Origin of the sequence: Streptomyces sp. BI87, assembly GCF_025957665.1 — a bacterium.
Taxonomy (GTDB): domain Bacteria; phylum Actinomycetota; class Actinomycetes; order Streptomycetales; family Streptomycetaceae; genus Streptomyces; species Streptomyces albidoflavus.
The window spans coordinates 5,818,875-5,875,513 of the sequence record NZ_CP110079.1 but is presented as its reverse complement, the minus strand read 5'-3'; the positions used below and the strand labels follow the sequence as shown (position 1 = coordinate 5,875,513).

The 56,639-nt window shown below is 71.3% G+C and carries 48 protein-coding genes, 3 pseudogenes and 1 riboswitch (2 of these 52 cut by a window edge); of the genes and pseudogenes, 18 read left to right on the top strand and 33 right to left on the bottom strand.

Going from position 1 to position 56,639, the window contains the following annotated elements; all coding sequences use genetic code 11:
• Both OIM89_RS26210 and OIM89_RS26205 read left to right on the top strand, forming a co-directional pair.
• Positions 1-670 carry the 3' portion of a HEAT repeat domain-containing protein gene (locus OIM89_RS26210; protein ID WP_030695514.1) on the top strand. It extends 5 nt beyond the left edge of the window, so 670 of the gene's 675 nt are visible here — the last part of the coding sequence; the start codon falls outside the window, past its left edge; its stop codon occupies positions 668-670.
• A 7-nt stretch (positions 671-677) separates the two neighbouring features.
• Positions 678-1,685, top strand: coding sequence for a MerR family transcriptional regulator (locus OIM89_RS26205; protein WP_030695515.1), 1,008 nt, complete (start codon positions 678-680; stop codon positions 1,683-1,685).
• Between the two features lie 51 nt (positions 1,686-1,736).
• On the opposite strand, the gene OIM89_RS26200 is transcribed toward OIM89_RS26205, so the two are convergent.
• Positions 1,737-2,600, bottom strand: a complete 864-nt coding sequence (locus OIM89_RS26200) for a bifunctional 5,10-methylenetetrahydrofolate dehydrogenase/5,10-methenyltetrahydrofolate cyclohydrolase (protein ID WP_030695516.1) — start codon at positions 2,598-2,600, stop codon at positions 1,737-1,739.
• 20 nt (positions 2,601-2,620) lie between these two features.
• A riboswitch (ZMP/ZTP riboswitch) is annotated at positions 2,621-2,709 on the bottom strand.
• 84 nt (positions 2,710-2,793) lie between these two features.
• Here OIM89_RS26200 and OIM89_RS26195 point away from each other — a divergent pair.
• A complete protein-coding gene (locus OIM89_RS26195) occupies positions 2,794-3,345 on the top strand; it encodes a GNAT family N-acetyltransferase (RefSeq protein ID WP_030695517.1) in 552 nt (183 codons plus the stop codon).
• Positions 3,346-3,388: 43 nt separating this feature from the next.
• On the opposite strand, the gene OIM89_RS26190 is transcribed toward OIM89_RS26195, so the two are convergent.
• Complete coding sequence (locus OIM89_RS26190; RefSeq protein WP_175459043.1) at positions 3,389-4,216, bottom strand: LysR family substrate-binding domain-containing protein; 828 nt, start codon at positions 4,214-4,216, stop codon at positions 3,389-3,391.
• A 665-nt stretch (positions 4,217-4,881) separates the two neighbouring features.
• Between OIM89_RS26190 and OIM89_RS26185 the strand changes: the two genes are divergently transcribed.
• A complete protein-coding gene (locus OIM89_RS26185) occupies positions 4,882-5,286 on the top strand; it encodes a DUF5997 family protein (protein ID WP_047469802.1) in 405 nt (134 codons plus the stop codon).
• A gap of 172 nt (positions 5,287-5,458) precedes the next feature.
• Here OIM89_RS26185 and OIM89_RS26180 read toward each other — a convergent pair whose 3' ends face one another.
• The 8 genes from OIM89_RS26180 to OIM89_RS26145 form a co-directional block, all read right to left on the bottom strand.
• Positions 5,459-7,681 carry an NADP-dependent isocitrate dehydrogenase gene (locus OIM89_RS26180; RefSeq protein WP_030695520.1) on the bottom strand — a complete coding sequence of 741 codons (2,223 nt, stop codon included), beginning with the start codon at positions 7,679-7,681 and terminating at the stop codon, positions 5,459-5,461.
• An 85-nt stretch (positions 7,682-7,766) separates the two neighbouring features.
• Positions 7,767-8,387, bottom strand: a complete 621-nt coding sequence (locus OIM89_RS26175) for an NAD(P)-dependent oxidoreductase (protein WP_030695521.1) — start codon at positions 8,385-8,387, stop codon at positions 7,767-7,769.
• A 177-nt stretch (positions 8,388-8,564) separates the two neighbouring features.
• Positions 8,565-9,419, bottom strand: coding sequence for a GNAT family N-acetyltransferase (locus OIM89_RS26170; protein ID WP_151170014.1), 855 nt, complete (start codon positions 9,417-9,419; stop codon positions 8,565-8,567).
• 91 nt (positions 9,420-9,510) lie between these two features.
• Entirely contained in the window at positions 9,511-9,969 is a 459-nt protein-coding gene (locus tag OIM89_RS26165; RefSeq protein WP_195731235.1) for a hypothetical protein, read from the bottom strand.
• A 39-nt stretch (positions 9,970-10,008) separates the two neighbouring features.
• The gene (locus tag OIM89_RS26160) at positions 10,009-10,533 is read right to left on the bottom strand and encodes an AAA family ATPase (protein WP_195731234.1); all 525 of its coding nucleotides are present in this window, start codon (positions 10,531-10,533) and stop codon (positions 10,009-10,011) included.
• 25 nt (positions 10,534-10,558) lie between these two features.
• The gene (locus OIM89_RS26155) at positions 10,559-11,134 is read right to left on the bottom strand and encodes a histidine phosphatase family protein (protein WP_030695525.1); all 576 of its coding nucleotides are present in this window, start codon (positions 11,132-11,134) and stop codon (positions 10,559-10,561) included.
• A 99-nt stretch (positions 11,135-11,233) separates the two neighbouring features.
• The gene (locus OIM89_RS26150) at positions 11,234-11,707 is read right to left on the bottom strand and encodes a GNAT family N-acetyltransferase (RefSeq protein WP_030695526.1); all 474 of its coding nucleotides are present in this window, start codon (positions 11,705-11,707) and stop codon (positions 11,234-11,236) included.
• A 41-nt stretch (positions 11,708-11,748) separates the two neighbouring features.
• Positions 11,749-13,236 (bottom strand): PLP-dependent aminotransferase family protein, encoded by a 1,488-nt coding sequence (locus OIM89_RS26145; RefSeq protein ID WP_229360141.1) that lies wholly within the window; start codon positions 13,234-13,236, stop codon positions 11,749-11,751.
• Between OIM89_RS26145 and OIM89_RS26140 the strand changes: the two genes are divergently transcribed.
• The 3 genes and pseudogenes from OIM89_RS26140 to OIM89_RS26130 all read left to right on the top strand — a co-directional run bounded on the left by OIM89_RS26140 (position 13,235) and on the right by OIM89_RS26130 (position 16,928).
• Positions 13,235-14,185, top strand: a complete 951-nt coding sequence (locus tag OIM89_RS26140) for a DMT family transporter (RefSeq protein ID WP_264491666.1) — start codon at positions 13,235-13,237, stop codon at positions 14,183-14,185. The genes OIM89_RS26145 and OIM89_RS26140 overlap by 2 nt on opposite strands.
• A gap of 395 nt (positions 14,186-14,580) precedes the next feature.
• A complete protein-coding gene (locus OIM89_RS26135) occupies positions 14,581-15,438 on the top strand; it encodes a 3-hydroxybutyryl-CoA dehydrogenase (RefSeq protein WP_030695529.1) in 858 nt (285 codons plus the stop codon).
• A gap of 274 nt (positions 15,439-15,712) precedes the next feature.
• A pseudogene (locus OIM89_RS26130) lies at positions 15,713-16,928 on the top strand (IS110-like element ISSgr1 family transposase).
• 624 nt (positions 16,929-17,552) lie between these two features.
• Here the strand turns inward: OIM89_RS26130 and OIM89_RS26125 are convergent.
• Positions 17,553-18,080: a histidine kinase gene (locus OIM89_RS26125; protein WP_226965044.1), complete on the bottom strand. Its 528-nt coding sequence runs from the start codon at positions 18,078-18,080 to the stop codon at positions 17,553-17,555.
• 78 nt (positions 18,081-18,158) lie between these two features.
• On the opposite strand from OIM89_RS26125, the gene OIM89_RS26120 reads away from it, so the two are divergent.
• Positions 18,159-18,884 carry an SDR family oxidoreductase gene (locus OIM89_RS26120; RefSeq protein ID WP_030632291.1) on the top strand — a complete coding sequence of 242 codons (726 nt, stop codon included), beginning with the start codon at positions 18,159-18,161 and terminating at the stop codon, positions 18,882-18,884.
• Positions 18,885-19,140: 256 nt separating this feature from the next.
• On the opposite strand, the gene OIM89_RS26115 is transcribed toward OIM89_RS26120, so the two are convergent.
• The gene (locus tag OIM89_RS26115; RefSeq protein ID WP_030632294.1) at positions 19,141-20,082 is read right to left on the bottom strand and encodes an AraC family transcriptional regulator; all 942 of its coding nucleotides are present in this window, start codon (positions 20,080-20,082) and stop codon (positions 19,141-19,143) included.
• 80 nt (positions 20,083-20,162) lie between these two features.
• Here OIM89_RS26115 and OIM89_RS26110 point away from each other — a divergent pair, with 80 nt between their 5' ends.
• Positions 20,163-21,005 (top strand): NAD(P)H-binding protein, encoded by an 843-nt coding sequence (locus tag OIM89_RS26110; protein ID WP_003949696.1) that lies wholly within the window; start codon positions 20,163-20,165, stop codon positions 21,003-21,005.
• 98 nt (positions 21,006-21,103) lie between these two features.
• Entirely contained in the window at positions 21,104-21,715 is a 612-nt protein-coding gene (locus tag OIM89_RS26105; protein ID WP_003949695.1) for an NAD(P)H-dependent oxidoreductase, read from the top strand.
• A gap of 31 nt (positions 21,716-21,746) precedes the next feature.
• On the opposite strand, the gene OIM89_RS26100 is transcribed toward OIM89_RS26105, so the two are convergent.
• Both OIM89_RS26100 and OIM89_RS26095 read right to left on the bottom strand, forming a co-directional pair.
• Positions 21,747-23,636, bottom strand: coding sequence for a S9 family peptidase (locus OIM89_RS26100; RefSeq protein ID WP_264491665.1), 1,890 nt, complete (start codon positions 23,634-23,636; stop codon positions 21,747-21,749).
• Positions 23,637-24,688: 1,052 nt separating this feature from the next.
• The gene (locus tag OIM89_RS26095) at positions 24,689-25,360 is read right to left on the bottom strand and encodes a DUF3159 domain-containing protein (protein WP_008405917.1); all 672 of its coding nucleotides are present in this window, start codon (positions 25,358-25,360) and stop codon (positions 24,689-24,691) included.
• 890 nt (positions 25,361-26,250) lie between these two features.
• On the opposite strand from OIM89_RS26095, the gene OIM89_RS26090 reads away from it, so the two are divergent.
• Entirely contained in the window at positions 26,251-26,688 is a 438-nt protein-coding gene (locus tag OIM89_RS26090; protein WP_003949692.1) for an HIT family protein, read from the top strand.
• Between the two features lie 310 nt (positions 26,689-26,998).
• Here the strand turns inward: OIM89_RS26090 and OIM89_RS26085 are convergent, their stop codons facing one another.
• Positions 26,999-27,760 (bottom strand): TetR/AcrR family transcriptional regulator, encoded by a 762-nt coding sequence (locus OIM89_RS26085; RefSeq protein WP_049978650.1) that lies wholly within the window; start codon positions 27,758-27,760, stop codon positions 26,999-27,001.
• A 417-nt stretch (positions 27,761-28,177) separates the two neighbouring features.
• Between OIM89_RS26085 and OIM89_RS26080 the strand changes: the two genes are divergently transcribed.
• The 5 genes and pseudogenes from OIM89_RS26080 (at position 28,178) to OIM89_RS26060 (ending at position 33,866) form a co-directional block, all read left to right on the top strand.
• A complete protein-coding gene (locus OIM89_RS26080) occupies positions 28,178-29,938 on the top strand; it encodes a CocE/NonD family hydrolase (protein ID WP_030088356.1) in 1,761 nt (586 codons plus the stop codon).
• A 453-nt stretch (positions 29,939-30,391) separates the two neighbouring features.
• Positions 30,392-31,767 (top strand): annotated as a pseudogene (locus OIM89_RS26075) (IS1380 family transposase).
• 215 nt (positions 31,768-31,982) lie between these two features.
• Positions 31,983-32,243: a helix-turn-helix transcriptional regulator gene (locus OIM89_RS26070; RefSeq protein WP_107049075.1), complete on the top strand. Its 261-nt coding sequence runs from the start codon at positions 31,983-31,985 to the stop codon at positions 32,241-32,243.
• Between the two features lie 139 nt (positions 32,244-32,382).
• A complete protein-coding gene (locus tag OIM89_RS26065) occupies positions 32,383-33,654 on the top strand; it encodes a tyrosine-type recombinase/integrase (RefSeq protein ID WP_107070030.1) in 1,272 nt (423 codons plus the stop codon).
• Positions 33,654-33,866: a 3-hydroxyacyl-CoA dehydrogenase family protein gene (locus tag OIM89_RS26060; protein WP_257204568.1), complete on the top strand. Its 213-nt coding sequence runs from the start codon at positions 33,654-33,656 to the stop codon at positions 33,864-33,866. Before OIM89_RS26065 ends, OIM89_RS26060 begins: the two co-directional genes overlap by 1 nt.
• Positions 33,867-34,034: 168 nt before the next feature.
• Here OIM89_RS26060 and OIM89_RS26055 read toward each other — a convergent pair.
• Positions 34,035-34,351 (bottom strand): annotated as a pseudogene (locus tag OIM89_RS26055) (hypothetical protein); the annotation flags it as partial.
• 179 nt (positions 34,352-34,530) lie between these two features.
• Here OIM89_RS26055 and OIM89_RS26050 point away from each other — a divergent pair.
• Positions 34,531-35,583 carry an aldo/keto reductase gene (locus tag OIM89_RS26050; protein WP_030696448.1) on the top strand — a complete coding sequence of 351 codons (1,053 nt, stop codon included), beginning with the start codon at positions 34,531-34,533 and terminating at the stop codon, positions 35,581-35,583.
• A 62-nt stretch (positions 35,584-35,645) separates the two neighbouring features.
• Here OIM89_RS26050 and OIM89_RS26045 read toward each other — a convergent pair whose 3' ends face one another.
• The 13 genes from OIM89_RS26045 to OIM89_RS25985 all read right to left on the bottom strand — a co-directional run bounded on the left by OIM89_RS26045 (position 35,646) and on the right by OIM89_RS25985 (position 51,153).
• Entirely contained in the window at positions 35,646-36,737 is a 1,092-nt protein-coding gene (locus tag OIM89_RS26045) for an alpha-hydroxy acid oxidase (RefSeq protein WP_264491664.1), read from the bottom strand.
• A 59-nt stretch (positions 36,738-36,796) separates the two neighbouring features.
• Positions 36,797-38,134, bottom strand: coding sequence for a PLP-dependent aminotransferase family protein (locus OIM89_RS26040; RefSeq protein ID WP_175458473.1), 1,338 nt, complete (start codon positions 38,132-38,134; stop codon positions 36,797-36,799).
• The gene (locus OIM89_RS26035; RefSeq protein WP_264491663.1) at positions 38,135-39,049 is read right to left on the bottom strand and encodes a prephenate dehydrogenase; all 915 of its coding nucleotides are present in this window, start codon (positions 39,047-39,049) and stop codon (positions 38,135-38,137) included.
• Positions 39,049-39,966, bottom strand: coding sequence for a phytanoyl-CoA dioxygenase family protein (locus OIM89_RS26030; RefSeq protein WP_030696452.1), 918 nt, complete (start codon positions 39,964-39,966; stop codon positions 39,049-39,051). The genes OIM89_RS26035 and OIM89_RS26030 overlap by 1 nt, the downstream gene beginning before the upstream one ends.
• Before the next feature lie 272 nt (positions 39,967-40,238).
• Entirely contained in the window at positions 40,239-41,303 is a 1,065-nt protein-coding gene (gene hppD / locus OIM89_RS26025; RefSeq protein WP_030696453.1) for a 4-hydroxyphenylpyruvate dioxygenase, read from the bottom strand.
• Between the two features lie 57 nt (positions 41,304-41,360).
• Positions 41,361-41,879 carry a flavin reductase family protein gene (locus tag OIM89_RS26020; RefSeq protein ID WP_051727119.1) on the bottom strand — a complete coding sequence of 173 codons (519 nt, stop codon included), beginning with the start codon at positions 41,877-41,879 and terminating at the stop codon, positions 41,361-41,363.
• 65 nt (positions 41,880-41,944) lie between these two features.
• On the bottom strand, positions 41,945-43,189 hold the full coding sequence (locus OIM89_RS26015; protein ID WP_030696455.1) for an MFS transporter: 1,245 nt from the start codon (positions 43,187-43,189) through the stop codon (positions 41,945-41,947).
• 52 nt (positions 43,190-43,241) lie between these two features.
• Complete coding sequence (locus tag OIM89_RS26010; RefSeq protein ID WP_030696456.1) at positions 43,242-44,486, bottom strand: ATP-grasp domain-containing protein; 1,245 nt, start codon at positions 44,484-44,486, stop codon at positions 43,242-43,244.
• Positions 44,487-44,488: 2 nt separating this feature from the next.
• Positions 44,489-45,712, bottom strand: a complete 1,224-nt coding sequence (locus OIM89_RS26005; RefSeq protein ID WP_030696457.1) for an ATP-grasp domain-containing protein — start codon at positions 45,710-45,712, stop codon at positions 44,489-44,491.
• On the bottom strand, positions 45,709-46,773 hold the full coding sequence (locus OIM89_RS26000; RefSeq protein WP_030696458.1) for an LLM class flavin-dependent oxidoreductase: 1,065 nt from the start codon (positions 46,771-46,773) through the stop codon (positions 45,709-45,711). The genes OIM89_RS26005 and OIM89_RS26000 overlap by 4 nt, the downstream gene beginning before the upstream one ends.
• A gap of 59 nt (positions 46,774-46,832) precedes the next feature.
• Positions 46,833-48,122: an ATP-grasp domain-containing protein gene (locus OIM89_RS25995; RefSeq protein WP_229360137.1), complete on the bottom strand. Its 1,290-nt coding sequence runs from the start codon at positions 48,120-48,122 to the stop codon at positions 46,833-46,835.
• A gap of 750 nt (positions 48,123-48,872) precedes the next feature.
• Complete coding sequence (locus OIM89_RS25990; RefSeq protein ID WP_264491662.1) at positions 48,873-49,562, bottom strand: TetR/AcrR family transcriptional regulator; 690 nt, start codon at positions 49,560-49,562, stop codon at positions 48,873-48,875.
• Positions 49,563-50,124: 562 nt separating this feature from the next.
• Positions 50,125-51,153, bottom strand: a complete 1,029-nt coding sequence (locus tag OIM89_RS25985; protein ID WP_264491661.1) for a hypothetical protein — start codon at positions 51,151-51,153, stop codon at positions 50,125-50,127.
• 119 nt (positions 51,154-51,272) lie between these two features.
• Between OIM89_RS25985 and OIM89_RS25980 the strand changes: the two genes are divergently transcribed.
• The gene (locus OIM89_RS25980) at positions 51,273-51,920 is read left to right on the top strand and encodes a TetR/AcrR family transcriptional regulator (RefSeq protein WP_264491660.1); all 648 of its coding nucleotides are present in this window, start codon (positions 51,273-51,275) and stop codon (positions 51,918-51,920) included.
• A gap of 125 nt (positions 51,921-52,045) precedes the next feature.
• On the opposite strand, the gene OIM89_RS25975 is transcribed toward OIM89_RS25980, so the two are convergent.
• From OIM89_RS25975 to pheS, 4 genes are all read right to left on the bottom strand, one after another.
• Positions 52,046-52,375 (bottom strand): hypothetical protein, encoded by a 330-nt coding sequence (locus OIM89_RS25975; RefSeq protein WP_264491659.1) that lies wholly within the window; start codon positions 52,373-52,375, stop codon positions 52,046-52,048.
• Positions 52,376-52,529: 154 nt separating this feature from the next.
• Positions 52,530-53,630, bottom strand: a complete 1,101-nt coding sequence (locus OIM89_RS25970) for a PP2C family protein-serine/threonine phosphatase (protein ID WP_030696464.1) — start codon at positions 53,628-53,630, stop codon at positions 52,530-52,532.
• 264 nt (positions 53,631-53,894) lie between these two features.
• Positions 53,895-56,420 carry a phenylalanine--tRNA ligase subunit beta gene (gene pheT, locus OIM89_RS25965; RefSeq protein ID WP_151170000.1) on the bottom strand — a complete coding sequence of 842 codons (2,526 nt, stop codon included), beginning with the start codon at positions 56,418-56,420 and terminating at the stop codon, positions 53,895-53,897.
• Positions 56,420-56,639, bottom strand: the end of a protein-coding gene (pheS, locus tag OIM89_RS25960; RefSeq protein WP_030696466.1) for a phenylalanine--tRNA ligase subunit alpha. The gene runs 917 nt beyond the window's last position; only the last 220 of its 1,137 coding nucleotides appear in the window; its start codon lies off the right edge, out of view; it ends in the stop codon at positions 56,420-56,422. Before pheS ends, pheT begins: the two co-directional genes overlap by 1 nt.

The window sequence follows — 56,639 nt, the reverse complement described above, 5'->3', positions numbered from 1 at the left end:
GGTCACGGGACAGGATCAGGACAGGAACGAGGCGCGGCTGCTCGGGGGGCTGGCGGACGAGCGGGCGTCGGTCCGGTTGCGGGCGGCTCTGGCGATCGGTTCGGCGCCCCGGCCGGGCTTCGTGGGGGCACTCGTGGAGCGGTGCGCCGTCGAACCGGAGTTCTCGGTACGGGACATGCTGACGTGGGCGCTCACCCGCCACCCGGTCCCCCTGACGCTTCCCGCGCTCCTGCGCGAGCTGGGCTCGGAACGGACGCAGGCCCGTAGTCAGGCGCTGCACACGCTCTCCAAGATCAGGGACGCGCGGGCGTACCCGGCGATCACCAGGGCGCTGCTGACCGACACCGACGACGAGGTGGCCCGGAGCGCCTGGCGGGCGGCGGTGGTGCTCGTCCCCGAGGGCGAGGAGTCCGCGCTGGCCGCGGTGCTGGCGACGCAGCTCGGGCGCGGCCCGCTGGAGACGCGGCGCAGTCTCAGCCGGGCGCTGGTCGCCCTGGGCGAGGTGATCGTGCCCGCGCTGCGGGCTACGGCCGAGGCGGCGGACCCGGAAGTGCGGGCACACGTGCTCGCCACCGAGCGGCTGCTGCGCGACCCGGACTCGGGGTTCGAGGGCGCCGTGGAAGAGGCCAAGCGGGTCGTGGCGCTCGGCGGGTCCGGCCGGGAGGGATGATGGGCCGGTGCTGATCGGTGAGGTGGCGCGGCGCTCCGGGGTCAGCGCCCGCATGCTCCGGCACTACGAGTCGCTGGGCCTGGTGCGCCCTTCGGGCCGTACGGGCTCGGGCTACCGGGAGTACTCCGGGGCCGACATCCGCCGCATCCTGCACATCGAGAGCCTGCGCTCGCTCGGGTTGTCGCTGCGGGAGATCGGGCGGGCCCTGGACGAGCCCGGCTTCACGCCGTCGGCGCTGGTCGGCGACCTCATCCGGCAGACCCGGGCGCGTATCGCGGCGGAGACGGAGCTGCTGACGCGGCTGCGGCGGCTCGACGCGGCGGACCCGGCCGGCTGGGAGGACGCCCTTCGGGTGGTCGCCCTGCTCCAGGCGCTGGGGTCGACCAGCGCCGACGCGCGCCAGCGGGCGGCCCTCTCCTCGGGCGACGCGGTGCCGGTACCGGTGGAGGCCCTGGTCGAGGCGGTGCTGAGCGAGCCGGAGCCGAATGTGGCCGGTGCCCTGAGCTGGGCTCTGGCGCGGTCGGGCGGGAGCGCCGCCGGGCTGCTGGCCGAGGCTCTCGGCTCGCCGGAGGCGGCGGTGCGGGAGCGGGCCGTCGAGACCCTGGCCGAGCTGCCCGGGGAAGGGCCCGCCCGGCAGCTCCGGGAGGCGCTCGGCCATCCGGACCCCGTGGTGCGGGGGCACGCGGCGCTGGCGCTCGGGGCGCGCGGCGAGGCCGAGGCCGTGCCGGCGCTGCTCGACATGGTCGTTGCGGGGCACCGCGACACGGACGCGGCCGACACGCTGGGTGTCCTGGCCTCCGACGAGGCGACGGCGGACCGCGTGGCCGGGGCGATGACGGCCCGCCTCGCGGACACCGGCACCCGGGCACCGGCGCGCGGTCGGCTGACCCAGGCGCTGGCGGACATCCCGGGGCCGGTGGCGGCCCGGGCCCTCGCGGAGCTGTCGCACGACGAGGACCGGGCTGTCGCGCTGACCGCCACGTACCTCCTGCGCCTGCGGGAGGGCACGCGCTGAGGGGAACCGGAGCACGCGGCCGGCCGGCCGAAAGCTCCGGCCGAGCCCGGGTCAGGCAGCCGTACCGAGCTGCCGGCCCGCCGCCTCCACGGTCTGGGCGAGGAGGACGGCGATGGTCATGGGGCCGACGCCGCCGGGGACGGGGGTGATCAGCGAGGCGCGGGTGGCGGCCGAGGCGAAGTCCACGTCGCCGACGTTGCCCTCGTTGTAGCCGGCGTCGATCACCACCGCGCCCGGCTTGAGGTCGTCGCCGGTGAGGAAGCGGGGGCGGCCGACCGCGGCGATCAGGATGTCCGCCTCGCGGACGGCCGCCGCCAGGTCGGCGGTGCGCGAGTGGCAGTACGTCACGGTGGCGTCCCGCGCGAGGAGCAGCATCCCGGCGGGCTTGCCCAGGATGGCGCTGCGGCCGACGACGACCGCGCGCTTGCCGGCGGGCTCCACCCCGTACGCGTCCAGCAGCCGCATGATGCCGCCGGGGGTGCAGGAGACGAAGCCGGGGAGGCCGAAGCTCATCGCGGCGAAGGAGTGCGTCGTGACGCCGTCGACGTCCTTCTCGGGCGCGATGGCCTCGAAGGCGGCGCGCTCGTCGATGTGCGGCCCCACCGGGTGCTGGAGCAGGATGCCGTGCACGGACGGGTCCTGGGAGAGGGCGGTGACGGTCTCGACCAGTTCGGCGGTGGTGACCGAGGCGGGCAGGGCGACCTGCCGTGACTCGATGCCCGCCTTGCGGCAGCGGGCGCGCTTCATCCGGACGTAGGTGACCGAGGCCGGGTCCTCCCCGACGAGCACGGTGGCGAGGCAGGGGGCGGTGCCGGTACGGCGGCGGATCTCCGCGGCCGCCTCGGCACTCTCCTCGGTGATCCGGCGGGCGAGTGCGGTGCCGTCCATCAGGCGGGCGGTCGGTGTCTGGGTCATGGGGCGCTCCCGGGCTCGCGGTGAGTCGCCCAGGCGCGCGGCAGGGAAGGCGGGTCGCCGGGCCGCTCCCCGGTGGTTCTCCACCTCAGCGCCAGTCACGGCCCGTCGTCACCTTACTGGACGGGGGCGGGGCGCGAGATGCCCGGCGAAAGCCGCTTGCCCGCCCGCGGCCTGCTGCGACAGCATCCCCCGCATGGACACCGCGCCCCCCGAACTTCTCCCCGCCCACCCCGCCGAGCTGCGCCGCTGGCGCCGCGAGGACGCCGGGGCGCTGCACCGGGTGATCCGCGAGTCGCGGGAGCACCTGGTGCCGTGGATGCCGTGGGCCGCCGGGCAGGGTCCGCGCGAGACCGCGGAATTCCTGGGCCGCTGCGACGAGGAGTGGGAGAGCGGCGAGGCGTACATGTACGCGCTGACGGCCGGCGGGGCGGTGCTCGGCAGCTGCGGGCTGATGCGGCGGATCGGGCCGGGCGGGCTGGAGATCGGCTACTGGCTCCATCCGGGGTGGACGGGCCGGGGGCTCGTCACCCGCTCCGTCGGCGCGCTCATCACGGCGGCTCGCGCCCTCCCCGGCGTGGACCACGTAGCCGTCCACCACGACGAGGCCAACACCGCCAGCGCCGCCGTCCCCCGGCGGCTCGGCTTCACCGAGATCAGCCGCAACCCGACGGAGGGCGGCCCGGCGACCCCCGGGGAGAACGGCGTCGAGGTCGTCTGGCGCCTCGACCTCGCGCCTGCTCCGTAGCGGTCGCACCGGGGAGCGCCCCGCAGGCGACTGGAAGCGCCTCCTACGACCTGCGGCGCGGCTTCCCCCGCCTGGCGCCCTTGGCCCCTCCGGACGCCTTGCCGCCCTTGGCCCCCTTCGGCCCGCCCGCCGCGCCACGCGGGTTCTTCCCGCCGGAGCCGGCCTTGGCCGCACCCTTGCGCGGGGCGGACTTGGCGTCGGTGCCCTTGCCCTTCGGCCTGGCCGGGGCGGGGGTGGCGGGGAGGCGGCCCCGGGTGCTGTTGGCGGTGCGGCCGCGGACGATGCCGATGAAGGCGTCGACGAGGTCGGTGGTGTGTTCCTCGGGCCAGGAGAGGGCGACCCGGGAGGCGGGGACCTCCAGCAGCGGCCGGAAGGTGAGGTCGCGGCGGTGGTGCAGACGGGCCAGCGACTGCGGCACGGCCACCAGGCCGACCCCGGCCGCCACCAGCTCGATCGCGTCGGCCGTGGTGGCGGGGCGTTCGATCGCGGGCAGGCCCGGCGGGTGCTCCCACTCCAAGGGGTCGTCGAGCGGGTGGAGGACGAGGTGCCCGTCCAGTTCCTCGACGGGCACCTCGTCCACCGCGGTGAGCAGGTGGTCCCGGGGGACGACGACCACGGTCGTCTCGGTGTAGAGCGGGATCGCGCTGAGGTCCTCGCCGTCGACCGGCATCCGGAGCAGCGCCGCGTCCGCCCCGCCCTCGCGCAGCAGGGCGGTGGCCTCGGGGGCGGCGACCTGCACCAGCGTGAGGGGGATGGCGGGGAAGCGCTCCTGCCAGATCCGCACCCACTTGCCGGGCGTCACGCCGGGGACGAACGCGAGCCGGAAGGAGGGGGACGCGTCGGCGGCGGGCCGGTCTTCGGTGCTTGTCACCTGGCCAGGCTACCGGCCGGTTCCGTGCGGCCGCTCGTCACCGTCTCGGGCACGCCGGTCGCCCGGGGCCGCCCCTCGGCCGAGGACGACCCGCTCTCCACCGCGGGCCAGGCCGGCGGGGCGCAGCGCCCCGGTCACCCGCGTCCTCGGACCGGCCCCGCGTGGCGTCGCGCAGTTCCACGGTCCGCCTGCCGCGTACGGTCCACCACGAGGGCCAGGGCGGATTCACCGGCCTGCTCACGGAAAGCGCCCGCCGCGCCGGGGTCGCCGGCTTCCCGGGGGACGGCGCGCAGCGCTGGCCGGCGGTCCACGCGCTCGACGCCGCCGTGCTGTTCCGCCTCGCGCTGGAGGGGGCACCGGGCGGAAGCTCCCGGCACGCGGTGGCCGACGAGGGGTGGCGGTCGGCGACATGGCAGGGCTCAGCGGTCGCCGGCCGGGGCTGCCCGTGGAGCCGGTGCCCGAGGAGATCTGCGGCCCGCTGGGCCCGGTCTTCGCCACCGACCAGCCCGCTCCAGCGCCCGCACCCGCGCCGAGCCGGGCTGGACCCCGGTCCGGCCCGGGCTCCTCGTGGGCCTGGAGAACCTCGAAGCCTGAGCTTTCCCCCGGGCCCCGTCCGGCGACCGGGTGGTTCGGAGCAGGCACCGGTGCTCGATACCCTGGTCAGCATGACCTCGCACCAGAACACCCAGACCATGAAGCCCGCGACCGCGGCGAAGAAACTGGGTGTGTACCTCCCGGCCACCCCCAGTGAGTTCCAGGAGGGGCCCGTCTCGCGGGCCGAGCTCGACGCCCTCCAGTCCGACCCGCCCCAGTGGCTCCGCGACCTGCGGCGCGACGGCCCCCACCCGCGTCCGGTGGTCGCCGCCAAGCTGGGCGTCTCCATCGCCGGGCTGGCCCGCGGCGGCGTCACCGAGGCGCTCACCACCGAGCAGATCGAGGCGCTGAAGGACGAGCGGCCCGACTGGCTGGAGAAGGAGCGCGCCACCCAGGCCGACGTCCGCAAGGAGACGGCCCGTATCGCGGAGCGCGACGCGGCCCGGGCGGAGAAGGCGGCCCGCGCGGAGGACTGAGCGGCACGTACGCGAGGCGGGAAGGCGCGGCCCGGACGGGCCGCGCCTTCGGCATGACACCGCGTACCGAGCCGCGTGACGACGTGCCCGCACGACGACGCCGCCCCGCCCCGGACACCAGGTCCGGGACGGGGCGGCGTTCCTGTGCGGTCCGGGGACCGCACGGGAGCGATCAGGCCAGGGTGGCGATGGCCTGGTTCAGCGTCTTCGACGGGCGCATCACGGCCTCGGCCTTGGCCGGGTCGGGCTGGTAGTAGCCGCCGATGTCGACCGGCTTGCCCTGGACGGCCGCCAGCTCGGCGACGATCGTCCCCTCCTGCTCGGCGAGGGTCGCGGCCAGCGGCGCGAAGGCCTCGGCGAGCTGGGCGTCGTCGGTCTGCTGGGCCAGCTCCTGCGCCCAGTACAGGGCGAGGTAGAAGTGGCTGCCGCGGTTGTCGATGCCGCCGAGCTTGCGGCTGGGCGACTTGTCCTCGTTGAGGAAGGTGCCGGTGGCACGGTCCAGGGTGTCGGCCAGCACCTGGGCGCGGGCGTTGCCGGTGGTCTGCGCGAGGTGCTCGAAGCTGACGGCCAGGGCGAGGAACTCACCGAGGCTGTCCCAGCGGAGGTAGTCCTCCTTGACGAGCTGCTGGACGTGCTTCGGGGCGGAGCCGCCGGCGCCGGTCTCGAAGAGGCCGCCGCCGTTCATCAGCGGGACGACCGACAGCATCTTGGCGCTGGTGCCCAGCTCCAGGATGGGGAAGAGGTCGGTCAGGTAGTCGCGCAGCACGTTGCCGGTGACGGAGATGGTGTCCTCGCCGCGGCGGATGCGCTCCAGGGAGAAGCGGGTCGCCTCCACCGGCGAGAGGATCTTGATCTCCAGGCCCTCGGTGTCGTGCTCCGGCAGGTACGCCTGGACCTTCTCGATGAGGCGCGCGTCGTGGGCGCGGTCCTCGTCCAGCCAGAAGACGGCCGGGTTGCCGGTGGCGCGGGCGCGGGTGACGGCGAGCTTCACCCAGTCCTTGATGGGCGCGTCCTTGGTCTGGCACATCCGGAAGATGTCGCCGGCCCCGACGGTCTGCTCCAGGACGGCCTCGCCGCTCTGGGTGTCGACCACGCGGACGGTGCCGGTGGTGGGCACCTCGAAGGTCTTGTCGTGGCTGCCGTACTCCTCGGCCTTCTGCGCCATGAGGCCGACGTTCGGCACCGAGCCCATGGTGGAGGGGTCGTAGGCGCCGTTGGCGCGGCAGTCCTCGATGACGGCCTGGTAGACACCGGCGTAGCTGCTGTCCGGGAGGACGGCCAGGGTGTCGGCCTCCTCGCCGTCCGGGCCCCACATGTGGCCGGAGGTGCGGATCATCGCGGGCATGGAGGCGTCCACGATGACGTCACTCGGGACGTGCAGGTTGGAGATGCCGCGGTCGGAGTCGACCATGGCGAGCGCCGGGCCCTCGGCCAGCTCGGCGTCGAAGGACGCCTTGATCTCGGCGCCCTCGGCCAGGCCCTCCAGGCCCTTGTAGATGCCGCCGAGGCCGTCGTTGGGGCTGAGGCCGGCGGCGGCGAGCGCCGGGCCGTACTGGGCGAAGGTCTTCGGGAAGAAGGCGCGGACCACGTGGCCGAAGATGATCGGGTCGGAGACCTTCATCATCGTCGCCTTGAGGTGCACCGAGAAGAGCACGCCCTCGGCCTTGGCCTTGGCGATCTGCGCGGTGAGGAACTCGCGCAGGGCGGCGACGCGCAGCACGGAGGCGTCGACGACCTCGCCGGCCAGGACCGGTACGGACTCGCGCAGCACGGTGGTGGAGCCGTCGTCACCGACCAGCTCGATGCGCAGGGTGCCGTCCTCGGCGACGACCGCGGACTTCTCGGTGGACCGGAAGTCGTCGACGCCCATGGTGGCGACGTTGGTCTTGGAGTCGGCCGTCCAGGCGCCCATGCGGTGCGGGTGGGCCTTTGCGTAGTTCTTCACCGAGGCCGGGGCGCGGCGGTCGGAGTTGCCCTCGCGCAGGACCGGGTTGACGGCGCTGCCCTTGACCTTGTCGTACCGGGCGCGGACGTCCTTGTCCTCGTCGGTCTTCGGGTCGTCCGGGTAGTCCGGAAGCGCGTAGCCCTGTCCCTGGAGCTCGGCGATGGCCGCCTTGAGCTGGGGGATGGAGGCCGAGATGTTCGGCAGCTTGATGATGTTGGCCTGCGGCGTCTTGGCGAGTTCGCCGAGCTCGGCGAGGGCGTCCTCGATGCGCTGGCCCTCGGCGAGACGCTCGGGGAAGCTCGCGATGATCCGTCCGGCCAGCGAGATGTCACGGCGCTCCACCGTGACCCCCGCGGTCGAGGCGTACGCCTCGACGACCGGCAGGAACGAATACGTCGCCAGGGCCGGGGCCTCGTCGGTGTGCGTATAGATGATGGTCGAGTCAGTCACCGGTGCTCCGCTCCACGTCTGCAACATTGCTCGACATCAAGATATCTCGTCGGGCCCCTCTGTTCGAAAGGGCCCTCCGCCCGCCTCAGGGGTAGAGGCTGCGCCGGTACGTGGCCGGGTCGGGCAGCGCCTGGAGGATCAGCTCGGCCAGGTCGGCGTAGGTGAGGCGGTACGTGTCGGCCCGGCGCGGGGCGGTCGCGGGCGGGCGGTGGCCCCGCGCGGGCCCCTCGGTGAGGGCGACGGGGCGCACCACCGTCCAGTCGAGGCCGCTGGCGGTGACCACCGCGTCCTGCTCCCGGCGGCCGCGTACGGCGGGGGCGGCGACGGTGCCGTACAGCTTGGCCAGTCCGCGCTGGACGGCGCCGTGCACGTGGTCGCCGTAGGCGGCCTCGGAGACGACCAGCAGGCGGTGGACGCCGAGCAGGTGCATGGCGTCGACGACGTTGCGGGTGCCCTGGGCGTAGAGCGGGACACGGCGTTCGCGGCGGCGCAGGCCGAAGGCGACGACCACGGCCGTGGCGCCGCCGAGGGCGTCGAGGACGGTGTCGCGTTCGAAGACCGACCCCGTGACGACCCGCCCGGCGGGGGCCCCGGCGAGGCGGGCCGGGTCGCGGACGTGGGCGGTGGTGGGAAGACCCGCGGCGGCGGCCGCGGTGAGCAGGGCGCGGCCGGTGCGGCCGGTGGCGCCGAAGACGGTGAGGTTCACCGGGCGCTCCGCCCGGGCGCGCGGCGCTCGGCGGCGACTGGGCTCATCGGGTGTCCTTTCCCGGGGCGGCCGCGGGCGGTTCCACGGCGGCCCGCGCGCGGAACCGGCGCGGTCCGCAGCAGCCTCACGCTAGGCGCGGCCCCGCGGGCCCGCCACCGCGCACGGGGCGGGCGGCGGTCAGCCGGCGGCCGGCGTCCACACGTACGGGGTCGTGGTGGTGAGCGTGCGGAAGCCGAGGCGTTCCAGGATGGGCCTGCTCCGGTCGGTCGCGTCGACCTGCACCCAGCGCACCCCCCGCGCGGCGGCGATCCGGGCCCGCTCGGCGACCAGCGCCCGGTACAGGCCGAGGCCACGGGCGGCCGGGACGGTACCGCCGCCCCACAGCCCGGCGAACTCCCCGCCCTCGTCCCACTCCAGCCGGCCCGCGCTCAGCGGCCGGTCGCCGTCGAGGACGACCACGACGGCGCTGCTGTCGGCGCGGTCGGTGAGCAGGTCGCGCACCCAGGCACGGGTCCGGGCACGGTCGTCGCCGAAGGCGGCCTGGTGGACCTCGGCGACCAGGCCGGCCTCCTCGGGCCGGGTCAGGCGGTGCAGCCGCGTCCCCTCGGGCAGCGGGACCTGGTGCGGGAGGCGGGCCGCCTCGGCCACCATCAGGCTCTCCGCCGGCTCGGCGACGAAGCCCGCCGCGCGCAGCCGGGCCGCGAGCCCCTCCGCGTCCTCGCCGGGCCGGCCCCCGGCGGGCCGCAGCCCGTCGTGCCCGTAGAGCTTCCACTCGAAGGACCGGCCCAGCGCCGCGAAGTGGGCCACGTGAGCCGCGATGACGCTGTCGGCCTCGCCCACGTCCAGCCCCGACCAGACCACCCCGTCCCACCCCTCGTCCCCACCGGTCTGGCGCAGGCTCTCCCCGATCCGCTCGACCACGGCACCGGGGCCGTCCGGGCGCGCCTCACGCCGCATGCGGAGGTCGTAGTACGCCCGGAGTTCGTCGGGGCTCGGGGCGGCGGGGGCGGCGGTGCGCGGCGGGGTGTCCATGGCGGGACTCCACCACCGGCGGGCGGCGGGGGCCAAGCCGTTTTCCGGCGCGGTGGGGGCGGCGGCCGCAGGTGGCGCGGCACGAGCTCCCTCAGCCGCCGACCGCACGGGCCCAGCACTCCTGGACGGCGACCTGCTTCCGGTCCAGCTCGGCATCGAACGGCCGGTTGGTGATCGTCCCCGGAATCGCCACGGACCGCCCCCGCACCCTGACGACCAGCAGGTCGGACCAGATTCCGCCGCGGGTGGCCCGCAGCCGTGTCTCGATCCCGGCGACCTCGTCCCAGGGGATGACACGCCTGCTGACGAAGGTGCGGAACTCCAGCCCTCCCGCGGTCAGGAGCACCCGGCCGTAGGTCAGGTTGACCATGGCGACGAAATGCGCCACGGCGAGGAGTCCGAGGCCGCCCGCCAACCACCACGTGTCGGGCCCGCGCGCGGTCAGGGCCGTCGCCGTCAGCACCCCGGCGAGCGCCAGCGTCAGCAGGCCGTTCCGCCACCAGAGCCGGAGGCGGTCGGCGGAGTTGAAGCCGATCCACACCTCAGCCATGCCGGTGAGGGTACCGACGTCCGTTCGCAGCCCCGGCGTTCAGGGGGTACGGCCCTGCGCGATCACCGCCGCCGCCTCGGCCGGGGTCAGGTGCGTGGTGTCGACCACCTCGGCGCTGCGGCGCAGCCACGGCAGGGCCGCGCGGTACGCCGCGCGGTGCCGCAGGCGCCAGGATCCGGCGGTGGCGCTCTCGGGCGCGCTGTCGGTGCGGATGCGGTGGGTGAGGGTGTCGGGGTCGCAGTGGAGCAGGACGTGCCGGACCGGTACGTCCTGCTCGGCGAAGCCCGCCGACAGCTCCGCCCAGTACTCCTCGCTGAGCACGGTCTGCGGGACGAGCAAGGTGCCGCCGGTGTACCGGAGGACCTGGGTGGCGGTGGCGACGACCACGCCGCGCCACGGCGGCCAGTCCTGGAAGTTGCCGACCGGCTCGGAGGCGAGGACCGGGCCGAGCAGGGCGCCCACCGTCTCGGTGTCGAAGACCCGGGAGCCGGGCAGGAGGGCGGCCAGTTCGCGGGTGGTGGTGGTCTTTCCCGCGCCGTAGGTGCCGTTCAGCCAGATGATCACCCCGGCGAGGGTAGCGGCCGGCCGCTCAGCGCGGGGCGTCCAGCCGCAGGCTCCACCGGCCCGGGTGGCCGGTGACGGTGGCGGCGGAGAGGGGGCCGGGGTCGACGTTCCAGTAGGTGGCCGGGGGTGCCTTGAGGGCGTAGACCAGCAGGGCGCGGACGACGGCGGGTTCGGCGACGGCGACCAGGGCGCCGCCGTCCTCGAAGGGGCGGGTGTCGAGCCAGCCGCCGACCCGGGTGACGAGGTCGAGCAGGCTCTCCCCGCCGTGCGGTGCGGCGCGCGGGTCCCGGAGCCAGGCGTCGACGGCGCGCGGGTCGTGCGCCGCGACCTCGCCGAGGGTCAGCCCCCGCCAGCCGCCCATGTCCCAGTCGCTGAGGGCGGGCTGGACGAGAGGGGCGAAGCCGAGGGCGTCGCCGGTGGCCCGGCTGCGGTGCGTCGGGGAGCAGTAGCGGAGGTCGGCGGCGCTGAGCGGAACGAGGGCGTGCGAGGCGAGTTGCACGGCGTGCCAGGCGGCCTGGTCCAGCGGGCGGTCGTCGGCGAACCGCTCGGCGAGTCGCGAGGTGCCGAGCGGTGCTGTGACGAGCGTCACCCGAACGTGCATGCGGCGATCGTCGGGGCAATCGCGCCTTCGGTCAAGAGGGCGTCGTCCAGGGGGAGTTGGGCCTCAGGTCCGTCTCTGGGGCGGCCGCCGGGCGCCGGGTCAGGAGCTGCCGAGGACCATCCACTGCTCGGGGCGCGGCAGCGGGGTGAAGCCCAGCTTGGCGTAGACCCCGTGGGCGTCCTCGGTGGCGAGCAGGACGCGGCGCATGCCGTGCGGTGACCGCCGGACCACGTCGGCGAGGACGGCGGCCACGAACGAGGTGCCGAGCCCCCGCCCCCGCGCGCCCGGTGCGATGTAGACGTCGCAGAGGTACGCGAAGGCGCCCAGGTCGGTGACGATCCGCGCGCATCCCACCTGCGCGCCGGACTCCTCCTCGTACACCCCGTAGACGAGCGAGCCGGCGAGCATCTGCGCCTGGGCCTCGCGGCTGCGGCCCAGCGCCCAGTAGGCGTCGGTGGAGAGCCAGTGGTGGACGAGGTCCGCGTCGAAGCGGCCGGGGTCGGCGGAGCAGACGTGTCCCGGGGGCAGCGGGTGGCGGGCAGCGGCGTCGAGGAGTTCCTGGGTGTCGATCACAGAGCGAGGCTCGCAGGTGGGAGGAGGCGCGCGCAGCCGGATTACGCGGGTGCCGGCTCCTCTCCCCCGGCGCCGTGGGGCAGCGCCTCCGTACAGGCGGTACGGAGCCGGCGCACGCCTTCGGTGATCTCGGACGTACCGGCGGTGGCGGCGAAACCGAGACGCAGGTGGACGGCGGGCGGCTCGGCGCAGAAGTACGGCCTGCCGGGGGTGACCGCGACGCCGGCGCGCAGCGCGGCTCCGGTGAGCGCCGCCTCGTCGGTGCCCTCCGGGGCGCGGACCCACAGGTGGAATCCGCCGCGTGGTGCGGCGGCCTGGACCAGGGCGGGCACCTGGCGGCGCAGTTCGGCGGCGAGGTGGTCACGGCGCGGGCGCAGCGCGGCGGCGACGGCCCGCAGGTGGCGGGGCCAGGCCGGGGAACCGACCAGTTCGAGGGCGGCCTCCTGGAGGGGGCGCGGGACGAAGAACTGGTCGACCACGTGAATGGCGCGCAACCGCTCCAGCACCGGCCCTCTTGCGGCCAGCGCCCCGACCCGCAGGCTCGGCGAGGTGATCTTGGTGAGGGAGCGGAGATGGACGACGACGCCGTCCGGGTCGTCGGCGGCGAGCGGTGGCGGCAGCGCGCCCGCGTCCTCGTGGGCGAGGCTGCGCGCGAAGTCGTCCTCGACGACGAAGGCCCCGGCCTCGCGGGCGATCCGGAGCACTTCGCGACGCCGCTCGCGGGCGAGCACCGCACCGGTCGGGTTCTGGAAGAGCGGCTGGCAGACGAGGACCCGGGCACCGGTGGCCCGCAGCGCCGCCGCCAGCAGCTCCGGCCTGAGGCCGTCCGCGTCGACGGGGACGGGGACGGGCCGCTGCCCGGCCGCGCGGGCGACCGCGAGCATCCCCGGGTAGGTCGGCGACTCCACGAGGACCGGCGCGCCCGGCGGCGCCAGCGCCCGCAGGGCGGTGGTCAGCGCGGACTGGCCGCCCGCCGTGATCAGTACGTCGGCACCGGTCGGCCCGCCCTCTCCGCCGGGACCGGCGATCTGGCGGGCGAACCAGGCCCGTAGCTCGGGAAGCCCGTCGGTGGGCGGCCGGTTCCACGCCCCTGGCCTGCGTCCGGCCCTGGCGAGCGCGGCGGCCAGGGCCCGTTCGGGCTGGAGCGAGGGGTGCAGGTAACCGCCGTTGAACTCGACGACGCCGGGCGGGGGTTCGGCGAGCGTGACGAGGACACCGGAGGCGTCCACCGAGCGGGGCACGGGCCCGGCGGCGGTCTGCGCCGACAGGGCGACCTCCTGCCAGGAGGTGTCTCCGGGCGCGGGCGTGGCCGGTCCGCTCGGCTCGGCCCGGTACGCGCCGGCGCCGGGCCGGGTGACCACGACCCCTTCGGCGGCGAGCTGCGCGAGGGCCCGGGAGACGGTCACCGGGCTGACCCGGTACCGCTCGACCAGCGTCCTGCTCGACGGGAGGCGTTCTCCCGGGGAGTAGCGGTCCACCTCTTCGCGCAGAATTCCCGCCAGCTCCGCCACACTGCTACGCTCGGTCATGAGAGCACAGAGTAGCGCTACCGCCCGCACCGCGAAAGCGGTCACTCCCCCGCACACCTCCCCGACCGCCCGGCCGGCGGGCACGGAGCCCCGGCCCCGCTCCGGCACGGCCCTCGCCCTGCTCGGCGTCTTCTGCTTCTCCCTGACCTTCCCGTCCACCGCGTGGGGCCTGGAGAGTTTCGGCCCGTGGTCGCTGGTGGCCGTGCGCGGCGTCCTGGCCGCCGCCGTCGCCGGGGTGTTTCTGCTGGCCCAGCGGGTCCCGCTGCCGGAGCGGCGCCACTGGGCCGGGCTCGCGGTGGTCGGCGGCGGCGTCGTGATCGGCTTCCCGCTGCTGACCACGCTGGCGCTGGGCACCTCCTCCACCGCCCACGCGGCCGTGGTGGTGGGCCTGCTGCCGCTCACCACAGCGACGCTCGCGGCGCTGCGCACCGGCCACCGCCCCTCGCGCACCTTCTGGGCGGCCGCCGTGGCGGGGGCGGCGGTGGTGGCCGCCTTCACCTGGCAGCAGAGCGGCGGCGCCCTCTCCACCGGCGACCTGTACCTCCTCGGCGCGCTGCTGGTCTGCGCCGCCGGCTACACGGAGGGCGGCCGGCTCGCCGCCCTGATGCCCGGGTGGCAGGTGGTCGGCTGGGCCCTGGTCCTCTGCCTGCCCGTCACGGTCGCCGGATCGGTGGTCGCCCTCAGCCTGGAGCCGGTCCGCTGGAGCCTGCACGGCGCGGTGGGCCTGGCCTGGGTCGCCGCCGGGTCGACCTTCCTCGGGCTGTACGTCTGGTACCGGGGCATGGCCGGGATCGGCGTGGCCCGGGCCAGCCAGCTCCAGCTGGCCCAGCCGCTGCTGACGCTGGTCTGGTCGTTCTGGCTGCTCGGCGAGGAACTGACCTGGGCGGCCCCGCTGGCGGCGACGGGCGTACTGGTCTGCATCGCCGTCACCCAGCGCGCCCGCGGCTGACCGGCCCGGACCGCCGCACGGGCCCGCCACCCGGCACCCCGTGCGGCGCCCTGGTCACGCACCGCCACCGGCCCCCGCCGCACGAGGCGCCCACGCCCCCGCACCACGGCGTGCGGATACTCACAGCCGAACCGCCCCGCCGCTGACGACCACCCCGTCCGCCCTTCCCGCACGAGACCGGCGCACCCCGAAGCCCCTCCACTCCCTTTGCCCGCTTCGCACCTTCAGCGCACTTCGCACCTTTTTCACCTTGTGCGGCTTTCTGCGAGCCGGAGCCGACGCCCCGCCTCGCCACGGGAGCACTCATCCGGAGTAACGTTCAGCGTTCAGGCGCACGTCCGCACCCTGGACGTAGCCGGTCCGAAGATCAGCGAGAGACACGAGGGACGGACTCGATGGCGGATATCGCACGCGTCGGCGTAGTCGGCTGCGGCCAGATGGGAGCGGGCATCGCCGAGGTGTTCGCCCGGTCCGGGCTCGACGTGATGGTCGCCGAGACCACCGGCGAGGCCCTGGAGATCGGCCGCACCCGCCTGCAGAACTCCCTGACCAAGGCAGCGGCGCGCGGGAAGATCACCGAGGACGAGCTGAACGAGACCCTGGAGCGGCTGACCTTCACCACCGACCTCGGCGAGTTCGCCGACCGGGACCTCGTGATCGAGGCCGTGGTGGAGAACGAGCAGGTCAAGACGGAGATCTTCCAGGTCCTCGACCAGGTCGTGACCCGCGAGGACGCCATCCTGGCCTCCAACACCTCCTCCATCCCGCTGGTCAAGCTGGCCGTGGCGACCAGCCGCCCGGACCAGGTCATCGGCATCCACTTCTTCAACCCGGCTCCCATCCAGAGCCTGGTCGAGCTGATCCCGGCGCTGACCACCTCCGAGGGCACCATCAGCCGTGCCCAGGCCGTCGTGGAGAAGCTCCTCGGCAAGCACGCGATCCGCGCCCAGGACCGCTCCGGCTTCGTCGTCAACGCGCTGCTCATCCCCTACCTCCTCTCCGCCATCCGCATGTTCGAGTCGGGCATCGCCAGCCGCGAGGACATCGACAACGGCATGGAACTCGGCTGCGCCCACCCCATGGGCCCCCTCAAGCTCTCCGACCTGATCGGCCTCGACACGGTCGCCTCGGTCGCCGACTCCATGTACGCGGAGTACAAGGAGCCCCTGTACGCCGCTCCCCCGCTCCTCCAGCGCATGGTCGACGCGGGGCGCCTCGGCCGCAAGACGGGGTCGGGGTTCTACGCCTACTGACCGTCCCCCCCCGTTATGTTTTTCGTGGTCCTGCAACGGGGCCGCTGGCCTCCGGGCCCGGTATGACTGTTGCCCCCTGTCGAACGTGATGACCTGGGGGGTGGTGTCGCCAGGGTCCGGGGGTGTTCGTCGGAGACGCTGATCAGAGGTCCGGCCACCGCCTGGTCCGGCGCAATGCCGGACGGTTCGCGGGCGGCAGGTCTGCATAACGTGGATGCGCGAGCACGACACCCAAGCCGAGGCCGGCACCGTCAACATCCCCGGAAAGGGCGCGATGTTCGAGATCGAAGACGTGGGCGTGTTCCTCGGCCTGGACGTCGGCAAAACCGCTCACCACGGCCACGGACTCACCCCGGCCGGGAAGAAAATCTTCGACAAACCGCTACCCAACAGCGAGCCGAAACTGCGGGCCGTCTTCGACAAGCTGACCGAGAAGTTCGGCACCGTCCTGGTCATCGTGGACCAGCCCGCCTCCATCGGCGCCCTCCCGCTGACCGTCGCCCGCGACGCCCGCCGCGTCGCCTACCTGCCCGGCCTGGCCATGCGCCGCATCGCCGACCTCTACCCCGGCGAGGCCAAGACCGACGCCAAAGACGCCGCCGTCATCGCCGACGCCGCACGGACCATGCCGCACACCCTGCGCTGCCTGGAACTCACCGACGAGATCACCGCCGAACTCACCGTGCTGACCGGCTTCGACCAGGACCTCGCCGCCGAAGCCACCCGCACCTCCAACCGGATACGCGGCCTGCTCACCCAGTTCCACCCCAGCCTCGAACGCGTCCTGGGCCCCCGCCTGGACCACCAGGCCGTCACCTGGCTCCTGGAACGTCACGGCTCCCCGGCCGCCCTGCGCAAGGCTGGCCGCCGCCGGCTCGTCGAACTGATCCGCCCCAAGGCCCCGCGCATGGCACAGCGCCTAATCGACGACGTCTTCGACGCCCTCGACGAGCAGACCGTCGTCGTCCCCGGCACCGGCACCCTCGACACCGTCGTGCCCTCCCTGGCCGCTTCGCTGGCCTCCGTCCACACCCAGCGCCGTGCCATGGAAGCCCAGATCAACACCCTGCTGGAGGCCCACCCTCTTTCCCCGGTCCTGACGTCGATGCCCGGCGTCGGCGTCAGGACCGCCGCAGTCCTACTGGTCACCGTAGGCGACGGCACCAGCTTCCCCACCGCCGCCCACCTCGCCTCCTACGCCAAGCCTCGCCCCGACCACGAAGTCGTCCGGGACCTCGATCCACGGCGAACACGCACCCCGAGGCGGAAACCGGCAGCTCAAACGCGCCATGTTCCTCTCCGCCTTCGCCTGCATGAACGCCGACCCCGCCTCCCGCACCTACTACGACCGCCAGCGAGCCCGCGGCAAAACCCACACCCAAGCCCTCCTCCGCCTCGCTCGCCAACGCATCAGCGTCCTGTTCGCCATGCTCCGCGACGGCACCTTCTACGAACCCCGGACACCGAAAAACGTCGAGCTCGCCGCATAACCCCAGCAACCCCGAACCACCCCAAACCCGACAGGGATGCCTTGACGAAAGACATAGAGGCCCCCCCCGGGCGGGCCGTCGCTCACGTCGGCAGGCCCGCCGGGGCACGTTCCTCCAGTTCAGGACCGTGTACGTCCCGAAGAGCCTCGTCTCCTCCTGCCGACCCGACACCATGCCGGAGCGTTGCGGAGCGACGGCGCGGATGCGCGGGCCCGAAGCCCTGGGCCTTTCAGCGCTGTCGCAGCCTTCCGTTCTTGTACTGCGAAAACTCCCTCGGATGTCCCTCCGACAGAGCTGAAAGTCCCTGAAAAGTCCCTGGCAACTCGGACCTGGGACCTACGCATTACGAGACCGAGAGCGATCATGTTGACCGGTGCAGCGTGATGCGGCCTGGAGACATCTGAGCTGATCAGAGAAGGTGCACCGTGTTGGGGCGTGCTGCCTCGTGCTGCCGCGTCCAAAGGCATCTGTCCACCGGCTGTCCACCGCTGCACCTCGGCGCTCACCCCCGTGACGACCACCCTCTGGCCCGTCGGCACCGCGGAGGCCGCCCAGCCACTCAGCCGTCCGCGCTTGTCCGTGTTGCACAAGCGCCCAGTGCATAGGCGCTTCGCAGCAAGGGCATCAACCACCCAGGGAGGAGGCGTCCCGTCGTTCGCCGCTCCGCGGATCGAAGTCGACACAGGCTCCGGTGGGACGGGCCGTCTCGATCAGACCGGAAAGAGTGTCGAGGGATTTGACGCCCTCGTCTTGGTGACCGACACCGCGGAGCAGTCCGACCAGACGACGCAGGTCATCCAGGATCGCGTTGCTCTGCTTGCGGATCTCCAACGCTCCGGAGCGGGCCTCGCCCGGTGCCGAGGCGGTCTGCCGAGCGACGACCGAGGCCATCAGTGAAATTCCGGACAGACGGTGGGCGACGATGTCGTGCAGTTCGCGCGCCATCGCCGCCCGTTCCAGGGCGAGGGCCTCACCGATCTTGGCATCCCGCTCACGGGTGACCGCCGCCAGAGTCTCCTGCTGCGCGGCCCGCGTCGCGCGCTGCGCGGCGATCACGGAAGCCGGCAGCGGTGCGACCCGTAGGGCGGCCGCGGAAATCCCGCCCGCCCGCACGAACCGCGGGCCCTCCGCTCCGGTGGCATGGATCGGCACAGGAGACGCGTGAGTAGAGTGACTATTTGATCGATCATTCATCGGTCCCTACTCGGAGGGCCGGACAAGGTGGGACAAGTGGACCAGCGAGTGACTGTGGTCACCGGCGGCAGTCGGGGCATCGGCGCGGCGATCTGCCTGCGGCTGGCGGCCGAGGGGCACGATATGGCCGTGGGCTACCGGTCGGACGCCGAGGCCGCGGAGGGCGTGGCCGAAAGGGTGCGTGCGCTGGGCCGGGCGGCTGTGGCAGTCGCGGTCGACACCGCCGACGCGGCAGAGGTGGACCGTTTGTTCGATATTGCTGCCGAGTACCTGGGGCCGGTCACCGGGCTGGTGAACAACGCCGGCGTGAGCGGGCCGGTGGGAGCACTGGCCGACGCCGACCCTGAGGGGATGCGACAGGCCCTGGGAGTCAACGTCCTCGGATACCTGCTTTGTGCCCGTCGGGCCATCAGGGACATGGCGGCGGGCGGGGCTATCGTGAACGTCTCCTCCGCAGCCGCGACCCTGGGCAGCCCGGGGACCTACGTCCATTACGCTGCGGCCAAGGCCGCCGTGGACGCCATGACGGTGGGACTGTCCAAGGAAGTGGCGGCCGACGGGATCCGGGTCAACTGCGTGGCACCGGGCACGATCTGGACCGATTTCCACGCCGACCCGCAGCGGCCCGCCAAGATCGCGGCACTCGTCCCCATGGGCCGCGCCGGCCAGCCCGAGGAGATCGCCGGAGCGGTCGCCTGGCTGCTCTCGGACGACGCCTCCTACGCGACCGGCACGGTGATGCGGATCGCCGGCGGGATGTGACCACAGACGACTCCGGCACCTCGGACAAGGCCGGCGGCCCTCCCACAGGGAGTCCGTTCCCACGCAGAGCCGGAACAGCGCTCCCGCGCGGCTGTCGAACACCACACCGAGCAAAGGTATCGAGCAGAGGGGCTCACTACTTCGGCGAGCTGACACGCCCTGCCGGTCATGGCCCACGTGCGGTGCGGGGGCGCAAACGCCCAGCTCGCCGGTCGCGGACTTCTTGCGTGAGTCCGGCGTCCGGCACATGGGTGCGTCAGCGTGCTTCGGTGGTCCGGCGGTAGGTGCTGGGTGTGACGCCGCGGGTCCGTTTGAAGGCCACGCTGAACGCGAACGGGTCCGTGTAGCCGACGGTGCGGGCAATGGACGCGACGGTAGCGGAGGGCTGCTCGGCCAGAAGGTCCGCGGCGAGTGTCATGCGCCAGTGGGTGAGGTAGGCCAGCGGCGCTTCGCCGAGCAGCTCGGTGAACCGCTTGGCCAGTGTCGAGCGGGACACTCCGGCACGGCGGGCCAGTGCGGCCACCGTCCAGGGCGCGGCCGGTTCGGCGTGCAGCAGGCGCAGGGCCTCGCCGACCACCGGGTCCTTCTGCGCGGACCACCAGGCCGGGGGACGCCGACCTGGCTCGTCGAGCCAGGTGCGCAGCGTGCACACCAGCATCCAGTCCAGGAGCCGGTCGAGCACCACCTGCTGGCCCGGTTCGTCGCGGGAGACCTCGGCGGCGAGATGATCGAGCACCGGGTCGCCGTCGCCGCCGGCGGGTACGCGCAGCACGACGGGCAAGCTGTCCAGCAGCCGGCGGCCAATCTCGCCGCTCATCGGGTAGGCGCCGATGACCAGGGTCGTTGTGCCGTGCCCCTCCCCGTCCTCGCCGGGTTCGTGCCAGCCGAGCCGATGGCGGGTGCCGCCCTGCTCGGGGGCGGCGCACTCCTCACTGCAGACGAGGGGCTCGGCAGTGGTTGCCGGGTCGTCGACGAAGGTGAAGGTCGCGGGGCCGCGCACCACGACCGTGTCGTGGGGGCCGAGCCGTTCGGGCGGATGGCCGTCCAAAACGATCCAGCCGGTGCCTGTGAGAACGGTGCACAGAGTCAGTGGGGGCCCGTCCACGAAGTGCAGGGACCAAGGTGGGGACAGCGTCGAACTACCGAACAGTGAGCCGTGCGCTCTCACGCCTCGAAACAGCTCGCTGGTGATGTCCACCCCACCAGAGTAGACGATTACAAAGGCAAGGCGGCTCTTCACCCATGGGAACGTCCGGGCGGCCCGTGTTGAGTGGAGCCATGAACACACACACTTGTCTTGTGGTTGGCGCGACCGGCCGGACGGGGCGCCGTGTCGCAGCCCGGCTGCGACTTCGCGGCATCCCGGTGCGCGCGGCCTCCCGGTCCAGCCAGGTCCACTTCGACTGGTCCCAGCCGGCTGGCTGGGACGCCGTCCTGCACGGCATCTACGCGGCCTACGTGGTGCCCCCGCCGGTGCCGGGCCCGGTGCACGCATTCGCGGCGCGGGCAGCGGCCGCCGGGGTGCGACGGCTGGTGCTCCTCTCCGGCCGCGGTGCGGACGGCTGGGGCGGCTCCATGTTCGGGCGCAACATGGTCTCCGCCGAGGAGGCCGTCCGCGGTGCGCCTCTGGAGTGGACCGTGCTGCGAGCGTCCAACTTCGCCCAGAACTTCGGCGAGGACGTATTCCACGCACCGCTGCTCGCCGGCGAACTGGCGCTGCCGGCCGGGGACGTTCCCGAGCCCTTCGTCGACGTGGAGGACATTGCGGACGCTGCAGTCGCGGCACTGACCGAGCGTGACCGGCACGTGCGGCAGGTCTACGAGCTGAGCGGGCCCCGCCCCGTCAGGTTCGCCGAGGCCGTCGAGCTGATCGCGCGGGCATCCGGACGGACGCTCACCTACCGGCAGATCACCTGTGACGCGTACGTGGCGGAGCTCGTCGGGCAAGGCGTAAGCCGGCACGAGGCCGACGAGGTCGCCGAAATGTTCGCGTTGATGGCGGGCGGCTCGGTCTCCGAGACGACCGGCGACCTCACCACCGTGCTGGAACGCGCGCCGCGAACCCTCGAGGAGTACGTCGTCCGCGCGGCCGCTGCCGGCGTCTGGAATGCCCCGCAGTGAGGCGCCGACCACACCCCGGCTGCTCACGGACCGCATCCCCGCACACCCACACCCGCGAAGACCTCCGAAACCCGGCCCACACCTAAGGACGTACCGCCATGAGCACAGACGAGACCTCTCGCACCCTTCTTGTCACCGCGCACCCCGACCCCGGCTCCCTCACCCACTACATCGCGGAACGTCTCAGCACAGCCCTGCGCCCCGGCGCCGTCGAGGCCGCAGACCTGCACCAGGAGGGCTTCGACCCCCGGTTCACCTCGGCGGACCGTCGCGCCTACCAGGAGGGCGGCGGCCACCCACCCGACGTGGTTCGCGAGCAGCAGCGCCTGGATTGGGCGACCGACCTCGTTCTCGTTTTCCCTGTGTACTGGTGGTCCGTACCAGCCCTCCTGAAAGGGTGGATCGACCGGGTCTTCGTCAACGGCTGGGCCTTCGAGTACGCCGCCACAGGAGGAGTACTGCCCAAGCTCCAGCGACTCACGACGCACCTGCTACCGATAGCAGGCGCCGACGCCGGCGCATACGAGCGGCACGGCTACGAGATGGCGCTGCGCACACAACTCACGCACGGTCTCATCGACTACGTCGGCAGCCAGCGCGGAGCCACCGCCTTCGTCCACGACTCCGAACAGCCTTCCACCGGGGCCGCCGTAGACCACGCGGTCCGCACGCTGGCCAGCGCCGTCGGAGCCCCTGTTTCCCGTTCCTGACCCGGGGCCCGGTGGAAGTGGGCCGCAGTGGCTATCCGTCCCTGCCGGGTCCGAGGTGTTCGCCCAGGAACCGCTCCACCGCGCGGTAGACGGCGGTCAAGTTCTCCGGGTTCTCGATGGAGTGCCCCTCGTCCCCCATGAGGATGTACTCGACGAGGGCTCCACGCGCCCGGAGGGCATGGACCATGTTGTCGGATTCCGCCTGCGCCACTCTCGCGTCGTTGGCGCCCTGGGCGATGAGCAGCGGTGTGCGGATCTGGTCCACCCGGCTGATCGGTGAGCGGGTCAGCATGTCGGCTTCCTGGTGCGGATCCGCAGGGTCGCCGACCCAGCGGAACCAGTTGGCGGCAAGGGCCGGCCGGACGAACTCCGGCTGATTGCGCAGGAAGTTCGCAAGGTCGGAGACCCCGAAGATGTCCACGGCGGCGGCGAAGACGTCGGGGGTGAAAGCGGCGCCCACCAGCGCTGCGTAGCCTCCGTAGGAGCCGCCGAGGATGGCCACCCGGTCCGGGTCCGCGTATCCCTGGGCAACGGCCCAGTCGACCCCGTCGATCAGGTCATCGTGCATCTTGCCGGCCAGCTCCCCGATACCGGCCTTCATGAACGATTTGCCGTACCCCGTGGAGCTGCGGAAGTTCACCTGCAGGACCGCGTAGCCCCGATTGGCCAACAGCTGGACCAGAGGGTTGAAACCCCAGCTGTCCCGGTCCCAGGGGCCGCCGTGCACGAGCAGAGCCAGCGGCAGTCGGTGCGGCTCCACCCCGAGCGGCAGCGTCAGGTGCGAGGGAAGCGCAAGACCGTCCCGAGAGGTGATCGTCACCGGTGTCATAGACGCCAGTTGCTCGGGATCCAGGTGACCACGGGGACGGAACAGGAGCCGGCTCTCGCCTGAGGAATGGTCGTAGTAGTACGCGGCCCCAGGATCGCGGTCGTGGGTGAAGCTGACGACCCACCGCTGCCCGATCTCGTCTGACGAGATGTCGGCCAGGTCGCCGGCGGACAGTTTCTCCAGGTTTTCCAAGACCTCGGCGAAGTGCGGGTCCAGCGCCTTGATCACCTGTCGTTCCCCGAGATATCGAACCCCGATGAGTTCACCGGTACGCCGACTGAAGATCAGAGGGGAGGGCAGCGAGGGAAACACGCGGGCCCGAGTGTCCAGGTCGTAGCGCGGGTGAGAGTCAACCACAGTCTCTTCACCAGTCACCGTGTCCAGCCGGACCACACGAAGCCTGTCCGAGTCCTGGTACGAGCCATGGAGCACACCACTTCCGTCAGGAGTGACCTCCAACGGATAGACGCCCAGCGGATAGTCCCCACCCTCGAACCACGCCAGGTGGCACGAGGTCTGCGTGGACTCGTCCCACCGTGAGAGCCGTAGGTCGCCTCGTTCGCTGACCTCGCTGGTGAGGGGGCCCGCACTGCCGCCGTAGAAGAGAGTGACGGCCGCGCCCGCGGTGTTCTCCGCGAGCATCCGCAGGTCACCGGTGGCGATATCCAACTCGAAGAGGTCGAACACAGCGGGATTCCGGCTGTTGGAGGAGAACACCGCCTTCCCCGGCCGAGAGGTAGGAAGCTTCAGATCTGTGATGCGCGCACCGGGAAACGGCGTCAGGTCGACAGCCGCTGCGTCCGGGACGTCGAGATCGACTCGGTACAGGTGACTGTTCTCGTCGCCGCCCTGATCCCGGGTATAGAGCAGCCACCGCGGATCATCCGTCCAGTGATAGCTCAGCAGGTTGCGGTCCTCAGAGGTGACCCGCCGCGCCTCCTCCGGCGCTTCGACACTCCCGACCCACAGGTTCAGACGGTTCTCCCAAGGAGCCAGATAAGCAATCTTTGTGCCATCCGGCGAGATAGAGGCCCTCGAACGCCTTGGAGGCGCGAAGAACTCCTCAACGCTGATGATCGTCGGCAATGCCATATCAGTCCTTCCCGTTGTTACGCCGGACAGCAACGGCAGAACCCCGGCGGTGGCAAGGAACCTGAGCGGGTACGCAACCTTGAGTCGCCGCCTTCCCGCAGCCACAGCTGTCACTTAGTGACAGTGTCACTAAGTGACAGGTTGTGTCAACTGTCGCTGCGGACAGTCGGCCAGATACCGGGAGACGGTGAGCCTGCACGGCATGGATGCCGTATCGACTCTCCGGCGGGCCGGTCGGGCCGGAGGTTCAGGTCGTCCCGGGCCAGGATCCGGTGGACGGTGGCAGCCGGCACCCAGAGATCGGGCCGAGTTCGCCCGGGTGCCACACGGGCGGCGACAGGTCATCTCCGAGGGCCGACCAGCGCATGGGCGGTGATGCATGCCGACGGCCATCAATACAGCGGGGCAACTGGCGGGCGCAGCGTCGGGCGGGGCCAGGGGCCAGCCGGCGAGCCCGTCCGGGTCGGACGGGGCAAAGAGGGCGACGGCCGACCATGCGACGACCGGCAGCCAAGCATGCTGTGCGCCGAACAGGGCCGCACCCAGGGCCGCGAATCCGGTCAGCCCGGCCGCATTCCAGGCCAAGAAGCCGACTGTCGCAGCCTTCACACACCCCAGGCGCGAGCAGTTCCTGGCAAGGTTCCCACTCCCGCATGACCTCCGTCTCATCGCCACCGAGGGCCCCTGCCATCGGTCCGGCCAGCGCACCCACCCGGGCAATCGGGCCGCCGCTGATTTCCTCATGGTCGACCTCCTGTAAGGCGCCGAGGCGGCCGCGAGTGCACCCGCACCCTGATGCCGCCGGCAGGCGGGTCAAGGCGGCCGGTAAACACTCGACCAATTCGCCTTCCCCCCTGACCGCAGCCCCTCAGCCAGGCCGTGCGGGCGCATGCAGTGCGTGGCCGCACATGATCGCAGCGACGGCATGAAGCACCGGCCCATAGAAAGCGCGTCCGCCGAATCGGACGTCGCCGTGACCGATGCGAGTACACACGCCTCCGGACGGGCTGCGCGCAGCCCGTCCGGAGCGGATGGAGATCGGAAGTGCCGAGTCAGGTGCGCTTGGCAGGCAGCAGTCCCGCCACCTTCAGCCGCTTGTCGGAAGCCCGGGCGGCCCAGGCGACGACCAGGACTCCGAGGGCGAGGAGCGGGTAGCCCATGGCGATCTTGGCGAAACCCAGCGAGCCGACCTCGTCGGCCTGGTAGAGGTACTGCTGAACGGCGAATCGAGCACCGAAGATGACAGCCAGCACCAGGGTGGCGATGTCGTAATAGAGCCGCGAACGCCCGTCCGCACGCCAGACAACACCCTTACCGGTCGTCGCGTTCCAGATCAGTCCCGCCAGAGGCCAGCGCACCACCACAGAGACAACAAAGGCGACGGCGCCGGCCAGGCTCGCCCAGATGCCGATGAGGAAGAAGTCCTTGGCGGACCCCGTATACCAGGAGACGCCGGCTGCGACGGCTACGCCGAACACGCCGCCCAGCGCCGGCTGGATCGACTCCCTGCGCACCAGCCGCTGCGCCGCGATGCCGCCGGCGACCAGGAGAGCGGCCAGGATGCCGACCTTGAGTCCGCCGACGCCGTTGGCGACGACGAACACCAAAGCGGGCAGCGCCGAGTAGACGACACCTTTGACTCCGCCCGCCTGTTCGAGCACCGTCTCTTTCCCCCGACCTGCCTCCCGCGCGACAGCCGCCTCCCGGGAACTCGTGTCCTGCATAGCGATCCACACCTCTGGGTCAATTTAAGCGTCAGCAGCTTGCGTTGACGTCACTAAGTGACACATTGCCATTAAACGTCAGTCGTCGCCACCCTGCCTGATGTAACCCACGCCACAACCCCGCGAGATCTCGCACAGTGAGTCGCTCGTCATCAGGGCTGGCCGCCGGGTGCGCACGGCTGCTCGCCGTCGCCCGCCTGGAGAGGGCGCGAGGCCTCGATGGCAGTGCTCGCGCGGTTCGGTGGGAGCCTAGGCCCGAGGGGTCGTGCGCGCGCTACGGACGGCGATGAGGGGCAGCGACCAGGGGAGACAGACAGCGCAAGCTGGCGCGCGCCGTCGGCAACCCACCTACGACGTCGCCTGCTGATGTCCGGCTGAACGGAGAACCCAGGCCGAGTGACTGCGACGAAGGGTCCGCACGCCGCAGCCGACGACGACCCGCGCTTGCTATGGATCGAGCCGCCCGCGTGGCGCTCGTTCATCGGACCGGCCCCTCGAGGTCGCCGCCACGGTTCCGGACGGAGGAGCTACTCAGCGGACTCGATCACGTCGTGGTCCTGCCTGCCCGGCTCGCAGCACGGGCGCTGCGCACTGCACTAATCTGCCATGCTCTTGAACGGATGAGCTTCGTCGAGCAACCGACCGTCGCAGGCCCTTTCATCCAGTCGGCGAACGAGCCGGCGCGTTCGGCGTCACAGGTACTGCCCTTGCCGAGCATCGTTGTTCCGCACTCCGGCGTTCGGTTAGTCGAGCGTCCGGTTCCATGGAGTCAAGCCAGTGACGCTGGTCGAGCGGTCGTGTCAGGCAACGACGGCCAAGGGCCGCGGCCGTCGTTGCCTGATCCGTGCCCCGCTGCCCACACCCTGACGCTCCTGAGGAATATTGCACGTATGACTACTGTGTTCTCTCGCATCATCACTGGGGAGTTGCCCGGACTCTTCGTCTGGCAAGATCCGGAAATCGTCGCTTTCCTCTCCATAGCTCCGTTGCGGCCTGGCCACACCCTTGTGGTGCCACGACGTGAGGTCGATCGGTGGACGGACATCGACGGGCCCCTCCTGACGCGTTGCTTCGAGGTGGCCCAAGCCGTGGGGCAGGGGGTGCAGCGGGCCTGGAACGCTCCGCGCGCCGGGCTCGTCGTTGCGGGCTTCGAGGTACCGCATCTGCATATACACGTCGCGCCGGTCTGGGACATGACCGACTTCGATTTCAGCAAGGCCAAGCAGGAGGAAGACCCGTCGGCGCTGACCGGAGCAGCGGTAAAGCTGCGTGCCGCCCTGCTGGAACTGGGTTATGAACAGGCTCGGGGCTGCACCTCCGGAGCATGAACGATCACGCAGCCTGTCGGTATCCGTTCGAGGCTGACGTGGCATCACCAAGAGGCCGGGCCGCGTCCGCTCGCCACCCAGGAGCACACGGCTCATGCCCCCCGTTCGCCCTCAGCCCTCCACACCTGTGGGTGGGCAGTTGCAAGGATCGGCCAGCCAGGAGGGGCGGGGTGCGTCGGAGGCTGCTGACGTGGGTCCGGTACACCTCGCCCCCCCTCGAGATCGACGGACCACACGGACGACTCCTTGCCCAACTCCCCTCCCTCCGGCCCGGCGCCCTCGGCGAGGGGGGCTCGACGCCGTCCACGCTCTACAGCTCCTTCTGGGTGAGTTCGCAGACCTCCACCCCGCCCTCAGTACGCTGCACGGCGACACCTTCGGGCGCCGACTCGGCGGGTACCTCGGCGACGTGGACCGGGTCACCCACGGCGCCACCGGTGGCCGTGCGGACGGCATCGGCGATGAAGGCGAAATTCTCGTCACCGAGCTTCCGGGGATCAGTGCCGTCCAGAAGGCCTGCTCCCACGTACTCGTTGAGGACTCGTAGGGCGGCAGAAGCAGCCGCGGCGTGCAGACGTACCTGCAGGTCGTCGTGCTCACGTCCGAGCCGGGTCGCGATGACTGCGGCCAGTTCGTGTTCGACTTGATCGCATGCCATCAGCCAGGCCGTACGCAGGGCCGGCTCGGTATCACCCAGTCGCATCATCTTCACGCCCAGCCCGGCATCGGCCTGCTCCTGCGTGTCGATCTCGCTGACCAGCCGCTTCGCCTCCGTGGCAAAGTGCTCCTCCAGCGAGCGGTGCAGCGGCCAACTGCGCAGAGTGGCCAGTTCCCACTCCACGCTCTGCGCGATGATCGGCTCTGCACAGCTCTCCTTGCTGCGAAAATGGCGCCAGATGGTGCGGGTCGACAAGCCCACCGCCTCAGCGATCTGGTCACCGCTCGTCCCGTCGACGCCCTGCGCCCAGAACAGACGTGCAGCCTCCCGCGAGATCTCCAGACGTACACGACGACGACGCTGCTCGCTCATCCCACCGCGGCCGCGCCTGGCCGTGGCCTCTTCCTCGGCCATCTCTTCACCACCCGTTCCCATAATTTTCACCTAGCGCCACATTGGCACTAAGTGACGTTTTTCGCCAGTCTCTCGCGGCACAGCTCCAGCATTGCCCGGCCCCGATTCGCAGCCCGAGTGGACCGACAGGTGGATCTCGCCGCGAAACCGGTCAGGTGCGACGACCGCACCCCGGGAAGTGCGCCCGAACGACTTCACAGCACACTGCCGCGGACCCGAAGTCGACCGAGCCCCTCGCCGCGTGGCCACGCGGCCACGCGGCGAGCCAGGATGGCGGGACCCACTTGCCACACTCGTCACTTAGTGACATTGTCACTAAGTGACAGGATGGTGGTCGGCCGATTCCTTGCAGGGGTGACCTACGCGTGTGAGTGCCGCCCTTCCGCGCCTGCCCGCACCAGAAGCCAGGAGTACTTCATGAGGAAACGATCAGCCGCAACCGCCGCAGCACTGATCACGGCCTGCGCCGTGACCGGCGCCCTCACGGGGGCAGCCGTCGCCACGCCGGGCCGGGTGACCGACGGCAACCGAGCAGAGAAAACAGTTGTTGCCACGGCCACCCGTTCGGTGACCCATGAGGAGAATGAACGGGTGCCGGAGGGGGCGCGCTGGACCCAGCACTACTTCCCCTCCTCGGACGGCTCCGGGACCGAGCTGCACGCCGATGTTCTGCTTCCCGAAAACCTTCCCGAGGGCACGAAGGTGCCCGTCGTCATGTCGGCCGGCGCGTACTTCGGCCACTCCGGGCAGATGGAGGTGAAGGAAGAGCACGCCGGCCCCTCGGGGCGCTTCCAGGACCTGCTGGAAGGCACCGCCCTGCTCGACAAGGGGTACGCCTTTGTCATGGTGGACACCCGCGGCTTCGGCGGCTCCACTGGATGCCTCGACCTCGGCGGCCCCGGGGACCAGGCCGACGTCAAGGCCGCGATCGACTGGAGCTCGAAACAGCCCTGGTCCACCGGAGCGGTGGGAATGTACGGCAAGTCCTTCGACGCCTACACCGGCCTCCTCGGCAACAACGCGAAGAACGACGCGCTGAAAGCAGTCGTCGCCCAGGAGCCCATCTGGGACCTGTATGAGCACCTGCACTCCAACGGTGTACCCCGCCCGAACAGCGTGCAACTACCCACCAGCTACAACCGCATCGCCAGCCTGGCCCAGTTGCCGGACGAGGACAAGCGATACCGGACCAACGCCGCGTACGAGACGAAGCACCCCGAGTGCCTGGCACTCAACTCCTTCGGCCCCACCATCGGCGACCCGGAAGACCCGTACTGGAAAGACCGCAGCCCAGCCACGAAGGCGAAGGACACCGACACCCCGCTCCTGTTCACCCAGGGCACCACCGAAACCAACACCCTCCCCGTGGGAATGGAGGAGTTCCTCCACAACCACCGCGGCCCGCAGCGCGCCTGGATCGGCCCCTGGGACCACGTACGCGGCAACGACCGCACGCAGGAAGGGAAGTTCGCGATGGGCCGCGCGACCTGGTTCAAGGAGACAATGTCCTTCTTCGACGAACACCTCAAGGACATAGATCCCAAGGTCACATACCCGAACTACGCCGTCCAGGACAACCTCGGCAACTGGCGCGCCGAGAAGTCCTGGCCCACAGCGAACCGCTCCGCGAACCTCCGACTCGGCAACGGCTCGTACCTGGACAGCGGAGCAGGCTCACAGCCCACACCACCGGAAGAGGAAACCGGTCGTAATGCCGGAAGCTTCTTCATCTGGTCCGAACCTCTCAAGGCAGCCACCCGAGTCACCGGCACACCCAGGATCACCCTGACGGCCAGGGGTGAAGGCAACGTCATGGTCAAGCTGCACGACGTAGGCCCCGACGGAAACGCCGTCGCATTCGACGAGCGAGTCTCCCGCCTGGACCAGGACCACCTGAACATCAGCCTGAAGTCGACCGACTGGACCCTGCGAGCCGGCCACCGCCTCGCCGTGGAAATCGGCTCGGTACGAACCGGCGACTGGCTCGACACCCCCTCCAAGCAAAAGATCCAGATCAGCAACGCCCGCCTCCATCTGCCCCTGGACCACCCGGCCGAAGACACCGCCACCGACGGCGACCGAGCCCCATGGATCGACACCTACACACAGATCAACGCCGCGAAGCCGACGCCAGGCCCCGCCACCTTCACCGTGCCCCCAGCCGATACACGACGCTGAGGAACGCCACACCGCTCGGCATCCTGATCACGCCGGTTCGTGAGGGGCTGTCAAACCAGCGACCCTGTCTCACTGCCTCCGAAGCGGATCCCTACAGGTTTGTGAGGACTCAACAGTCTCGATTCTGCCGATCGTCCAACATCGGAGAAGGTCTCACACCACCTTCACCAGGACGACAGCAGAATCCCCTGACGGGGCATCAGGCACGCCTGTCCACCGATTGTCCACCGCGCCCCACTGCACGCCCCCGACTCACTATTCCCAGGCACGAAAAGGGCAGGTCAGAGGATCGCCACACGCGTAGGGCCAGGGCAGCTCCACCTGTGACCTAGCCTCGCGCTTTCACGCGGCAGGGCGTCCGGTAGGTGATCAGAAACGCGGAGAGTGCTCCTGACCTGCAACGATGGGACTTGTCTAGGGTCCAGGTCGTCGCATGAAAGAAGCACTCTCCAGGTGAAGAAGCGTATCGGGTTCTACCCGCGTGTCCGTACCGAAGGCGGTGGTCGCGGGGTGGTTTCCCAGGCCGGCGGGGTGCTGCTGGTGGAGACGGTCCGCAAGGCCGGTCTGGATCAGGCGATATCGGCGACGCTGGCGCCGTGGCGCAAGCCACGGGCGACCCATGATCCGGGCAAGATCCTGCTGGATGTGGCGCTCGCGGTCGCGCTGGGCGGCGACTGCCTGGCAGACGTCGGCATGCTGCGGGCCGAGCCGGCGGTGTTCGGGCCGGTGGCCTCCGATCCGACGGTCTCCCGGCTGATCGACGCGCTGGCAGCGGGCGGGAAGCGTGCGTTGACCGCACTGCGCCAGGCTCGCGCTCAAGTCCGTGAAACGTGTGGACGTTGGCCGGTGACGCGGCGCCGGACGCGGCCGGGCAGGTGGTCGTGGACCTGGACGGGGTGCTGGTCATCGCGCATTCCGAGAAGCAGGGCGCGGCCGCGACCTGGAAGAAAACCTTCGGGCACCACCCGCTGATGGGGTTCGTCGACCACGGCCGCGGCGGGTCCGGGGAGCCGGTGGCCGCCCTGCTGCGGCCCGGCAACGCCGGCTCCAACACCGCCGCCGACCACATCGAAGCCGCCCGGCTCGCCCTGGTGCAGCTGCCCAAGAAGTACCGGCGCGGACGGCGGACGCTGATCCGCACCGACTCCGGCGGGGGCACCCACGAGTTCGTCGACTGGCTGTCCGCCCGAGGCCGGTGGCTGTCCCACTCGGTCGGCATGACCATCACCGATGCCATCCACCACGCGGTCCTGAAGGTCCCGGCATCGGCCTGGACGCCGGCCGTCGAGCCCGACGGCGAGGTCCGCGACGGCGCCTGGGTGGCCGAGATCGGGGGCGACTGCCTCAAGGGCTGGCCCAAGGGGATGCGGCTGATCGTCCGGAAGGAACGGCCGCACTCCGGCGCCCAGTTGCGCCTCACCGACGCCGACGGCATGCGCCTGACCTGCTTCGCCACCAACACCAAGAACACCCCGATCGCCGAACTGGAGCTGCGGCACCGGCAGCGGGCCCGCGCCGAGGACCGCATCCGCGCCGCCCGCGCCACCGGCCTGCGCAATCTCCCCCTGCACGACGCCGCGCAGAACCAGATCTGGCTGGAGATCGTCCAGATCGCCCAGGAGCTGCTGGCCTGGATGCCGATGCTCGCCCTCACCGGCCAGGCCCGCAGGTGGGAGCCCCGCCGCCTGCGGCTGCGGCTGTTCTCCGCGGCCGCTCATCTCGTCACCACCGGACGCCGCCGCATCCTCCGCCTCGCCAAGCACTGGCCCTGGACCGGCCTGATCACCGACGCCCTGCAACAGCTCGCAGCACTGCCGAACCCCGGCTGACCAGCAACCCCCCGTCCCCACGAGCAGCACCACCCACCCGGAGCCGTGGAACCCGGCGCCCACCCGACGCGACAGCCGGGCCACCAACCTGCCTACCTGCAGAAATAACCACCGCGAACAAGCCGAAAGGGCCCGTCAGCAAGCTGACGGACCCTCATGCAAGATCGAGGTCAGGGACTCTTGCAGTCGGTCGATTCGACAGGCAGGTGCGCACCATGGACGAGAGCAAGAACTGCATGCCCGAAATGGCATTCCTCACGTTGCACAAAGCGGCGGTCTATCTCGGCATCTCTCCCAACACCCTTTACGTGTGGCGCCATCGCCGACAAGGGCCGCCGAGCTTCCAGATGGGCCGACGCGTGATGTACAGGATTTCCGCGCTTGACGAGTGGGTGGACCGGCAGGAAAGGGCGGACTCTCGATCGAATCCTGCCTTGAATCCACTGAACCGCAAGCCGCTGCGTCGCACATCGTGACGTCCACGGCAGCACAGAGCATCGACTCCAAACCGACATCAATTCCGACTGCCACAGCGGGATATGACCTGTCGCGAAGAAGCGTTCCCAACACCGTCAAGCACCCGGAACGCATCATTCGCACAGGTAGGAGGCCCTCATGGCGGGCTACATCGAGGATCGTTGGCTCAAAAAGAGGCCGGACAAGGCGACCGGCAAGCGAGAGCGTACTTCCATTTGGGGGAAGGGGAAGCGGTACCGAGTCAAGGGCATTCCTGGTATCCAGGACAGGTCCTTCGACACCAGCGAGGACGCCAAGCGCTGGCTCGCTGAGGCTCAGACGGACTCCAGCAGGGGCGACTTCGTCGACCCGCGGAATGGCGCCATCTTGCTCACCGATTACATCGTCGACCACTGGTGGCCCAGTCGAACGGATGAGCCGTCAACTGCGGGCCCCATGCGGAGCCGGATCTGGAACCACCTGATTCCCCTGCTCGGTTCGTATCCTCTGCGTGAAATCGACGCCTCGGCCCTTCGCCGGTTCAGGGCCGACTTGCTCTCTCGAGTCGAGGAGTCTTCCGCCGAGATCATATGGATACACCTCACCACCATCCTGAACGCCGCTGTTGATGACAAGCGCCTGCTGAAGAGTCCCATCGCTGCCCATCGATCGATCAAACGGCCCAAGCCGGTCGACAAGAAGGCGAAGGCGTGGTCTCGAACCACAGTCGACGCGGTGCGGGAGGGTCTACAGGAGCGGTACCGGATCGCCGTGGACCTCGGGCTCACACTCGGAGTTCGCCAAGGCGAGGCGCTCGGCCTCGCGGAAGAGGACTTCGACTTCAGGTCGGAGGTGGTCCACATACGGCGCCAACTCCGCTGGGACGGGAAAGGGCGGCCGTACTTCTGCCTCCCCAAGGGCCGAAAGACCCGTGATGTTCCCCTTCCGCCGAACCTCGCCCGCCGCGTTCGGCTCCACTTCCAGCTCTTCCCGCCGGTCGAGTGCACCCTGCCGTGGCGTAATCCTGAGACGCCGACGACCGAGTTGGAAGAGCGTCAGCGCAAGCCGATCACCCTGCGACTCGTGCTGAGCACCTCCCACGGGCTTCGGATCAATCCCGGTACTTGGAACGAGCGCAGCTGGAAGCCCGCTCTCGTAGCCGCAGGGGTTCTGCGCCAGGTCGGCGAGAAGGCGGAGAGTTACGGTTCCCGCGTCCGCCTCCACCCCGTCTACGAGCGCTCACGGCCGGACATGTTCCACGTCCTGCGCCATACCTTCGCGAGTGTGCAGTTGGAGGCCGGCGAGTCCATCGTGAGCGTGGCGACCTGGTTGGGGCACTCCTCCCCGAAGGTCACGCTCGACTACTACGCTCACTTCATGCCTGGCGCAGGCAAGCGCGGGCTGGCCGCGATGGATACGTGGCTCGTGTGATGCAGGCTCGAAAGTCCCCGAGAAGTCCCTGGCGCCGTCAAAGCCGCCACACAACCGACGAAACCGCAGGTCACAGGGCTATGCGCAACGCCGACCAGTTGTACGCCGAGTACAAGGAGCCCCTGTACGCCGCTCCCCCACTCCTCCAGCGCATGGTCGACGCGGGCCGGCTGGGCCGGAAGACGGGCTCGGGGTTCTACGCGTACAACTGACCACCCGTCCCGGTGCCCGGCGCTCACCCCGCCGGGCCCGCCTGGGCACGTTACGCGAGGCCAGGGCCGCGGACGGCCCCTGTAGAGCTCGGGCCCCGGACGGCTGTCCCGTAAGTGATCTTCTGGGTGGTCCGGGTGTGGCGGTCTCCCGGGCCGCGTGTTCGCTCGGCCGGTGCGGGCGAGGCTGCGCGGGCGTGCGATGCCGAGCATGGCGTGGTGGGCACCGTTCGCCCTTCAGGCGGCAGTCGCGGAGGATCTTCCCGCTCTTCATGCGGGCGGAAGCGTGCTCGACGCGGGGCGCTGACCCGTCCACGACGGTCAGCGTCCTTCCTGCCAACGGTGTCCTTCGCGAAGCGCTTGCGCGGCTGGAGCGCGGGCTTCGGGCCGAGGTGGTCGACGACCCGGTCCGCAGTCGACTTCAAGGCCCCGAAGAGCGGCGCGAGCTGCCGCAGCGTCAGGTTCGTCCGCCCGTACGCCGTGATCACACCAGCCACACCAGGATCGTTTCGTCCGGGACCAGGCGTCTCGGCGCCACGGCCCGGACCTGCTGGAGCAGGGTTCCCGGGTTCCGCCGGACGCCGCGAAGATCCCCACCCCCACCCCTCCCAAGTCCTAGACTGGCCAAGCCGATTCACGCCCCCACCCCCTGCGACGGAGTGCCCGTATGCGTTATCGAGTTCTCGGTAAGACCGGTATCGAGGTCAGTACGCACTGTCTCGGCACGATGATGTTCGGGGGTGCCGGGAATCCTGATCACGAGGACAGCGCGCGGGTGATCAACGCGGCCTTGGACGCGGGGATCAACTTCGTGGACACCGCCGACATGTACGCGACGGGAGAGTGCGAGGAGATCGTCGGGAAGGCGCTCAAGGGGCGGCGGGACGATGTCGTGCTCGCGACGAAGGTGCACTTCCCGATGGGGAAGGGGCGCAACCGGAGCGGGAACTCGCGCCGGTGGATCGTGCGGGCCGTCGAGGACAGTCTGCGGCGGCTGGACACGGAGTGGATCGACCTCTACCAGGTGCACCGGCCCGACCACACGACGGATGTCGAGGAGACGCTGTCCGTCCTGAGCGACCTGGTGCGGGAGGGGAAGATCCGGGCGTTCGGCTCGTCCACCTTCCCCGCCGAGGACCTCGTCGAGGCGCATCATGTGGCGGAGCGGCGCGGGCTGATGCGGATGCGGACCGAGCAGCCGCCGTACTCGATCCTGGCGCGCGGCGTCGAGCGGTCGGTGCTGCCGACCGCGCGGCGGCTGGGGCTGGGCGTGCTGACCTGGTCGCCGCTGGCCTCGGGCTTCCTCTCCGGCAAGTACCGTGAGGGCCGGCCGGTCGACCTCACCACCGGGCGGGCCAAGCGCACGCCGAAGCGGTTCGACCCGGCCGTGCCGGGCAACGCCGCCAAGCTCGCGGTCGCCGAGCAGCTCATCGCCCTCGCCGAGGAAGTGGGGTGCGGTCTGCCGGAGCTGGCCGTCGCCTTCCCGCTGGTGCACCCGGCCGTCACCTCGGTGATCATCGGCCCGCGCACCATGGACCAGCTCACCTCGCTGCTCGACGGCGCCGACCTGGTGCTGGAGGACGCCGTGCTCGACCGGGTCGACGCGATCGTGGCCCCCGGCACCGATCTCTACCAGCCCGACGGCGTGTGGCAGCCGCCGTCGCTCACCCAGCTCGACCGGCGCAGGCGCCCGCTCGGGGAGCGGGCCGCCGCGGAGTAGCCGCGTACGGGAGTCGGACGTGGGGTCCGGCCGGCGCTGTGGTAAGCCGGACCCCACGGTGTTCAGGACGGGAGACGGCCGCAGACGGGATACGCGACGCCGGACCGCCCGAAGTCGGCGACGGTCGGTGCCCCCATCAAGGCCATCACCTCCTCGAACTGGTCGATGAGCAGCCGCAGCACTCCGGCGACCCCCGCGTCGCCGGAGTGGGCGAGGCCCCACAGGGCCGGGCGTCCCAGCATCACCGCGTCCGCCCCCATGCAGAGCGCCTTGGCCAGGTCGGCGCCGTGCCGGATCGCTCCGTCGAGGATGACCGGGCAGCTCCCGCCGACGGCGTCCACCACCTCGGTGAGGCACTCCGGGGCGCTGCGGGCGAAGTCGAGCTGACGGCCGCCGTGGTTGGAGACGATCAGTCCCGAGACCCCGTGCTTGACCGCCAACTCCGCGTCCTCGCCGGTGAGTACGCCCTTCAGCACCACCGGCAGCGAGGTCACCTCCCGCAGCCAGGCCAGGTCCTCCCAGGTGATGGAGGCGTCGAACTGCTCCCGCGAGTGCCGGGCCAGGGCCGACTCCCCCGCTCTGCTGCCGTGCGAGGCGGCCATGACCTCCGTGGAGAGGTTGACCGCGCGGACGCCGGGCGGGACGGCGAACCCGTTGGCCGCGTCCCGGGGCCGGTACGCGACCCGGGGGGCGTCGACCGTCAGGACCAGCGCCCGGAAACCGGCGGCCTCGGCCCGCCGGATCAGGTCGCGCATCACCTCGCGGCGCCTGAGCCAGTACAGCTGGAGCCAGAGCGGCCCGCTCGCCGCGGCCGCGATGTCCTCCAGGGTCCGGCTAGCGAACATGCTCACGGTGAGCAGCGCGCCCGCCTCGCCCGCGCCGCGCGCCGTGGCCACTTCGCCCTCCGGGTGGGCGAGTTGGTGGTAGGCCATGGGGGCGACGGCCAACGGCGCCGCGAGCCGCGCGCCCAGCAGGTGGGTGCCCGGGTCGCAGCGGGAGACGTCGACCAGACAGCGCGGCCGCAGCCGGACGCGGTCCAGGGCCTCCCGTCCCGCCGTCAGCATCGACTCGGTGCCGCTGCCGCCGGCGAAGAAGTCCCACACCGGGCCCGGCAACCGCTCCTCGGCCGCTGCCTCGTACGTGTGCAGCGCCATCACCACATCGTCTCCGTTCTCCGTTCTCCGTACGGTCAGGGGGTGGCGGACCGTCGCCGTCAGGCGGCCGTGCCGGTGATCTGCGCGGTGATGAAGGCGGCCAGCCGGGCGATGCCCTCGGTGATCGCCTCCGGGCTCTGGGAGCTGCACGAGAGCCGCAGCTGACGGGTGCCGCCGCCGTCGAGATGGAAGTCGCACATCGGCGTCCAGAGCACGCCGAAGGCGCGTGCGGAGAGCTCCAGGGCCTTGTGGTCGGCGGTGAAGGGGACGTCGACCACAAGGAAGAAGCCGCCGTCCGGACGGTTCCAGGAGACGCCCAGCTCGGCCCGGCGCTCTGCGGGGAAGTGCCGCTCCAACGCGTCGAGCAGGGTGTCCATGGTGGTGCGGTAGTGCGCGACGGCGGCCGAGTTGGCCTCGCGGAGCCGGCAGCCGCTCTCGACCAGCAGGCCGCCGATGACGGCCTGGCTGACGGCCGAGGTGTTGACGGTGGTCATGCTCTTGATCTTCGACAGCTCGTCCGCGAGGAGCGTCCGCCCGCCCCCGGGCCCGACCACCTCCTGGTCGGCGAGGACGTAGCCGACCCGGGCCCCGGGCAGCGCCGTCTTGGCGAAGGAGCCCAGGTGCACGACGCGCCGGCCGCGGTCGAGGGCCTTGAGCGTGGGCCGGGCCTCGCCGGTCCGGACGAAGAAGCCGTACGGGTCGTCCTCCAGGACGAGCAGCTCCTCCTCCTCGGCCACCGCCAGCAGAAGCTCCCGCGCCGCCCGGCTCATGCTCGCGCCGGACGGGTTGGCGAAGTCCGGGACCACGTAGAAGGCCCGGGGGCGCTGCCCCGCCCTCTTCGCGGCGCGCACGGCCGCCCGGACGGCCAGCGGGTCGGGCCCGTCGGGACCCTCGGGCACGGGGCGGACCTGGATGCCCAGGAGCCGGGCCACGCCGGTGATGCCCACGTAACACGGCGAGCTGACCAGCAGGGTGTCCTCGGGACGGGCGAAGAGCGCCCGCAGGGTGAGGAGCATCGCCTCCTGGCAGCCGGTCGTCACCACCACCGCTTCGGGCGGGACCTCGATCCCCTCGTCGTTGGCGACGGTCCTGGCGATCAGCTCGTGGATGATGCCGTTGGTACGGCCGTACTGGAACAGCTGGGTCCGGACCTGGTCGCGCGACCAGCCCAGCTCCTGCTCCAAGTAGGCGGTGTACGAACGGAGATGGCGGGCGAGGTCCTCCGGCTCGAAGGTGCCCTCGGCGGGGCGGCCGGGCGCGAAGGAGAGGGCGTCCGGGAAGCGCGCGACGACCTCGTTGAGGAAGTTCATCGCGTCCAGGACCGGGTCGCCGAGCGAGTCGTGCAACTCGGCGAGGGAGAGGGGGGTCGGGGTCGGCGGAGCGGTCGGCGTCGCCATTCAGGCTCCTCTCGGCGCGGCCGCGTAGGCCGTACTCGTACTGGGTGCGCCCGTGCCGCCGCGGGCAGGCAGCCGGGCCCGGCCCTGGACGCCGCGGACCAGGACCGTCGACAGCGCTTCCAGGTGCGTACGCCGCTGTTCCGGCTCGCGGGCGGTGCTCAGCCCCCGCAGGACCTCGACCGCGTCGTCGACGTCGTGGGCGAAGTCGGCGAGGACGTCGGCGACGGCCACGGCGTTCGAACCGAGGATGTCGGTCCACAGCTCGGCGCTGCCGCCGGCCAGCCGCGTCACGTCCTGGAGTCCCTGCCCGGCGAGCCCCAGCTGGGACCGTTCGCCGTGCAGCAGCCGCGCCGCCAGCAGCGTCGACACCAGGTGCGGGGTGTGCGAGGTGAGGGCGACCGCCCGGTCGTGCTCCGCGTGGGCCATCACGACCGGTCGCGCGCCACACAACTCGGCCAGGCGCTCGGCACGTTCGAGGGTCTGCGGCCGGGTCAGCGCGGACGGCGTGAGCACCCACGGCCGGCCGTGGAACAGATCGTCCCGCGCGGCCAGCGGCCCGGACTGCTCCCGGCCGCCCATCGGATGCCCGCCGACGAAACGGGCCAGGTCGCAGCCGAGCCGGGCCGCCTCCAGCTGGGGTGGTTCCTTGACGCTGGCCGCGTCCGTGAAGTCGTCGGCCAGGTCGCGCAGTTGGTGTTCCTTGAGGACCGCCGCGACCTGCTGCGGGGGCACCGCGAGGACGGCCAGGTCGACCGGTCCGCGCGGGGGGCCCGCGATGCCGGCCCCGAGGCCGGCGGCGACGCGGGCCGCCTCCTGGTCCGTGTCGATCAGGTAGGTGGCCACGCCCCGGCCCCGAAGGGCCAGGGCGATCGATGTACCGATCAGGCCGGTTCCGACCACGGCGGCACTGTCCATCAGTGTTCGCTCCACAGCAGGGGGAGGAACTCGGGGTCGGAGTAGTCCGGGGTGCCCTCGGGCGTGCGACGGACCAGCACGTCGTGGTTGTAGGCGACCTGGGTGCCGTCCGAGCGGAAGAAGTCGCGGTAGCGGTTCGCGCCGTCCTGGAGGTGGAACGAGATGGCGCGGCGCGGGCGGTCGCTCACGTTGGCACCGCTGCCGTGGTACGTGCGGCAGTGGTGGAAGTTGACGTGGCCCTTGGGGATGTGGACCGGGATCTTGCGGACCTCCGCCCCGTTGTACGCGGCGTTCTCGTCGAGCATCTGGTCCAGCTCGGAGCGGTCGCGCTCGGCGAAGTGCAGGGAGGTGCTGTCGGCCTCCGCCATCTCCTTCCACAGGTGGCTGCCGTCGACCATCGTGATCGTGCCCATCTCCTCGCCGCAGTCGTGGAAGGGGATGAACGCGGTCAGCATCTCCTCGGAGGTGGAGGTCGACCAGTAGTGCCGGTCGAAGTGCCAGGGCACGATGTTCGACTGCTCCTCGGCCACCGGCGGCTTGTAGATGAGGGTCGACTGGAACACCCGTATCTGCTCGGCGCGGGCGAGCCGCGCCGCGACCGCGCCAAGCAGCGGCTTGCGCAGGATGCGGCCGATGGTGTCGTCCTCGTAGTGGATGTAGTCGTTGTGCCGCTGGACGTCGCCCTTCTCCGGCTCCCAGTACGCCAGCTTGGGCGGGCGGGCCGGCAGCGTGCGGTCGCGGTGGCCGGCGTAGAAGCGCTCGCTGGCGGCCTCCAGCTGCTCGACCTCCTCGTCGGTGAAGAGCTTCTTCGACAGGTACCAGCCGTGCTCGGCGTAGAACGCGACGTCCTCGTCGGAGGGCAGGAGACTGCGCTCCTCCTCGGTCAGGGTGAAGGTCGTGGAGTCTTCGACGGTCATGGTCTTCCTTACGCGTGCGTGGGTCGATGGACGAACGTGTTGCGCGAGGGGAGGAGGCCGGGCGCACGGCCCGGCGGGCCCGGTCGGGGGCCGGGCCGGAACCGGCCGAGTGGCCGGGGAAAGGGGGAGAGAAGGGGCGGAGGGGCCGGGGCGCGTCGCCCGGGTGCGTCACTTCCGCCGGGGCCGCCCATCGGGCGGCCGGGTGGCGCCGGCCGTGCCGGGCGGATCGCCGGGCGAGGGGGCCGGGGCCGGGTTCGGCGCGGGCGTCAGGGTCAGGAGGTGGCCTTCTCGCGGGCCACCGCTTCGTAGAGCGCCTTGATGTTGCCGCTGCCGAAGGTGCGGGCGCCGTGCCGGTCGATGACCTCCCAGAAGAAGGTCTTCCGGACGTGCTGGGACTGGGTGAAGATCTGGAACACCTGGCCCCAGTGGTCCTCGTCGATCAGCACGTTGGTCCGGCGCAGGTCCTCGACCAGGAGGTCCGGGCGGACGAAGCGCTCCTGGAGCTGGTCGTAGTAGGAGCCCGGGGTCTGGAGGAACGCGACGCCGCGGTTGCCCAGGGTCTCCACGGTCGAGACGATGTCGTCGCAGAGCAGCGCCAGGTGCTGCACCCCCGCACCGCCGTGGCGGGCCAGGAAGGTGTCGATCTGGCCGGGCTCCCGGTCGGTGACCGGCTCGATCAGGGTGAAGGTCACCTTGCCGGACGGGCTCTGCACCACCTTGGAGTCCATGGCCTGGCTGCCGACCTCGATGAACTCCTCGAAGATCTGGGAGAAGCCGAAGACCTTCTCGTAGAAGGCGACGGTGGGGCGGAGCTGGCCGGCCGGCAGGCAGATCGCCGCGTGGTCGACGATGCTCAGGAGCTGTTCGCCCTCGTCGGGGTCCGCGGCGAAGATGTCCATCACCCCGGGCAGGAACTGGTCCCGGTCCCCGGACCGCTGGACGAAGCGGTGCGCCACGTCCCCGAAGCCCAGGACCGAGGCGGTGACCACCTCGGTGCCGTCCTGGCTGTGCACGACCGGCTCCTCGACCGCGGTGGCCCCTCGTTCCACCGCGAGCGCGAACGCCTTGGCCGCGTCGCTGACCTCGAACGCGATGTTGGCGACACCGTCGCCGTGCTGAGCCACGTAGGCCGCGGCCGGGTGGTCAGGAGTCAGCGCGGAGGTGAGGACGATCTCGGTACCGCCCTGCCGCAGCAGCAGCGAGCGGTGGTCGTCCTGTCCGTTCTCGGGGCCGGCCTGTCCGCACACCCGGAAGCCGAACCCGGTGCAGAGGTAGAACGCCGACTGCTGGGCGTCTCCGACGTAGAACTCGACGTGGTCCACGGCTCCGATGTCCATGCAAATGCCTTCCTTTTCTCTGGGAGTGAGTGAGAGGCGAGGGCGGGCGCAGGGCTTTCATAAAGCCGAGAGTTCTTCTACGCCGGCGTTGTGCGGTGACCAGACGCCGTAGTCGCCTCTGCGGTAGAGCAAGGGCTCGCGAGGGAAGACGGTACTTTCTTCCACTCGGGCTATGAAGAGCCAATGGTCGCTGACTTCGACAGCATTCTCAACCCTGCATTCGGCAAAACTCAATGCAATGTCGACAAGCAGGGGGGCGCCTTCCGCTATACGCGAAGGCACCCATTCCACATCTGCGAATTTGTCCACGGCTTTACTCGCGAACACCTGCGAGGCGGTTCGCCCGGCAGCGGAGAGGAAATTCACCGCGAACGCCTGCGACTCCTGGATGGCCGGCAGGGTGCGTGACCCCTTGCCCACGGAGACGAGCAGCGTCTGCGAGGACGCCGAGACGGAACACACCGCGTTGCTGGTGAAGCCGGACAGCCGGCCCTCGCGGTCCCGTGCCGTCACGATCGCGATCGGGGTGGGGAACGAGCCGAAGAATTCGCTGAACCGCGCAGAGCCCGTACCCATCACGTTCCTCCTCGGAGCAGCTGCTGAATCGATGCTGGATGGATCGTTTTCATGAGGTGCCGTCACTATTCCGCGCTCGCGCCCACGAGGGTCTTCTCCTGCGCGGCGAACGCACGACTGAAGGCGCGTATCGTCAGGGGCAGCATGATCGCACCGAATACGGTGAGCAATATCGCCAGAATGGCGACGAGCCGTTGCGGGCCGAGACTGGAGCCGAAGCCGGCGACGAGAAGGCCGGCGAGCGGCAGGGCCAGCATATTGAGCAGATAGAACGGCCCCATCACCTTACCCAGATGCTCCTGCGGCAGGACCCTGATTCGCTGAGTCCGGTTGAAAACATTGAAGTAGGTCACGCCGAGCATGGCCGCGACGAATGCCGCGCCGTAGAGCAGCATGGACGTGGCCCAGCCGATGGATATCAGGCAGATACAGAGCAGGGAGAGGCCGAATATTCCGAGGGTGCGGACACCCACGAATCTGAGAGTGAAGGGGATCAACAGGAGATTGACGATCCCCAGGACCCCGACACAGATGTTGAGCAGGGCGAACGTCGACTCGGGGGCCTTGAACACCCCGGTGACCAGTGCGGCGTTGGCGCTGAGCACCGTCGAGAAGACCAGGTTGATCGAGAAGTTGAGCGAGGCCAGCAGGACCAGCGGCTTCGTGTGTCTGAGGATCGACCAGCCCAGCCGCAGCTCGGCGAAGGTCTCGCGCGCCTTGCCGGTGCTGGGGGTGCGCAGTCCGCGCGGCAGCGGCAGCCAGCAGGCGGCGGCGGCGAGGAAGACGAGGGCGGCGCCGCCCAGGAGCCAGATCTTGTCGAGGAAGGCCACGCCCAGCATGGCCAGAGCGGGGCCGACGGCCATCGCCGAGACCTCCATGCTCTGGACCAAGCCCTGGATCTTCGCCAGCTCCGTGCCCTTGGCCAGCTGCGGCACGACCTTCTCGACGGACATCCGCACCGGCGCCATCAGCAGGGAGAGCAGCGCGCCCGAGGTCATCAGGATCGGCGTCAGCAGGGAGGGCGCCGCCAGGCAGCCGATCAGCGCGCCGATGAGGACGACGCCCCGGCCGGCGGTGACGAAGCGGAAGAGCCGCGCACCGCCGTCCCGGTCGGCGAGGAGGCCGGCGAACGGGTAGGCCAGCAGCGCCGGAAGCCACTCGATCGCGTAGGCGAACCCGAGGGCCGAGACTTCCTTGGTGTCCTGGAAGATGAGCAGCGGCACCGCGAAGAGCATCATCTGCTCGGCGACGATCCCTAAGAGGACACCGCAGCCGAAGAGTCCTCGGTGCAGCCGTGGTCGGGTGGACATCAGCTTGGTCGCTCCCTTTCGCTCGCCCGGCCGCAGCCCGGCGCGAGCCGTGTCATTCCTGCACCGGGACGGTCTCGAGGTGGAATCCGGCGATGATCTTCCGGATGTCCTCCTCCACGGTCGCCTCGTCGCCGACGAGGATGAACCGCCCGCTGTGCACGGCGTCGTAGCTGCCGCCGGGCTCCATGACGTCGCCGACGGCCGGCACCAGCTCGCGCCAGATCGTGCCGAACTCCTCGCGCAGCGAGGTCACGCTCGTCACCCGGGCCGGCAGCCCGCCCGGCTTCGGGATGATGAGCCAGCCGCCCGACGGATCGCCCACCTGGGGCGGGAGCGTGGCCCCGCCCTCGCAGACGGCGTCCAGCCAGGGGCGGAAGAGGTTGATCCCGAAGAGCTTCTCCGTGAGGTACGGCACCTCGGCTCCGCCGATACGGCCGGCGACCTCCAGGAAGACCAGCTCTCCGCCGGGGGTGAGGAAGAGTTCGAGGTGGAAGGGGACGGAGGTCATGCCGAGCGCCGACACGCACCGCCGTGCGAACTCCTCCACCCGCTCCCGCAGCGGGGACGCCTGCACGACGACCGAACCGAGCGGTTCCCCGGCGGCCTCGAAGGACAGGCAGTCGTTGATGTAGCGGGAGACCGCCATGAAGGGAATCCGGGCGTCCTGGTCCGCGAATCCGTCCACGTGGTAGATGGCCCCGTCGATGAACTCCTCGAGTTCGTAGTCGGCGGTGTCCACCTGGTCCAGCAGCGCGGTGAGCGCGGCCTCGTCCTCGACGCGGTGGATGCCGATGCTGGCCGCGCCGCCCACCGGCTTGAGGATCAGCGGGAACCCGGTCGACCGGGCGAACTCCACCGCGGCGCCGCGGTCCGCGCACGAGGCGAAGCGCGGTACGCGGACGCCGGCCTCGGCCACCGTTTCCTTCATCCGCAGCTTGTCGCGGTAGACCGCCACGTCGGCCGGGCGCGGGCCGGGGATGTCCAGGGCCTCGCGGACCTCCGCCGCGATGCTGAGCGTGAACTCCGAGACGGCCACGAGCCGGTCGACGGGGCCGACCTCCTCCGCGACCTGCCGGACGGCGTCGCGGAGCGCCTCGAAGTCGTTGACATCGCCGATCTGGACGAGGCTCGCGATCTTGGCGGGGTCCGCGAGGACGCCGGTGGCGCCGACCGGGTCGACCACGTAGCTGACGCGGTGCCGGTCGTGGTCGATGAGTTCCTCGAACCGGCCGAGGGAGAAGTCCCAGCGCGGGCCGTCATGGAACCTGGGCCAGCGGTTGACGACGACAATGTGCATGGTCACTCCTTTGACGCCACGGGAACCGTCTTGACCGACAGCGTCCGGCGGACGAACGCGATGGCTTCCTCCCGCTCCTCGGGCGAGTCCGCGGCGAGCACCGCGTACCCGGTCCGCTGCAAGGAGGAGGACGTGCGCGGGACGACGTCGCCCACCGCCACCTTGAACGCGGCGTCCTCGACCGCGGGATGGGCGAGGACCTCCTCCAGCCCGTCGACGGCGACGACCTGGCCGGGGTCGGAGATCACGAAGTGGCTGGCCGCGTACCGCACCGGGCCCTCGGGCGCCGGGGGCAGCTCCATCCCGGTGGTGAGCCGTACGACCATCTCGAACCAGTCGATCCCGTACGTCAGGGAGCACAGCTCCATGAGGTAGTCGCCGGGCGTGCGGACCGCCACCTCCATCACCGCGGGCCCCGACCGCGTCAGCCGAAACTCCAGGTGGACGATCCCGGTGCGCATGCCGATGGCCGCGAGGACCTCCCGGCCGAGCGCGGCGACCCGCTGGGCGTCCGGCTCCGGCAGGGGCGGCACCGTGCGGTGCGTGACCTCGACGAAGTGGGGCGGGCCCGTCGTCTCCTTGGCCGTCAGGTTGGCGAACCAGACCTCGCCGTCCCGGACCAGGGCCTCCCAGCTGTACTCCGGCCCGTCGACCGCCTTCTCCACCAGCAGCGGCCGCTCGGCGGCGCGCCGCACCGCGGCCCGCTCGAACGCCTCGGCGTCGGCCACCAGCTCGACGCCGTCGCTGCCGGCCGACGAGAGCGGCTTGACGATCACCGGCAGGCGGGCGGCGGCCCACTCGGCCGTGGCCGCCAGGTCGTCGGTGAGGCGGTACTCGGGCTGGCCGATCCCGTGGACGCGGAACCGCCCGCGCTGGAGCGCCTTGTTCCGCGAGATCACGGCCGCCTGGAGGGAGGGGCCGGGCAGTCCGAAGCGGTCCTGGGCCATGGCGGCGCCCAGGACGTGCGACTCGGTGAACCCGAAGATGCCGGTCGGCCGGCTCTTCTCCACGGCCGCGTGCACGGTCTCCGCCCACAGCTCGTCCAGCGCGCCGTACCGGCCCTGGCTCGGCTCGACGGCGTCGACCAGGTGCTCGATGGCCCCGGCCCAGTCGTGCGCCTCGATGGCGCGGACCCGCAGGCCCAGCCGCTTGGCGGCAGCCGCGTACGGGCGTCCCATGAAGCCGACGCCGACGAGCAGCAGCTCGCGTTCTTCGGGCGCGCTCACGCGGTCGCCTCCTGCTCCTCGAGGCGGCGGATCAGCGGGACCACGTGGGTGAAGAAGTTCCGCATCTCGTCCCGCGTCGGCCAGCCGGAGAAGATGAACTCACTGACGCCCGCGGCCTTGTAGCTGTGGACGTAGGTGGCCACTTCCTCGTAGCTGCCGACGATGCAGAGCGCCGGACCGCCCCGGTACGCGACGGCGCCGGTCCAGATGAAGGGGGAGAGCCACTCGTCCTTAGCGCCGTCGGCGAGACGGTACGAGGACTTCACGGCCTCCGAGTCGGTCGTGTCGACCCACTTGCGGATCCACGCCTCGTGGTCCTCGTCCGGGTTGCGCATGAGGCGCGCGAGCTCCGCCACCGCCTCCTCGCGGGTGGGGCGGGCCAGGACGTGCATACGGGTGCCGACCCGGGTACCGCCGTCGAGGACGGGCTTGCTCGCCTTCGCGATCCCCTCGGGGGTGTCCCCGTACCGCAGCCAGCAGTCGCCCGAGGCGAGCGCGGTCTGCTGCGCCACGGCGGAGGCGCCGCTGATGTAGATCTCCGGGCGGCCGCCACCCTTGTGGCCGAGACCCAGCGACGCGTCCTTGAGCGTGTAGTGCTTGCCGTCGTAGCTCATGGGCTGCTCGCCCTCCCAGAGACCGCGGATGATCTCCAGGAACTCGCCGCAGCGGGCGTACCGCTCGTCGTGGCTGAGGAAGTCGCCGTATCCCGCCTGCTCCGCGGGGGAGATGCCGGAGACGATGTTGAGGGAGATACGCCGGTCCGACATCCACGCCAGGGTGTTGACGACCTGGGCGAAGAGGGTCGGTGACATCAGGCCGGGACGGTACGCGAGCATGAATTTCACGCGGTCCGTCACCTGCGAGAGCGCACCGAGCACCGGGAGCGGATCGGGCAGGTAGTTGGAAATTCCGAACAGCAGGCTGTCGACACCGAGTTCTTCGGCTTCCTGGACGAAGTCGGTGACTTCACCCATGTCGAGCGCGCCGATCTTGTAGGTGTCCGTGGGCGTGGCCTGGCCCGTGTCGGGCGGCGAGCACCAGTGAAAGCGCAAAGCGTCCATGAGGGGGTCTCCCTTTCGTTTTTCAGCGCCGATCGCGGATTTCGAGCGGAGAGTGCGCGTCAGGCGCCGATCACGCGTACGCGCTCACCGATTTCGGTCCACCGTTCGTGGGCCTCTTCGGGGGAATCCGCCGTGAACACGACCGCGGCAATACGGCAGCTGTAATCCGCTTCGGTCGTCTTGATGGGCGCACCCGGTGCGATGAGGACCGGATTCGCCACCACCCACGGCTCCGCCGAGAGTTCTTCCCAGCCTTCGAGCCGCGCGTACGAACCTGTTCCGCCGGCCGTCAGAAAGCGAATTCCGGCGGCCTTGGCGACCGTCTCCTTGTGGGCTCCCGAACGCACGGGGTCGGAGCCGGTGAGATCCGCGAGGACCCGCCCGGGCAGCGCCAGGCCGGTGGCCATCTCCATGAGCTCGGTGATCTTGTCACCGGGCAGGCGCGCCGCCACCTCCATGAGTACCGGGCGGCCGTCGCTGAGCCGCAGCTCGCAGTGGAACGGGCCGGTCGTGATGCGCACCGCCTTGACGACATCGGTGGCGTACGCGACCAGCGCGGAACGGGTGGGCTCGTCGAGCGGGGCCGGGGTGAGGTGGCCGAGTTCCAGGAAGCGGGGCTCGGGCCCGAGGAGCTTGCGCGTCACGGCGACGACGACCACGTCGCCGTCGCAGACGTAGCCGTCGGCGCTGTACTCCGTACCGGGTACGTACTGTTCGACGATGGCGTCGCTGGTCAGCGCCCGGTCGAACTCGAAGCCCTCCTCGGCGTGGATCGCCGCGAGTGCGGCGCGGGCCTCGTCCGGAGTGTCGACGCGGGAGACGTGCACGCTGCCGCCGGAGTCGACCGGCTTGACGACGGCGGGCAGGCCCACGTGCGCACAGGCGGCGTCGATCTCCGCTGCCTCGCGGACGACGGTGAACTTCGGCTGCTCCAGGCCGGAGGCGGCGACCGCCTCACGCATCTTCGCCTTGTGCCGGACCAGGTCGACGGCGGCGGGGTCCAGGCCGGACAGACCGAGCCGGGCGGAGAGCAGCGCGGCGGCCGGGACGTAGTACTCGCCGCCGGCGACCACGGCGTGGATGGGGTTCTGCTGGTGAGCTGCTGCGACCGCGGCCTCGAGGGCGGCGTTGTCGTTCGTGTCCACGGTGAGGATCTCTGTGGCCAGAGAGCGCACGGCGTCGGCGACTATGCGGCCTTCGCTTTCGTGGGAGGCGACTAAGATCTCCCAGCCGAGAGAATGGGCATGGGCGACATAGGCGTTCGCGGAGAACGCCGGTTGTACCACCAGGACGCGTTTAGACACAGATGACCCTCGAAATCTCGCTCTGAGCTCGGTGATTGTGCGCATGGAAAGCAATCGCGACGAGGTCTCGGCACAGCGAAACACACCATCATTCATCGCGTGAGTGATGGCATGAGACCGCGAGACGTCGCGATGTGGATAGAAGATCGGTAATCAGTGAAGTCCGCCCGGGATTCCGCGGGACGGTCGGCCTGAGGGCGCGTACCTCAAGTCAGGTCTACGCGCAACTATTCCCAGGCAAAAAGTAAGTCAACAATCCGGGCCCCCCGTGTCGCCTTTTTGTACCGACAACTTTCCCGTGCAATGGCCGAGAGACTAATAGGTCGCGCGGTTCAGGGTCAACCGATCCCTTGGAATCCATTCGTCCGCGCGGAACATGGGGTTATGTCTGGCTTCTTGCGTCGAGGTCGGCATTTGTCGCCCCGCTCGCTCCCGGACTCCGGGCCGCTGAACTGCACGAGCGTGAACGGCGGTCGGCCGCGAGGAGGAAAGGGGGCGGCCGGCACCGCCGACAGAGCGGAGGAGTGTGGCGGTCCTCACGCTCGGCAGACGCCGAGGTCGGGGGCCGGTGGCCCGGGGAGGTCCGTGGTGGCGTCGAGCCGGTGCGCGCGGAACGCCCGTTCCTTCATGGGGAGTTGGCTCCACGGAGCAGGAACGTCCGGTTCCTCGGCCCGTCCGGCCCGGTAGCCAGGAAGAAGAAGTTCCGGGCCGCGCCGGCCGTTCCGCGAGGTCCGCGGAGGCTGAGGGGTAATGCGTGTCGGGGGTGCCCTGAATTCGCCGGTCGCCATTCGCCGGTCACCGCGCCCGCCCTCGCCGGCGCGGGTCAGGCCGGTTCGGTGAGCGTTGCCGGGTTCGGTGAACCTTGCCGGAAGCTCGGCGGAGGTGGCACCGGACCGTTCCCCGAGCCCGGCCCGGCCGCCTCGCCGCCCCGCGTCGTCCAGTCCAGAAAAGGAAGGTGATGCGCCAGGCCGACACGAAGATCTCCACGGTGAGTCGGAGGCGTACCTCGTCACCCTGGCCGTCGGCGCGCGCGTACACGGCGCTGACCAGGGCGCGGGTGGTGTCCTGGCGGTAGCCGAGGCTGTGCGCCTGGGGCGCGGGGACGCTCTCCGACAGTTCACGGACGGTCCGGAAGCGGCCGTCCCAGTCGGGGGACATGGCGTCGAGCGTGGTGCGCGGGGGCGCCGCACGGAGAACGCCGAGGAGTGGACGGGTCGGCTCCGCGATAGCCAGGAGGTCCAGGTAGGCCGACCACAGGTCGCTCCCCGAGGCGAGCGCGACATCCTCCTTGGTCCGGTAGTTCCGGATGAGGGTGCGCTGGGACACCTCCACGGCGTCGTACAGGCCGTCCAGCGTGGTCGCGTCGTGGCCGCGCTCGGTGAACAGGCGGAGCGCGGTCTCGGCCGGCGCCTGGCGGGTGCGCAGCTTCATCCGCTCGCGCAGGGGCAGTTGGCGCAGATCGTCAGTCGCCCTAAGACGTGCCAATCAGAGGCTGTTGCGCCTTGACGCCTCCTGCGACTCAGTTAATGCGACTCAGCGCCAATGCCGCCCCGACGGTCGTCCCTCGCCCTCCTGGGACGGCCAACGCCATGCGGCGGACGCCCCGTTGAGCCCCCTGCCTCCCTCTGGGGGGGGGACGCGAACTCGTGACTGCTGCCACGACGGGCCGCTCCCCTCCGGCGATCACGTTGGTGGTCGTGGTGCTGGCCTTCGTCACCGTGCCGATGTCCTCTCCGGATCAGCCGTCGCACTGCCCGGCATCGGCGCGGAGCCGTGCACCGCCCAGCGCGCCGGAACGGTGCTGCTGCTCATGACCTGACATGCTCCACCTCCTGCGCCACTCCTTCGCGCGTGTGCAGTTGGGGGCCGGCGAATCGATCCTGAGCGGGGCGACCTGGCTGGGGCACAAGCGCGGGCTCGCCGCGATGGACACGTGGCTCGCGTGATGCAGGTCGTGAGTCCCCGAGAGGTCCCCGGCGCTGGAATAGCCGCAGCGCAGCCACCGAATGCGCAGGCCGCCAGGGCATACGCAGCACCGGCTCCCCGCTCACCCACCCCCGTAGCACTCCGCTACCGCCGCGAAGGCCGCCTTCGGCTCCCAGGGCATGTCGGGATAGGTGTCGCCGCGTCTGTCTTCCAGGACCTTGACGATGCCGAGGCTGGCAAGGTCGAGGTCGTCGCGTGGGTCTCCGTCCGGGCGGTGCGGCAGGTTGTCGAGGGCGAAGAGGAAGACGAACGCGCTGTCGACGCCCTCGCTGTCGAATATCTCCAACAGCTCGCGCAGGTAGGCCGCTTGGCCTTCCTCGTCGCGCTCGCAGGCGCGGGTCAGCCGGAGCGGGGCGCCGGTCACCGGGTCGCTTTCGAGGACGTCCATGCTGCGCGGCGCCACCTCCCCCGCCCCTCGCCAGGTGGCGCTGCCGAAGCCCGTGACGGCGACCGGTTTCGGCTGGGCGGTGAGGTGGCGCACCCCTTCGCGGAAGCGGTCGGCGACCTCGGCCGAGCGGATGAGCTCGTAGGTCACGAAGTCGAACGGGCTCCAGTCGATGCCCTCGAACTGGATGGCGGCGTAGGTGACGCTGCCGTGGAAGCGTTCGCGGACGACGGTCACGGCGTCGCGCAGGAAGGCGTTGACGCGGGCGCTCGCCGTCGCCATGCGGTCGGCTCGCAGGTCCGGATCGGCCAGCAGCCAGGCGAGGCGCTCCTCGGTGCAGGCGCCGTCGAGGAAGCCCTGGTCCATGACGCTCAGCTCGACACCGGTGACGAACACGACCTCGGCGCCTCGCCTCCGGACGCGTTCGGCCCGTTCGGCGCAGTCGGCGAAGAGCCGCAGCATCTCGTCGGCGCCCAATTCCAGCGGATAGGGCGAGAACCAGATCTCCAGCCCCAGGTCGGCGGCATGACGGGCCGCCAGCTCCAGGCGCTCCGGGTCGCCGCCGGTGAGGTGGACGGCGTCGCAGTGGAGGTCGTCGCGGATGACGGTCAGCTCTCTTCTGACCAGGTCGGGATCGAAGCGTGCCCGCGAGTTGCTTCCAGGGCGAACGAAGCCGGTGTCGTAACACATACCTTTGGCACGCACGGGTCTGCCCCCATCTGTCGGCTCTGTCGGAGTACGAGCATAGACCCGAAGATTGCGCGTGCGCAAGTTTGCGCTCACGCATTTTTGCGGGTGCGTGCCGGAGCTGGGAGACTGCGGGCGTGACGACGAGGCGGACCGGACTGCGCGAGCAGAAGAAGCAGGCGACCAGGGCGGCGCTGCGCGAGGCGGCGCTGAGGCTGGCCCTGGAGCACGGACCCGAGAACGTCCGGGTGGACGACATCGCGGACGCCGCCGGGGTCTCCCCGAGGACGTACAACAACTACTTCTCCAGCCGCGAACAGGCGATCGTCGCCGCCATCACCGCCGAGCGGGAGGCGCGGATCGCCGAGGAGGTCGCGGCGGCGCCCGCCGGCACCCCCCTCACCAAGGCACTGACCGACGCGATCCTGGCGGGGTACACCGAGCCGGCCGGCACCGAGCGCTTCCTGATCACCGCCACCCCTCCCCTGCGCGAAGCCTTCCTGGACGCCGCCACGGAGATGGAGCACCCCCTCGCCGAGGCGATCGGCCGGCGCCTCGGCGACACCACGACGCCAACCGCCCAGGTGCTGGCGGCCGCGGTGGCCGCCGCCGTGCGCATCGCCCTGCACCAGTGGCTCGGCGCGACGGCCGGCACCGCCGCCGCGCCCGGAGGACTCGTCGTCCCGTCGGGCTCCCTCACCGACCGGCTCCGCGCCACCCTCGCTCCCCTCGCCCCGGCACTCGACGCCGCCGAGGAACGGTCAGGGCGGCGACAGCCCGGGTGACGGCCCCGGCCACGCGAAGCTGTTCGAGGTGAAAAAGGTGAAAGAGGTGAAAGGCGAGGAGGAACTGAGCCGGACCGGCGGGTGACGGCAGGCGCGCGGGTCCGGGGCGACTGCGGCGTGGCGGGTCAGCCCGGCAAGTACTCCGCGGCCGGGGGCCACTCGGCCGGAGCCTCGCCGAAAGCACGGCGGCCCGCCCTCACCGCCAAGGTGGCGAGGGCCGCGTTGGCCCCACCGCCGATCACCGCGCCGATGCCGAACGGGGCCACCCGGCCGAGGACGACGATGCCCTGCTTGGTCCCGTACTTCGTGACGAAGTTCCTCCCCAGCACCTTGTTGATCTGACGCAAGGTCTCCAGCGGCACCTTGGCGACCACCTGGCGCCCCCAGTGCTGCCCCGTACGCTCGGCGACTTTGCTGATGGTCGCGGAGCCCGACCCGCCGAGCATGATCCCCATGACGATCGTGCGGCGGCGCTCGATCTCGTCGATGGGGACTCCGTGGACCTCGGCCAGCGAGAGGGCGAAGACGGCGCTCAGCTCCAGGGAGGAGACCGCCTCGCCCGCCGACAGCGCCAGGGCTAGCTTTCCGGGGAAACCGGTGGAGACCTGCTCACTGCACCGACGGCTCCGCCGTCGACCAGGGTTCGCGGCCGGTCGACTGGGGCGGGACCGTTCGGGAGGGTTCGGAGCACAGGACCAGGACGGCGGCGTCGTCGGCGGGTGGGCCCTGGCTGTGGGCGAGGAGGGCCGCCTGGATGTCGGAGGCCGCGGTCCGGGCGGTGAACGGGCCGTTGGCGATGGAGCAGAGGGTGTCCACGAGGGGGAAGAAGCGGCCGGAGGGGTCGCGGGCGTCCTCGACCCCGTCGGTGTGCAGGACCAATGCCTGGCCGGGGAGGAGGCGGCCGCAGTGACGCACCGGCAGGTCGGTGGGGAGCGGGAAGGGGCCCAGGGGCGGGAGCGGGTCGGCGTGGCTGAGCGGTTCGGCGCCGGCCGAGAGCAGGTGGGGCCAGGGGTGGCCGCAGTTGACGGTGAGGAGAGTGCCGTCGGGGCGGATCTCCAGCAGGAGCAGGGTGACGAACTCCTCGGCGAGCGGGTGCCCCGGTTCGGCGGGACCTCCTGAGGGTTGTTCCAGGCGGGCGCGGCGGCGCAGGTCGCGGGCGAGGGCCCGGTCGAGGCGGCGCAGGACTCCGCCGAGGGCCGGTTCGTCGTGGGCGGCCTCGCGGAAGCTGCCGAGGACGGCGGCGACGGTCCCGATGGCGTTCAGTCCCGAACCGCGCACGTCGCCGATGACGACGCGGACGCCGTGGTCGCTGGCGACCGCCTCGTAGAGGTCGCCGCCGACGGTCGCGGCCGGGTGGGCCGAGAAGCGGCGGGCGGCCAGGGTCAGGCCGTCCAGGCGGGCGGGGAGCGGGCGGAGCAGGACGCCCTGGGCGGCGCCGGCGACCTCGTCGATCCGCCGCAGGTCCCGCAGCAGGCTGCGGTGGATGCGGATGATGAGCACCGCGCCGACCACGAAGAGGACGGCGCTGGTGGCGATCCGGCTCGGCAGGTCGTCGCGCTGGGCGAAGGGACAGGCGTACTTGTAGCCGAGGACGGCGGCGCCCCAGAGCAGGGCGGGGGCGAGGGAGGTGAGGGGGTGGTGCCGGGCCGGCCGGGCGCCGCCGGCCGCTCGGGGCCGCACCGCGCGGCTGCCAGGCTTGGTACGGAACATCCGACGGCCTCCCTGAGGGGATGGCCGGGGGTCGGAGAGCCGGTGCACCGCGCACCGTACCCGGTGGGGCCCACCCCTTCGGCCGGACTGATTGTGTCCGGCGGTGGCGGCGACGCGGCCGGGGTGCGCCGGCTTCCCACCCGAACGAGTGAGGCGGCCGCCCGGACTGCCGGGCAGGCCCCTCCTCGTGGCGTTCCGTCACCCCGGGGGCGAGTGGTACGCCCAGAGGGTGCCCCGGACCGGCCGGCCGGGGCACCCTCTGCGTCAGGCTCCGCGCAGGACGGCGCCGGTCCGCTCGGCCGCGAGGGCGACGGCGGCGTCGCGGGCGGCGCTGGCCTCCTCGACGGTCAGCGTCCGGTCGGCGGCGCGGAAACGCAGCGCGTAGGCGAGCGACTTGCGGCCCTCGCCGAGCTGTTCGCCGGTGAAGACGTCGAACAGGCGGATGGACTCCAGGAGTTCGCCCGCGCCCTCGCGCAGTACGGCCTCCACATCGGCGGCCGGGACCGAGGCGTCGACGACGAGGGCGACGTCCTGGGTGGCGACCGGGAAGGTGGCGATGCGCGGCGCCTCGACGGTGCCGGTGCCCGCCGCCTCGACGGCGTCCAGGTCGATCTCCATGGCGCAGGTGCGCGCGGGCAGGCCCAGCGCCTTCAGGACGCGCGGGTGCAGCTCGCCGGCGTGGCCGACGACGCGCTCGTCACCGTCGATCACGACGGCCAGTTCGGCGCAGCGGCCGGGGTGCCACGGACCGTACTGACCGGCGCGGACCAGCAGCTCGGTGCCGGACTCCCGGGCGATCAGGCGGGCCGCCTCGATGGCGTCCGCCCAGTCGGCCGGGTGCCCCTTGCCCCACCAGCCGGCCTGCTCGCGGGCGCCCGCGAGGACGACGGCTGCGTGCCGGGGCTGGACGGGCAGGGCCTCGGTGACCGCGGCGAGTTGCTCGTCGGTGGGCCGGTGGTCGACCGGCAGCCGCTCGGCGACGGCCGGGTGTCCGCTCGGGTGGAAGACCAGGCCGGTCTCGAAGAGGGCCAGGTCGTGGCTGCCCCGGCCGTCGTTGCGGCGGAGCGCGCCGAGGAGGCCGGGCAGCAGCGTGGTGCGCAGCGCCGGCTCCTCGTCGGAGAGCGGGTTGACCAGGGTGACGACGCGGCGGGCCGGGTCGTCGGCGGCGAGGCCGAGCTGGTCGAGGACCTGCTCGGAGATGAACGGGTAGTTCAGCGCCTCGGTGTACCCCGCTCCGGCCAGCGCGCGGCCGATGCGGCGGTGCAGCCGCTGGCGGTCGGTGAGGCCGCGCCCGGCGGGCGGCTTCGGCAGGGTGGAGGGGAGGTTCTCGTACCCCTCCAGCCGGATGACCTCCTCGGCGAGGTCGTTGGGGGCGCGCAGGTCGGGGCGCCAGGACGGGACGGTGACGACCAGGTCGTCCTGGCCGTAGACGTCGCAGCCGACCTGCTGGAGGCGGCGGACGACGGTCTCCCGGTCGTAGGCGACCCCGGCCACCTTGGCGGGGTGGTCGGCGGGCATCGCGACGGTGTGCGGGGCCGAGGGCGAGATGACCTCGGTGACCCCGGCGCCCGCGGTGCCGCCCGCGAGCAGCACCAGCAGGTCGACGGTGCGCTGGGCGGCGGCGGAGGCGGCCAGCGGGTCGACGCCGCGCTCGAAGCGCTTGGACGCCTCGGAGGGCAGCTTGTGGCGGCGGGCGGCGCGCGCGACGGCGATCGGGTCGAAGTGCGCGGCCTCGATCACCACCTCGGTGGTGCCCGAGACGCGGCCGGTCTCCGGGTCCGGGACCGCGTCGGCGATCTCGGTGTCGGCGCCGCCCATGACCCCGGCGAGGCCGATGACGCCGCGCTCGTCGGTGATGACGAGGTCCTCGGGGTCGAGGGTGCGGCGGACGCCGTCGAGGGTGGTGAGCTTCTCGCCGGGCTCGGCGCGGCGGACGCCGAGGGCGCCCTGGACGCGGGAACGGTCGTAGGCGTGGAGCGGCTGGCCCAGTTCGAGCATCACGTAGTTGGTGATGTCGACGGCGAGCGAGATCGGCCGCATGCCGGCCTTCTGGAGGCGGCGGCGCAGCCAGATCGGCGAGCGGGCCTCGGGGTTGAGGCCGCTGACGGTGCGGGCGGTGAAGCGGTCGCAGCCGAAGGGGTCGGCGACCTCGACGGGGTGGCCCTCGGCGTTGGGTCCGGGGACGTCGAGGAGGGCCGGGTCGCGCAGCGGCAGGCCGTAGGCGGTGGCGGTCTCGCGGGCGACGCCGCGCATCGACAGGCAGTAGCCCCGGTCGGGGGTGACGGCGATGTCGAGGACCTCGTCGACCAGCTCCAGCAGCTCGATGGCGTCGGTGCCGGGCTCGTACTCCGGGGGCAGCACGATGATGCCGTCGCCGTCGGAGCCCATGCCCAGCTCGTCGCTGGAGCAGATCATGCCGTGCGAGACCTTGCCGTAGGTCTTGCGGGCGGCGATGGCGAAGTCGCCGGGGAGGACGGCGCCGGGCAGCACGACGACGACCTTGTCGCCGACGGCGAAGTTCCGGGCGCCGCAGACGATCTCCTGCGGCAGGCCGGTGCCGTTGGCGGTGCCGACGTCGACGGTGCAGAAGCGGATGGGCTTCTTGAACCCCTCCAGCTCCTCGATGGTCAGCACCTCGCCGACGACGAGGGGGCCGGTGAGGCCGGTGCCGAGCTGCTCGACCGTCTCGACCTCCAGGCCGGCGGCGACCAGCTTGGCCTGCACGTCACGGCCGGTCTCGGTGGCGGGGAGGTCGACGTACTCCCGCAGCCAGGAAAGCGGGACCCGCATCAGATCTCCATCCCGAACGGCCGGGTGAACCGGATGTCACCCTCGACCATGTCTCGCATGTCTTCGACGTTGTGGCGGAACATCAGCATCCGTTCGATGCCGAACCCGAAGGCGAATCCGCTGTACTTCTCGGGGTCGACGCCGCAGGCCACCAGGACCTTCGGGTTGACCATGCCGCAGCCGCCCAGCTCGATCCAGCCCTCGCTGCCGCAGGTGCGG

What these genes read in the sequence shown, in the direction of transcription:
- OIM89_RS26200 (WP_030695516.1), bottom strand. Translation starts at nt 2,600, where the DNA reads ATGACCCAGACACCGACCGCCCGCCTGATGGACGGCACCGCACTCGCC.
- OIM89_RS26195 (WP_030695517.1), top strand. Translation starts at nt 2,794, where the DNA reads ATGGACACCGCGCCCCCCGAACTTCTCCCCGCCCACCCCGCCGAGCTG.
- OIM89_RS26185 (WP_047469802.1), top strand. Translation starts at nt 4,882, where the DNA reads ATGACCTCGCACCAGAACACCCAGACCATGAAGCCCGCGACCGCGGCG.
- OIM89_RS26170 (WP_151170014.1), bottom strand. Translation starts at nt 9,419, where the DNA reads ATGGACACCCCGCCGCGCACCGCCGCCCCCGCCGCCCCGAGCCCCGAC.
- OIM89_RS26165 (WP_195731235.1), bottom strand. Translation starts at nt 9,969, where the DNA reads ATGGCTGAGGTGTGGATCGGCTTCAACTCCGCCGACCGCCTCCGGCTC.
- OIM89_RS26155 (WP_030695525.1), bottom strand. Translation starts at nt 11,134, where the DNA reads ATGCACGTTCGGGTGACGCTCGTCACAGCACCGCTCGGCACCTCGCGA.
- OIM89_RS26140 (WP_264491666.1), top strand. Translation starts at nt 13,235, where the DNA reads ATGAGAGCACAGAGTAGCGCTACCGCCCGCACCGCGAAAGCGGTCACT.
- OIM89_RS26145 (WP_229360141.1), bottom strand. Translation starts at nt 13,236, where the DNA reads ATGACCGAGCGTAGCAGTGTGGCGGAGCTGGCGGGAATTCTGCGCGAA.
- OIM89_RS26135 (WP_030695529.1), top strand. Translation starts at nt 14,581, where the DNA reads ATGGCGGATATCGCACGCGTCGGCGTAGTCGGCTGCGGCCAGATGGGA.
- OIM89_RS26110 (WP_003949696.1), top strand. Translation starts at nt 20,163, where the DNA reads ATGAACACACACACTTGTCTTGTGGTTGGCGCGACCGGCCGGACGGGG.
- OIM89_RS26105 (WP_003949695.1), top strand. Translation starts at nt 21,104, where the DNA reads ATGAGCACAGACGAGACCTCTCGCACCCTTCTTGTCACCGCGCACCCC.
- OIM89_RS26100 (WP_264491665.1), bottom strand. Translation starts at nt 23,636, where the DNA reads ATGGCATTGCCGACGATCATCAGCGTTGAGGAGTTCTTCGCGCCTCCA.
- OIM89_RS26095 (WP_008405917.1), bottom strand. Translation starts at nt 25,360, where the DNA reads ATGCAGGACACGAGTTCCCGGGAGGCGGCTGTCGCGCGGGAGGCAGGT.
- OIM89_RS26090 (WP_003949692.1), top strand. Translation starts at nt 26,251, where the DNA reads ATGACTACTGTGTTCTCTCGCATCATCACTGGGGAGTTGCCCGGACTC.
- OIM89_RS26085 (WP_049978650.1), bottom strand. Translation starts at nt 27,760, where the DNA reads ATGGCCGAGGAAGAGGCCACGGCCAGGCGCGGCCGCGGTGGGATGAGC.
- OIM89_RS26080 (WP_030088356.1), top strand. Translation starts at nt 28,178, where the DNA reads ATGAGGAAACGATCAGCCGCAACCGCCGCAGCACTGATCACGGCCTGC.
- OIM89_RS26070 (WP_107049075.1), top strand. Translation starts at nt 31,983, where the DNA reads ATGGACGAGAGCAAGAACTGCATGCCCGAAATGGCATTCCTCACGTTG.
- OIM89_RS26065 (WP_107070030.1), top strand. Translation starts at nt 32,383, where the DNA reads ATGGCGGGCTACATCGAGGATCGTTGGCTCAAAAAGAGGCCGGACAAG.
- OIM89_RS26060 (WP_257204568.1), top strand. Translation starts at nt 33,654, where the DNA reads ATGCAGGCTCGAAAGTCCCCGAGAAGTCCCTGGCGCCGTCAAAGCCGC.
- OIM89_RS26050 (WP_030696448.1), top strand. Translation starts at nt 34,531, where the DNA reads ATGCGTTATCGAGTTCTCGGTAAGACCGGTATCGAGGTCAGTACGCAC.
- OIM89_RS26045 (WP_264491664.1), bottom strand. Translation starts at nt 36,737, where the DNA reads ATGGCGCTGCACACGTACGAGGCAGCGGCCGAGGAGCGGTTGCCGGGC.
- OIM89_RS26040 (WP_175458473.1), bottom strand. Translation starts at nt 38,134, where the DNA reads ATGGCGACGCCGACCGCTCCGCCGACCCCGACCCCCCTCTCCCTCGCC.
- OIM89_RS26035 (WP_264491663.1), bottom strand. Translation starts at nt 39,049, where the DNA reads ATGGACAGTGCCGCCGTGGTCGGAACCGGCCTGATCGGTACATCGATC.
- OIM89_RS26030 (WP_030696452.1), bottom strand. Translation starts at nt 39,966, where the DNA reads ATGACCGTCGAAGACTCCACGACCTTCACCCTGACCGAGGAGGAGCGC.
- hppD (WP_030696453.1), bottom strand. Translation starts at nt 41,303, where the DNA reads ATGGACATCGGAGCCGTGGACCACGTCGAGTTCTACGTCGGAGACGCC.
- OIM89_RS26020 (WP_051727119.1), bottom strand. Translation starts at nt 41,879, where the DNA reads ATGGGTACGGGCTCTGCGCGGTTCAGCGAATTCTTCGGCTCGTTCCCC.
- OIM89_RS26015 (WP_030696455.1), bottom strand. Translation starts at nt 43,189, where the DNA reads ATGTCCACCCGACCACGGCTGCACCGAGGACTCTTCGGCTGCGGTGTC.
- OIM89_RS26010 (WP_030696456.1), bottom strand. Translation starts at nt 44,486, where the DNA reads ATGCACATTGTCGTCGTCAACCGCTGGCCCAGGTTCCATGACGGCCCG.
- OIM89_RS26000 (WP_030696458.1), bottom strand. Translation starts at nt 46,773, where the DNA reads ATGGACGCTTTGCGCTTTCACTGGTGCTCGCCGCCCGACACGGGCCAG.
- OIM89_RS25995 (WP_229360137.1), bottom strand. Translation starts at nt 48,122, where the DNA reads ATGCGCACAATCACCGAGCTCAGAGCGAGATTTCGAGGGTCATCTGTG.
- OIM89_RS25975 (WP_264491659.1), bottom strand. Translation starts at nt 52,375, where the DNA reads ATGGGGATCATGCTCGGCGGGTCGGGCTCCGCGACCATCAGCAAAGTC.
- OIM89_RS25970 (WP_030696464.1), bottom strand. Translation starts at nt 53,630, where the DNA reads ATGTTCCGTACCAAGCCTGGCAGCCGCGCGGTGCGGCCCCGAGCGGCC.
- pheT (WP_151170000.1), bottom strand. Translation starts at nt 56,420, where the DNA reads ATGCGGGTCCCGCTTTCCTGGCTGCGGGAGTACGTCGACCTCCCCGCC.